Source organism: Ancylobacter polymorphus, from assembly GCF_030813495.1.
GTDB classification, from domain to species: domain Bacteria; phylum Pseudomonadota; class Alphaproteobacteria; order Rhizobiales; family Xanthobacteraceae; genus Ancylobacter; species Ancylobacter polymorphus.
Window position 1 is genome coordinate 54467 of the sequence record NZ_JAUSUI010000003.1, and the last position, 56605, is coordinate 111071.

Annotated in this window: 51 protein-coding genes and 2 pseudogenes (2 of these 53 cut by a window edge); 25 read left to right on the top strand and 28 right to left on the bottom strand. The window is 67.1% G+C overall.

The window, feature by feature from the left end; all coding sequences use genetic code 11:
- The 3 genes in view from J2S75_RS07630 to J2S75_RS07640 are tightly spaced (at most 3 nt apart) and all read right to left on the bottom strand, a layout consistent with a single transcriptional unit that may run on beyond the window.
- Positions 1–994, bottom strand: partial view of a sigma-54-dependent transcriptional regulator gene (locus tag J2S75_RS07630; RefSeq protein ID WP_307019230.1) — the 5' portion only. The gene continues 329 nt to the left of window position 1, outside the view; the window shows 994 of its 1323 coding nt (coding positions 1–994); its start codon is at positions 992–994; its stop codon lies off the left edge, out of view.
- Positions 984–2435 (bottom strand): sensor histidine kinase, encoded by a 1452-nt coding sequence (locus J2S75_RS07635; RefSeq protein ID WP_307019231.1) that lies wholly within the window; start codon positions 2433–2435, stop codon positions 984–986. Before J2S75_RS07635 ends, J2S75_RS07630 begins: the two co-directional genes overlap by 11 nt.
- Positions 2436–2438: 3 nt before the next feature.
- Positions 2439–3323, bottom strand: a complete 885-nt coding sequence (locus J2S75_RS07640) for a substrate-binding domain-containing protein (RefSeq protein WP_307019232.1) — start codon at positions 3321–3323, stop codon at positions 2439–2441.
- A gap of 234 nt (positions 3324–3557) precedes the next feature.
- On the opposite strand from J2S75_RS07640, the gene J2S75_RS07645 reads away from it, so the two are divergent.
- Positions 3558–4601 carry an ArsJ-associated glyceraldehyde-3-phosphate dehydrogenase gene (locus tag J2S75_RS07645; RefSeq protein WP_307019233.1) on the top strand — a complete coding sequence of 348 codons (1044 nt, stop codon included), beginning with the start codon at positions 3558–3560 and terminating at the stop codon, positions 4599–4601.
- Between the two features lie 2 nt (positions 4602–4603).
- Positions 4604–5863, top strand: a complete 1260-nt coding sequence (arsJ, locus tag J2S75_RS07650) for an organoarsenical effux MFS transporter ArsJ (RefSeq protein WP_307019234.1) — start codon at positions 4604–4606, stop codon at positions 5861–5863.
- A gap of 58 nt (positions 5864–5921) precedes the next feature.
- On the opposite strand, the gene J2S75_RS07655 is transcribed toward arsJ, so the two are convergent.
- Positions 5922–7292, bottom strand: a complete 1371-nt coding sequence (locus J2S75_RS07655) for an integrase family protein (RefSeq protein ID WP_307019235.1) — start codon at positions 7290–7292, stop codon at positions 5922–5924.
- A 575-nt stretch (positions 7293–7867) separates the two neighbouring features.
- On the opposite strand from J2S75_RS07655, the pseudogene J2S75_RS07660 reads away from it, so the two are divergent.
- The 5 genes and pseudogenes from J2S75_RS07660 to J2S75_RS07680 form a co-directional block, all read left to right on the top strand.
- Positions 7868–8091, top strand: a pseudogene (locus J2S75_RS07660) (ATP-binding protein); the annotation flags it as partial.
- A gap of 261 nt (positions 8092–8352) precedes the next feature.
- Complete coding sequence (locus J2S75_RS07665; RefSeq protein ID WP_307019236.1) at positions 8353–8955, top strand: helix-turn-helix domain-containing protein; 603 nt, start codon at positions 8353–8355, stop codon at positions 8953–8955.
- Between the two features lie 204 nt (positions 8956–9159).
- Complete coding sequence (locus J2S75_RS07670; protein ID WP_307019237.1) at positions 9160–10911, top strand: type I secretion system permease/ATPase; 1752 nt, start codon at positions 9160–9162, stop codon at positions 10909–10911.
- The gene (locus J2S75_RS07675; RefSeq protein WP_307019238.1) at positions 10908–12437 is read left to right on the top strand and encodes an HlyD family type I secretion periplasmic adaptor subunit; all 1530 of its coding nucleotides are present in this window, start codon (positions 10908–10910) and stop codon (positions 12435–12437) included. The genes J2S75_RS07670 and J2S75_RS07675 overlap by 4 nt, the downstream gene beginning before the upstream one ends.
- Before the next feature lie 294 nt (positions 12438–12731).
- Positions 12732–15005, top strand: a complete 2274-nt coding sequence (locus tag J2S75_RS07680; RefSeq protein ID WP_307019239.1) for a fibronectin type III domain-containing protein — start codon at positions 12732–12734, stop codon at positions 15003–15005.
- A gap of 395 nt (positions 15006–15400) precedes the next feature.
- Here J2S75_RS07680 and J2S75_RS07685 read toward each other — a convergent pair whose 3' ends face one another.
- The 7 genes from J2S75_RS07685 to soxY all read right to left on the bottom strand — a co-directional run bounded on the left by J2S75_RS07685 (position 15401) and on the right by soxY (position 21898).
- Positions 15401–16711 carry an FCSD flavin-binding domain-containing protein gene (locus J2S75_RS07685; protein WP_307019240.1) on the bottom strand — a complete coding sequence of 437 codons (1311 nt, stop codon included), beginning with the start codon at positions 16709–16711 and terminating at the stop codon, positions 15401–15403.
- Positions 16712–16714: 3 nt separating this feature from the next.
- Positions 16715–17236, bottom strand: coding sequence for a DsrE family protein (locus J2S75_RS07690; RefSeq protein WP_307019241.1), 522 nt, complete (start codon positions 17234–17236; stop codon positions 16715–16717).
- A gap of 51 nt (positions 17237–17287) precedes the next feature.
- Positions 17288–17959: a c-type cytochrome gene (locus J2S75_RS07695; RefSeq protein ID WP_307019242.1), complete on the bottom strand. Its 672-nt coding sequence runs from the start codon at positions 17957–17959 to the stop codon at positions 17288–17290.
- Entirely contained in the window at positions 17943–19220 is a 1278-nt protein-coding gene (soxC, locus tag J2S75_RS07700) for a sulfite dehydrogenase (RefSeq protein WP_307019243.1), read from the bottom strand. The genes J2S75_RS07695 and soxC overlap by 17 nt, the downstream gene beginning before the upstream one ends.
- A 75-nt stretch (positions 19221–19295) precedes the next feature.
- Entirely contained in the window at positions 19296–20990 is a 1695-nt protein-coding gene (soxB, locus tag J2S75_RS07705) for a thiosulfohydrolase SoxB (protein ID WP_307019244.1), read from the bottom strand.
- A 49-nt stretch (positions 20991–21039) separates the two neighbouring features.
- Entirely contained in the window at positions 21040–21369 is a 330-nt protein-coding gene (gene soxZ / locus J2S75_RS07710) for a thiosulfate oxidation carrier complex protein SoxZ (RefSeq protein WP_307019245.1), read from the bottom strand.
- A gap of 64 nt (positions 21370–21433) precedes the next feature.
- Positions 21434–21898: a thiosulfate oxidation carrier protein SoxY gene (gene soxY / locus J2S75_RS07715; protein WP_307019246.1), complete on the bottom strand. Its 465-nt coding sequence runs from the start codon at positions 21896–21898 to the stop codon at positions 21434–21436.
- Between the two features lie 226 nt (positions 21899–22124).
- Between soxY and soxA the strand changes: the two genes are divergently transcribed.
- Together soxA and soxX are read left to right on the top strand one after the other, a co-directional pair.
- The gene (soxA, locus tag J2S75_RS07720) at positions 22125–22994 is read left to right on the top strand and encodes a sulfur oxidation c-type cytochrome SoxA (protein WP_370874101.1); all 870 of its coding nucleotides are present in this window, start codon (positions 22125–22127) and stop codon (positions 22992–22994) included.
- 11 nt (positions 22995–23005) lie between these two features.
- Positions 23006–23641, top strand: a complete 636-nt coding sequence (soxX, locus tag J2S75_RS07725; protein WP_307019247.1) for a sulfur oxidation c-type cytochrome SoxX — start codon at positions 23006–23008, stop codon at positions 23639–23641.
- A gap of 3 nt (positions 23642–23644) precedes the next feature.
- Here the strand turns inward: soxX and J2S75_RS07730 are convergent, their stop codons facing one another.
- Both J2S75_RS07730 and J2S75_RS07735 read right to left on the bottom strand, forming a co-directional pair.
- Positions 23645–24202: a SoxW family protein gene (locus J2S75_RS07730; protein ID WP_307019248.1), complete on the bottom strand. Its 558-nt coding sequence runs from the start codon at positions 24200–24202 to the stop codon at positions 23645–23647.
- Between the two features lie 24 nt (positions 24203–24226).
- Positions 24227–24952, bottom strand: a complete 726-nt coding sequence (locus J2S75_RS07735; protein ID WP_307019249.1) for a cytochrome c biogenesis CcdA family protein — start codon at positions 24950–24952, stop codon at positions 24227–24229.
- Between the two features lie 104 nt (positions 24953–25056).
- On the opposite strand from J2S75_RS07735, the gene J2S75_RS07740 reads away from it, so the two are divergent.
- The 3 genes from J2S75_RS07740 (at position 25057) to J2S75_RS07750 (ending at position 27076) form a co-directional block, all read left to right on the top strand.
- On the top strand, positions 25057–25470 hold the full coding sequence (locus J2S75_RS07740) for a thioredoxin fold domain-containing protein (protein ID WP_307019250.1): 414 nt from the start codon (positions 25057–25059) through the stop codon (positions 25468–25470).
- A gap of 53 nt (positions 25471–25523) precedes the next feature.
- Positions 25524–25889 carry an ArsR/SmtB family transcription factor gene (locus tag J2S75_RS07745; protein WP_307019251.1) on the top strand — a complete coding sequence of 122 codons (366 nt, stop codon included), beginning with the start codon at positions 25524–25526 and terminating at the stop codon, positions 25887–25889.
- A gap of 68 nt (positions 25890–25957) precedes the next feature.
- Positions 25958–27076 (top strand): YeeE/YedE family protein, encoded by a 1119-nt coding sequence (locus tag J2S75_RS07750; protein ID WP_307019252.1) that lies wholly within the window; start codon positions 25958–25960, stop codon positions 27074–27076.
- A 227-nt stretch (positions 27077–27303) separates the two neighbouring features.
- Here J2S75_RS07750 and J2S75_RS07755 read toward each other — a convergent pair whose 3' ends face one another.
- Both J2S75_RS07755 and J2S75_RS07760 read right to left on the bottom strand, forming a co-directional pair.
- Complete coding sequence (locus J2S75_RS07755) at positions 27304–27714, bottom strand: ArsR/SmtB family transcription factor (RefSeq protein WP_307019253.1); 411 nt, start codon at positions 27712–27714, stop codon at positions 27304–27306.
- 18 nt (positions 27715–27732) lie between these two features.
- The gene (locus J2S75_RS07760) at positions 27733–28386 is read right to left on the bottom strand and encodes a peroxiredoxin (RefSeq protein ID WP_307019255.1); all 654 of its coding nucleotides are present in this window, start codon (positions 28384–28386) and stop codon (positions 27733–27735) included.
- Between the two features lie 99 nt (positions 28387–28485).
- Between J2S75_RS07760 and J2S75_RS07765 the strand changes: the two genes are divergently transcribed.
- From J2S75_RS07765 to J2S75_RS07775, 3 genes are all read left to right on the top strand, one after another.
- The gene (locus J2S75_RS07765) at positions 28486–29421 is read left to right on the top strand and encodes an MBL fold metallo-hydrolase (protein WP_307019256.1); all 936 of its coding nucleotides are present in this window, start codon (positions 28486–28488) and stop codon (positions 29419–29421) included.
- Between the two features lie 70 nt (positions 29422–29491).
- Positions 29492–31177 (top strand): bifunctional protein tyrosine phosphatase family protein/NAD(P)/FAD-dependent oxidoreductase, encoded by a 1686-nt coding sequence (locus J2S75_RS07770; RefSeq protein ID WP_307019257.1) that lies wholly within the window; start codon positions 29492–29494, stop codon positions 31175–31177.
- Complete coding sequence (locus J2S75_RS07775; RefSeq protein ID WP_307019630.1) at positions 31174–31962, top strand: sulfite exporter TauE/SafE family protein; 789 nt, start codon at positions 31174–31176, stop codon at positions 31960–31962. The genes J2S75_RS07770 and J2S75_RS07775 overlap by 4 nt, the downstream gene beginning before the upstream one ends.
- Before the next feature lie 4 nt (positions 31963–31966).
- On the opposite strand, the gene J2S75_RS07780 is transcribed toward J2S75_RS07775, so the two are convergent.
- The 3 genes from J2S75_RS07780 to dsbD are packed head-to-tail and all read right to left on the bottom strand — an operon-like array spanning position 31967 to position 35107.
- Positions 31967–32644 carry a L,D-transpeptidase gene (locus tag J2S75_RS07780; protein WP_307019258.1) on the bottom strand — a complete coding sequence of 226 codons (678 nt, stop codon included), beginning with the start codon at positions 32642–32644 and terminating at the stop codon, positions 31967–31969.
- Positions 32645–32648: 4 nt separating this feature from the next.
- The gene (locus J2S75_RS07785) at positions 32649–33269 is read right to left on the bottom strand and encodes a DsbA family protein (protein WP_307019259.1); all 621 of its coding nucleotides are present in this window, start codon (positions 33267–33269) and stop codon (positions 32649–32651) included.
- 41 nt (positions 33270–33310) lie between these two features.
- On the bottom strand, positions 33311–35107 hold the full coding sequence (gene dsbD, locus J2S75_RS07790) for a protein-disulfide reductase DsbD (protein WP_307019631.1): 1797 nt from the start codon (positions 35105–35107) through the stop codon (positions 33311–33313).
- Between the two features lie 159 nt (positions 35108–35266).
- Here dsbD and J2S75_RS07795 point away from each other — a divergent pair, with 159 nt between their 5' ends.
- Together J2S75_RS07795 and J2S75_RS07800 are read left to right on the top strand one after the other, a co-directional pair.
- Positions 35267–35929, top strand: coding sequence for a response regulator (locus J2S75_RS07795; protein WP_307019632.1), 663 nt, complete (start codon positions 35267–35269; stop codon positions 35927–35929).
- A complete protein-coding gene (locus J2S75_RS07800; protein WP_307019261.1) occupies positions 35926–37260 on the top strand; it encodes an ATP-binding protein in 1335 nt (444 codons plus the stop codon). Before J2S75_RS07795 ends, J2S75_RS07800 begins: the two co-directional genes overlap by 4 nt.
- Positions 37261–37370: 110 nt before the next feature.
- Here the strand turns inward: J2S75_RS07800 and J2S75_RS07805 are convergent.
- The 5 genes and pseudogenes from J2S75_RS07805 to J2S75_RS07825 all read right to left on the bottom strand — a co-directional run.
- Positions 37371–37620, bottom strand: a pseudogene (locus J2S75_RS07805) (integrase core domain-containing protein); the annotation flags it as partial.
- Between the two features lie 85 nt (positions 37621–37705).
- Positions 37706–39295 (bottom strand): gamma-glutamyltransferase family protein, encoded by a 1590-nt coding sequence (locus tag J2S75_RS07810; RefSeq protein WP_307019262.1) that lies wholly within the window; start codon positions 39293–39295, stop codon positions 37706–37708.
- A gap of 12 nt (positions 39296–39307) precedes the next feature.
- The gene (locus J2S75_RS07815; RefSeq protein ID WP_307019263.1) at positions 39308–40633 is read right to left on the bottom strand and encodes a TRAP transporter large permease; all 1326 of its coding nucleotides are present in this window, start codon (positions 40631–40633) and stop codon (positions 39308–39310) included.
- A complete protein-coding gene (locus tag J2S75_RS07820; protein ID WP_307019264.1) occupies positions 40623–41195 on the bottom strand; it encodes a TRAP transporter small permease subunit in 573 nt (190 codons plus the stop codon). The genes J2S75_RS07815 and J2S75_RS07820 overlap by 11 nt, the downstream gene beginning before the upstream one ends.
- A gap of 10 nt (positions 41196–41205) precedes the next feature.
- Positions 41206–42300, bottom strand: a complete 1095-nt coding sequence (locus tag J2S75_RS07825; RefSeq protein WP_244378491.1) for a TRAP transporter substrate-binding protein — start codon at positions 42298–42300, stop codon at positions 41206–41208.
- Positions 42301–42599: 299 nt separating this feature from the next.
- On the opposite strand from J2S75_RS07825, the gene J2S75_RS07830 reads away from it, so the two are divergent.
- Positions 42600–44948 (top strand): acetamidase/formamidase family protein, encoded by a 2349-nt coding sequence (locus J2S75_RS07830; RefSeq protein ID WP_307019265.1) that lies wholly within the window; start codon positions 42600–42602, stop codon positions 44946–44948.
- A gap of 330 nt (positions 44949–45278) precedes the next feature.
- Here the strand turns inward: J2S75_RS07830 and J2S75_RS07835 are convergent, their stop codons facing one another.
- Entirely contained in the window at positions 45279–46706 is a 1428-nt protein-coding gene (locus J2S75_RS07835) for an aldehyde dehydrogenase family protein (RefSeq protein WP_307019266.1), read from the bottom strand.
- A gap of 27 nt (positions 46707–46733) precedes the next feature.
- On the bottom strand, positions 46734–47063 hold the full coding sequence (locus J2S75_RS07840) for an FAD-binding oxidoreductase/lyase (RefSeq protein WP_307019267.1): 330 nt from the start codon (positions 47061–47063) through the stop codon (positions 46734–46736).
- Between the two features lie 174 nt (positions 47064–47237).
- Here J2S75_RS07840 and J2S75_RS07845 point away from each other — a divergent pair, with 174 nt between their 5' ends.
- Positions 47238–47552: a helix-turn-helix domain-containing protein gene (locus tag J2S75_RS07845; protein WP_307019268.1), complete on the top strand. Its 315-nt coding sequence runs from the start codon at positions 47238–47240 to the stop codon at positions 47550–47552.
- Positions 47553–47855 carry a cupin domain-containing protein gene (locus tag J2S75_RS07850; protein WP_307019269.1) on the top strand — a complete coding sequence of 101 codons (303 nt, stop codon included), beginning with the start codon at positions 47553–47555 and terminating at the stop codon, positions 47853–47855.
- A 56-nt stretch (positions 47856–47911) separates the two neighbouring features.
- On the opposite strand, the gene pdxA is transcribed toward J2S75_RS07850, so the two are convergent.
- From pdxA to J2S75_RS07865, 3 genes are read right to left on the bottom strand one after another with little or no spacing between them, the layout of a single operon-like run.
- Positions 47912–48934, bottom strand: a complete 1023-nt coding sequence (gene pdxA, locus J2S75_RS07855) for a 4-hydroxythreonine-4-phosphate dehydrogenase PdxA (protein WP_307019270.1) — start codon at positions 48932–48934, stop codon at positions 47912–47914.
- Between the two features lie 36 nt (positions 48935–48970).
- Positions 48971–50089 carry a four-carbon acid sugar kinase family protein gene (locus tag J2S75_RS07860; protein WP_307019271.1) on the bottom strand — a complete coding sequence of 373 codons (1119 nt, stop codon included), beginning with the start codon at positions 50087–50089 and terminating at the stop codon, positions 48971–48973.
- Positions 50082–50939 carry a DeoR/GlpR family DNA-binding transcription regulator gene (locus J2S75_RS07865; protein WP_307019272.1) on the bottom strand — a complete coding sequence of 286 codons (858 nt, stop codon included), beginning with the start codon at positions 50937–50939 and terminating at the stop codon, positions 50082–50084. Before J2S75_RS07865 ends, J2S75_RS07860 begins: the two co-directional genes overlap by 8 nt.
- Positions 50940–51396: 457 nt before the next feature.
- Between J2S75_RS07865 and J2S75_RS07870 the strand changes: the two genes are divergently transcribed.
- The 5 genes from J2S75_RS07870 to J2S75_RS07890 all read left to right on the top strand — a co-directional run.
- Complete coding sequence (locus J2S75_RS07870) at positions 51397–53007, top strand: sugar ABC transporter ATP-binding protein (RefSeq protein WP_307019273.1); 1611 nt, start codon at positions 51397–51399, stop codon at positions 53005–53007.
- Positions 53004–54020, top strand: a complete 1017-nt coding sequence (locus J2S75_RS07875) for an ABC transporter permease (protein ID WP_307019274.1) — start codon at positions 53004–53006, stop codon at positions 54018–54020. The genes J2S75_RS07870 and J2S75_RS07875 overlap by 4 nt, the downstream gene beginning before the upstream one ends.
- A complete protein-coding gene (locus J2S75_RS07880; protein WP_307019275.1) occupies positions 54017–55042 on the top strand; it encodes an ABC transporter permease in 1026 nt (341 codons plus the stop codon). The genes J2S75_RS07875 and J2S75_RS07880 overlap by 4 nt, the downstream gene beginning before the upstream one ends.
- A 56-nt stretch (positions 55043–55098) precedes the next feature.
- Positions 55099–56322, top strand: a complete 1224-nt coding sequence (locus tag J2S75_RS07885) for a sugar ABC transporter substrate-binding protein (RefSeq protein WP_307019276.1) — start codon at positions 55099–55101, stop codon at positions 56320–56322.
- Positions 56323–56481: 159 nt separating this feature from the next.
- On the top strand, positions 56482–56605 hold the 5' portion of the coding sequence (locus J2S75_RS07890; RefSeq protein WP_307019277.1) for a LacI family DNA-binding transcriptional regulator. The gene runs 920 nt beyond the window's last position; the window shows 124 of its 1044 coding nt (coding positions 1–124); it begins with the start codon at positions 56482–56484; its stop codon lies beyond the right edge, outside the window.

Below are 56605 nucleotides of genomic sequence, written 5' to 3' on the forward strand. Positions count from 1 at the left end.
TGATGCCGTTGGCCTGGGTCGCCAACCGGCCCGAGAGTTCGGCGAAGACCCGTTCCATCAGCCAGGGAATGTCCTCCCGCCGCTCCCGCAACGACGGCATGCGCACGGCGACGACATTGATCCGGTAGTACAGATCCTCGCGGAAGCTGCCCGCTGCCACGCGGCGGGGCAGATCGGCATTGGTGGCGGTCACCAGCCGGCCTTTGAAAGGCAGCGGCCGCTCGCCGCCGACGCGGATGAAGCTGCGGTCTTCGATGAGACGCAGCAGCTTGGCCTGCAGTTCGGGGCGCAGTTCGCCGATCTCGTCGAGGAATAGGATGCCGGTTCCGGCCCGCTCGGCATAGCCGAGATGGCGTTGCGCGGCGCCGGTGAAGGCGCCCCTCTCATGGCCGAAAAGCTCGCTCTCCAGTAGATCCGCGGGGATGGCGGCGCAGTTGACGGCCATGAAAGGCGCGGTGGCGGCGTCCGACATCGCATGGAGAAAATGTGCCGCGACCTCTTTGCCGGTGCCTGTCTCTCCGGTGATCAGCACGCTCGAATGGACCCGTGCAACACGCCGCAACAGCCGCTCGGTTTCCCGGATGGCGGCCGAAACACCAAGGGTGGCGTCATCGCCCGCTTCCGGCGCGCGCATCAGATCGCCGAGGCGCGCGAGAAAGTCGTTCATCTCGAAGGGCTTGGTGACATAATCGGCGGCGCCGGCGCGCATGAGCCGGACGGCCTGATCGATGTCGCCATGCGCCGTGATGAACAGGAAAGGGGGCGCGTTGGCACTGCTTGCCGCGGCTCGGAACACGGCCTCACCCGACACATCGGGAAGCCGGATGTCGCAGATGATGGCTTTGAAGCGGCGCGCGGCGATCTCGCCCAGCGCATCCTGCCCGGCCTGCCACCATTTGACCGCCATGCCTTCGAGCGTGAGCCGCTGGACGAGGCTTTCCCCCATGATCGGATCATCCTCGACGAGGCCGATCAGAACCGGCTCAGGCGACATGGGCCAACTCCTCGTCGCACGCGAAAGGGACCGTGACGTGCACGCAGGTGCCGGCCTCTTCCGGATGATCGACATAGATGGTGGCGCCGAGGTCGACGAGCAGCCTATGCGTCATCCACAAGCCGAGGCCGCCCCCCCCATTCAAGGGGCGGGCATCGGCGGCGCCGGTCAGCAGCGCGGCGGCGTCGCCCGGCAGGCCAGGACCGCGGTCCCGAACCTCCATCAGCAGCCGCCGGTCTGCCACCGCCGCCGAGAGGGCGACGGTCGAGCCTTCCGGCGATGCTGCGACGGCGTTGAGCAACAGATTCAGCACAGCCTGCCGGATCGGTGTGCTCGGAAGCGGGATGCTGTTATCCAAGCTGTTGACGATAGTGACGTTGATGCCCCGTCGGCGGGCTTCGGGCGCGACGAGCAGGCCGAGGTCATCGATGTCCGCGGCCAACAGATTGCGCCGGCTGTCGTCGGTTCGGTAAAGCGCCAGTGTCGTGCGCACCACATCGCGTATGCCAATCAGGCCGCGCTCGAGCAGGCCCAACGATCCGACACGGACGGTTTCGATGTGGCCGTGGCTTTTAACGGTCGCGAGCGCATTGAATAGCCCGCCGAGCGGATTGTTGATTTCATGAGCCAATGCCGACGCCAGCCGCCCGAGGCTGCCGAGGCGCTCCTCCTCGGCGAGCCGCTTGGAGAGTTCCTGGCGCTCCGCCGTCGACTGCACGAGAGTATTGTACGACTGGAAGAGGCGACCGAACTCGCCCCGGCTGGTGGCGACGATGTCGGGCGCGATAGGTGCGACATCGGTTTCGCGAGCACTGCCTAGATGGTCAGACAATATGCGGATCGGTCGCATCATCCGGGCCACCAGCAGCCAGCCCGCCGTGGCCAGGAGAAAGGTCAGAACCCCGTTGGTTAGTATGAGCGCAGTCAGCACGTCCTGTCGCTCGATCGCCAGATGGCGGGTATCGAAGCTCGCATAGATCGTACCCACTTTTCGTCCGGGGTAGGCGAGATCACGCCGGGCATGGGCGCGATCGGCACCGGAATCGAAGCGGAATGTCTCCCGGCCCGTGGCGGCGACGATCGACGAAGACACCATTGCGCCGACGGGATGGGCTCGCGGATCGGATGCGACGATCACGCGATTGTCGGCATTGGCGACAATCGCCTCCACCGGGCGTAGGCTCTTGTTGAGTTGCTGCGCCCGCTCGATCGCGTCGAAAACTTCCCAGATATCGTCGCGTAGGATCGAGGGCGCGACCGCCGAGGATAGACCGTCGAGATAGCTCTGGGTCAACTCGCGGAGATGACGCTCCTGAGTGTCGTCCAGACGCGACAGCACGCGTTCGGAGAGAACGACACCGACGAGAACCATCAGCGCGGCGACCGCCAGAGGCACCTTCAGCGTCACGGGCCAATGGCGGGGATCGAGCGAGGGCCGCATCGGCTAGCCCTGAAGCGCGACGGTGGCCGCCTTGGCGGCGATCGTGTCGAAGAGGTCGGCTTCCTCGCGCGCGAAACCGTCGAGGCGCAGCATGGCGAGGATGGCGCGTCCTTCCATGTCCTCGGACATGTTGAGCAGGGCGGCGGACAGTCGAGCGAGGTTTTGGTTGTCTACGGCGACCCGCGGGGCGGCGATCGGCGGGAAGCCGAGCCATTCGGAACGCCGGACTATTCGGGTGCGAGCGGTGAGTTCCGGCTCCAGTTCGGCGACGACCTCATAGACATAGCCGTCCACCGATCCTGACGTGGCGAGCCCCGATGCGACGGCGCGAATGACGTTCCGGTGGCCATAGGTAAAGAATGTCCGCTCGAAGAACGTCTCGGGCCGGGCATGAGCCTCGGCCAGAGCCGCGCGCGTGACCAGGAAACCGGAATTGGAATCGGGGTCCGAGAAGGCGTGCACATCGCCTTTGAGGTCGGCGAGGTTTTCGGCCCTGCGATCGGCATCGACGATCAGATAGGACTGATAGAGCGGCCTGCCGCGCCATCGCGGCACAGCGACCATCTGAAGCTCGGTCTCGTGCATGACATAGGGGTAGCCGCAGATCCATGCCGCGTCGATCTGTCTCGAAATAAGGAGAGCAACGATCTCTTGATAGGTGCGGCGGGTGATCAGATTGACCGGAACACTTGTCGTCCGCCCAAGGTATGTTTGGAGACGACCAAGCAATTCTAGATCGGAAGTAAGAAAAACTGGCGTCAACCCGAAGCGTATTTCTGATGATTTAGCCTGAGACTGGCGAGAAAATACAGCAAGAGAGGCGAAAAAAGACGCCAGTCCCGTAACAAAGACGCGCCGATCCAATCCGAAGACAGACTTCCGAGACATGGCGTTTCCTGTTTGTAGTTCTTATTTTTCCAGTCACGTTACCTTGGTTTGGTGTCAACGGAAATAGAACGACTCATCACAAAACCTCGGATCGGCCGCCATGCCTCCCTCAGCCCCCTTTGGTGTCACGGGACTGTCATCCTGGACTGCTACGGCGCCAAGGAAATCGCGCAATGATGGCTGGTCGCACGAAGCGACTGCCGCCTGTGTTACCGATCCAAGAGGATTCCGCGCATGAAAGTCGGCATTAACGGCATGGGACGGATCGGGCGGCTGGCGCTGCGCGCGGCGATGGGGGCTGCCGAGCGCCAGGGGGACGATCCGCGTGCCGACAACCGGCTCGACGTGGTCCACTTCAACGAGATCAAGGGCGGCTCCGCGGCCACCGCGCATCTTCTGGAATTCGACAGCGTGCAGGGGCGTTGGCGCGCGCAGATCGAGGTGTCGGGCGATGAGGCCGTGACCATAGACGGCAAGCGCATCTCCTTCTCTGCCCATGCCGCCCCGGGCGACATCCCGTGGGGTGATCTCGGCGTCGATGTCGTGCTGGAGTGCACCGGCAAGTTCCTGACCCCGGCCGTCCTGCAGGGGCATCTGGATCGCGGCGCCAAGCGTGTGATCGTTGCCGCGCCGGTGAAGGACCCGTCGGTGCTCAATGTCGTGGTGGGTGTCAACGAGCGTCTTTACAACCCGGCAACGCACCCCATCGTGACGGCGGCGTCCTGCACTACCAACTGCCTCGCCCCCGTGGTGAAGGTCGTGCATGAGGCGATCGGCATCCGTCACGGCCAGATCACCACGATCCACAACCCGACCAACACCAATGTGGTGGTCGACGCGCCGCACAAGGATCTGCGCCGCGCCCGTTCCGCCATGCTATCGCTGCAGCCGACCACGACCGGCAGCGCCACCGCCATCGCGCTGATCTACCCGGAGCTGAAGGGCAAGCTGAACGGCCATGCGGTGCGTGCGCCGGTGCTCAACGCCTCGCTCACTGACGCGGTGTTCGAGATGCAGCGCCCGACCAGCGTCGAGGAGGTGAACGCGCTGTTCCGCGCCGCAGCCGAAGGCCCGCTCAAGGGCATTCTCGGCTATGAGCCGCGCGCGCTGGTCTCCGCCGACTATGCCCGCGACACCCGGTCCTCCATCGTCGACGGCCTGTCGACCATGGTCACCGATGAGACGCTGCTGAAGGTCTACGCCTGGTACGACAACGAGATGGGCTATGCCTGCCGCATGGTCGATCTCGCCTGCCATATGCGCAAGGTCGGGATTTGACCATGACAGGCTCATCGGCCAGCGGCCTGCGCAACTACGCCATCGTGACGGCGGCCTATTGGGGCTTCACCCTCACCGATGGCGCCCTGCGCATGCTGGTGCTGTTCACCTTCTTCCAGCTCGGCTATTCGCCCTTCACGCTGGCCTTCCTGTTCCTGCTTTATGAGGCGGCGGGCATCGGCGCCAACTTCATCGGCGGCTGGCTGGCGGCGCGCTACGGCATCACCCGCATGCTCACCGTCGGGCTGGTGACGCAGATCGCCGGCTTCCTGCTGCTGTCGGCGGTGTCGCCCGAATGGGGCAGCACGCTGCTCGTCACCTGGGTTTTGCTGGCGCAGGGCGTGTGCGGCGTCGCCAAGGACCTGACCAAGACCGCGTCCAAATCGGCGATCAAGATCACGGAATCGCAGGCGGGCGGGCAGGCGGAAGGCCGGCTGTTCAAATGGGTGGCCTGGTTCACCGGCTCGAAGAACGCGATGAAGGGCGTCGGCTTCTTCCTCGGCGGGCTGCTGCTGCAACTGGTCGGCTTCCGCTACGGGCTGTGGCTGATGGCGGGAGCGCTGTTCCTCGTCATGCTCGGCGTGGTGTTCTCGCTGCCCGCGATGATGGGCAAGGCCAAGGCCAGCGCCAGCGCCCGCGAATTGTTAGCTAAATCCAAGGGCATCAACCTGCTGGCCGCCGCCCGCGTCGCCCTGTTCGGCGCGCGCGACGTGTGGTTCGTCGTCGGCGTGCCGGTCTTTCTCTATGCCAGCGGCTGGACCTTCACCATGGTCGGCGCCTTTCTGGCATTGTGGACCATCGGTTACGGGCTGGTGCAGGCGGCGGCGCCCTCGCTGGTCGCGCGCAGCCCCGATGGCCTGTCGCGCGAAGTGCCGGCGGCGCGCTGGTGGTCGCTGGGGCTCGCCCTGGTGCCGGCGCTGATCGCCGTGGCGCTGGCGCTCGATCCGCCCGACCCGACCCTCGCGCTGGTCGTCGGCCTTGCCGTGTTCGGCATCGCCTTCGCGGTGAACTCCTCGGTGCATTCCTATCTCGTGCTCGCCTATGCTGGCTCGGAGAAGGCGGCGGAGGATGTCGGCTTCTATTATGCGGCCAACGCCGCCGGGCGCTTCCTCGGCATTCTCGCCTCCGGCTTCCTCTATCAGTTCGGCGGCATCTATGCCTGCCTCATCGGTTCGGCCGTGATGCTGTTCCTCTGCTGGCTCATAACGCTGGCGCTGCCGACGCAAGCGGATTCATCGAGACCCACGGTTCGAGTTGCCTGATGATGTTTGCCTGCGGGGGCAGACATTCGCAACGTTCGCGTGAAGGCGGAAAATCCTGTTATGCCGTCCGGCGGCGCAGCGCAGCAGTGGTAACCTCGCGGCCCATGAATTCTTCCCTCGCAAGGAAAATGGCACGGCGAGTGGCGCCGGGACCAAGCCAGGCAGCGACTTTCATTTCCTGGGCGATGGTATCCCCCAGAGTGCCGAAAATTGTGGAGCTGATCGCCTGTTGCTGTCTACGAAGGTGATCCTCAAGCAGCTTGTGGCGGGTGATATATCCGGCGTTAACTCCCGGAATGGAGTGATTCATCAGCATTCGGGCGTCCAATTCCGAGACGCCCGCGGGCGTTGCCACAGTGCGGAACGTCTGGCGCAGTTCGTTGCCCCATTTCGATAGCGTCTCACGGTCCTCCTTCTGCTCGACAAGATGTCCGTCTGCGCTGTCCGCAGGGAAAATCCAATTGGTAGCTTCCCGTGGGTGCATCAACTGGCCAAAGCGCAGCGCGCGTATCAAGCAGTTGATCATCTGTCGAGACAACGGAATATCGAAGGCGCGATCAGCGCCTCCCTTCGGCTTTGGCACATGCAGTACGCGCCGACGCCAATCGATGTGGGACGGCTTGGCTTCCTTCAATGCCGCGGGCCGGCACGCGGACAACAACGTGAAGAGGTGAAATTCGCGCCGGATCGGATTGTCGATGGTAGCCAGTTCGATGAACCAAGCCTTAAGGTCAGCCAGACCCATCCCCGTGTTGCGGCGCTTTTCGCCATTCCAATCGATGCTGCCGACGGGATTGTCGGCAGGAAGCTCCCGGTTGGTCTTGCGTGCGTGATTATAGACCGCGCGCAGCGTTCGCATGCAGCCATTGGCGATGTAGGGGCCATTCGCCGTGGTGACCGCATCGTGCTTTGCAGCCACCTTTGCCGGGTTGTTGCCGAGGTCGATCAGCGGCAAATCGAGCCATTCGGCGAAAACGCGTTCGATATGATCTCGATAGCTTTCGATAGTCCGATCGCTTCGCCCTTTGCGCGTCATCGCTATTTTATAGCGCTCCCAAGCCTGCCGAAGTGTAATGCCGACAGAGTTCGACGTTTCTGATGCGGGAATATGGGCAGCCGACGTCGCTTTCGTCGTCTTCTCCTCGGCTTTGGGATGCTGGCCCCGGCTGATCTGTGCCAGATATTCCTTTGCCACCGATCGCGCGGCCCGCGTCGACATTTCCGACGTATCGCCAATTGCGACGCGGACTGTGGATGCCCGTTTGCCCTCCTCTCTAAGGTCTCCCTGGACCGTAAAGGTCTTCTTCCGCGGGCCCACCACAAGAAAGAAGCCCTTCAATTCGGTATCGCGGACGATGTAGCGCCCGCTTTCGGGCGCAAGGAGGCGCTCGATGGCCTTGTCGTTCAGCTGGAAACGTATATCGGCCATAGCGTAGATGCCATCTTCTGAAACGGTTTTTGAAACGGTTTTGGCGGACGGGCGTGTCTGGAGGGCCTTTTTCGCTATTGCACGACTGAATGCGATTAGTGTAGTATATTCAGCATGTTGAACGCAAATAGAAAAAGTTTGTAGGGCTACGGGATACAACAGAAAAGCGCCGTTTCTGAACTACGAATCTGGGGGTCAGAGGTTCGAATCCTTTCGGGCGCGCCATTTTCAACGAGAAAAATCAAGCGTTTAATGAGATTTGGTAAGGGCTGTCAGCCTTCGGGCTGTGGTCGCTGTCGCCACCTTGTCGCCACCGCTTCGGAAATCGAACGGGTTCAGGCGGGGCTGATGTCGCGCGCAAAAGCCGATGGCCACTCGCGAAGGATCATATGGCCACGCGCTGAAGCCGGTTTGAAGGCCTCTTCCAAGCCGCTGCACCAGCGCCGCGCGCCCGTCTCCACAGGCCGATCCCGCAATTCCAGTTGGTCCCTTTTCGTTCTCATGGAATCTATCTCGCCATCAGCGAGGGAAGATGACCATGATGAGCGAGCAGCCGCCCGCCGAAGGCGACGCTCTTGCCGTATCTCCCCTTCGCCCAGTCCGGTGGCCAATTGCTGTTCCACCTGATCAGCAGGTTCTACGAGCAGAGCGCGATCATCGTCACCCCCAACCTCGCCTTGGCGAATGGCCCTGGGTCTTCGGCGACGCCAAGATGAGCACGGGCCGCTCGACCGCCTCACCCGCCACTGCGACATCGTCGAGCCGGCAACGTCACGGGCGCTTCAAGAACAGGCTCTGAGCCCGACCGAGCCCATCCCCAGAGGGGTCCCTATTGCGCGCCTATCAGGGGCCCGTTCCAATGCCGTTTGACAGATGTTCTTCCGTGAAGCGGCTGCGCCTCATCTCTGGCCCTCTCAGGTGGGCCAGAATGATCTTCAAACCGGATTGGTGATGAGGGCAGCGCCAGAGACCCCGAAGCCGGTTGACACCCCGGAACAGGCGCCGCCATGATCGCAGATGCGGGAGGGCCGTAGGGCTCTCGGCAGGGGATGCTGGGCTGATGTCGGAAGATAACGCTGCTTTCGCCCGGAGGCTGCGAGACTGGCGTCGGCTGAGCGGCATCAAGCAGCTTGCCCTCGCCGACATGCTCGGCGTGTCCCAGGCAGCGGTATCCTATTGGGAAACCGGGCGCGACAGACCCTCGGCCGAACTGCTGAAGCGGATCGACGAGATGATCGCCAGCTCGAGTGTCGGCGAGGTGACGCTGGAGCGGGTGTTCACTGAGCGCCAGCCCGGGGTCATGGCGCTCTATGATCTGGACGGTATACGCTTCATGGCGGCATCGCGCGGCTATCGCGCCCTTTGGCCGGGCATGTACCAGTTGCAGGGCAAGTCGTTGGAACGCCATCTCGTGAACGAATCCGGATTGATGCTGGCGAACCAGGCTCTCAGGCGCGACGTTGATTCCGGCAAGCTGGCCCTCGTCAGCGGCGTGAGCGACCGACACACCGATATCGTGGTCGACATCGCGGTTCGCCATGAATGGACCATCCGGATCCGTCGTTTCGGGCCCAAAACGCTCCTGTCGATCTCCTACGACCCCTGTGCCGAGACGGTCCCGGTCGGCATCACCGAGGTCAAGCTCTTTAGCGACCTGAAATGAGGCGCCCGATGCCGGCGGGCGCGCTTATGAAATATAAGCGGCTGTCATCCGGCTGGGCCATGATGGTGCCCTTGCACCGCGCCAGCGGCGCACGCCATAGTTTTGCTCGGCGGGCCAAGGTGAAGAACATCCACGAATGAGTGTACGCAACCCCTTGATGTGCCTCGGGACGACCGCTGGGTTGGCGCCGTCCGGAGCATGTCGATGACAGCGCGCCCGGCACATTTCACCCCGTCACGCCCCGGCCCTGACGTCGCCGGCACCACCCTCGCCGGCAGTCGGCACGCCCTCATCGGCGTGGGGGTATTCAGCGGCGTCACCAATCTCCTGATGCTCACCGGCCCACTCTTCATGCTTCAGGTCTATGACCGGGTGCTGGTCAGCCGGTCGCTGCCGACCCTGTGGGTACTCGGCCTGATCGCGACGGTGCTCTACATCGCCTTCGCCATGATCGACTATGCGCGCAGCCGGGTCCTGGCACGTATCGGCGACCGGCTGGAGGCCAAGTTCTCAGAGCGTGCTTTTCGCCGGGAGATTGCCGATGCGTTCGAGGGGCAGGCGACCGACGGGCGGCCGACAGCGGACCTGGCCACGATCCGCCGCTTTCTCGGCGGACCCGCGCCGCTGGCGCTGTTCGATCTGCCCTGGGTGCCGCTCTATCTCGTCGTGCTGGGGCTTCTCCACTGGTCGCTCGGGCTCATGGGCCTGCTGGGCGTCGCCGTGGTGGTCTCGCTCGCCATATTGAACGATCGCCTCACGCGCCTGCCCATGGCCCGAGCGGCCGGGGAGGGGGCGCAGGCGAGCGCGCTGCTGGAAGCCGCCCGCCGTTCGTCCGAGGCTGTGACAGCTCTGGGCATGCGGCCCCATGTGGCCGGGCTCTGGGGCGGGTCGCTGGCGCGCGCGCGGGCCACCGAACGCACCGGCGGCGATGCGGCCGCCCGCATTGCCGCCGTCTCGCGCGGTTTCCGGCTCTTCCTGCAGTCGGCGACGCTGGCGATCGGGGCGGTGCTTGTCATTGAGCAGGCGGCGACCGGCGGCATCATGATCGCGTCGTCCATCATGCTCGGCCGTGCGCTGGCGCCCATCGACCAGATCGTGGCCCAGTGGAAGGCCATGGCCGGCGCCCGGGCCGCGCTGGCGCGACTGAAGGGCCGGCTTGCCCTTGATGCCGGCGCCGGACCGAAGATGGATCTGCCGACGCCCGCCGGCCGTCTTTCCCTCGCCAACATCATGGCGGCGCCGCCCGGGCTCCGCCGCCCGGTGCTGGAGGGCATCGGCTTCCAGCTTGAACCCGGCGAGGGCCTTGGCATTCTCGGGCCGAGCGCCTCGGGCAAGTCCACCCTCGCGCGCCTCATCGTCGGGCTGTGGCGTCCGATGAGCGGGAGTGTGCGGCTGGACGGCGCCACGCTGGATCAGTGGGATGCCGACAGGCTCGGCCGGCATATCGGCTATCTGCCGCAGGATGTGGAACTTATCGGCGGCACCGTGCGCGAGGCGATCAGCCGGCATCAGCCCGGCGCCCGGGACGAGGATATCCTCCGCGCCGCCCAGGCCGCGGCGGCCCACTCCATGATCCTGAAGCTGCCCGACGGCTACATGACCCGCCTCGGGCCGGGCGGGGCGGCGCTTTCCGGCGGTCAGCGCCAGCGTATCGCGCTCGCCCGGGCGCTCTATGGCGACCCCTGCCTGATCGTGCTCGACGAACCGAACGCCAGTCTCGACCAGGAGGGCGATGCCGCGCTGACGGCCGCGCTGCTGGCCGCCCGCAAGCGCGGCGCCGCCGTGATCGTCATCACCCACCGCGCCAGCGGACTTGCCGCCTGCGACCGGGCGCTGGTGCTGAAGGAGGGACGCATCGCCGCGCTCGGTCCCAAGGAAGCGGTGCTGCGCGACCTGATGAAGCCGCCCGCCGAGGCGGTGGCAAGGGCGGCGGTTGCGACGGAGCGTGCCCAGTGACCCCCGGCCCCTCGGATGACGGCGCGGCTCTCTCGCCCGCCCAGCCTTCGCCGGCGCCCTCAACAACGCCGGAGCGCGCCGCAGGCCGGACGCTCTTCGGGCGGCGCCGACGGGCCGCCAGTTCCCGCGCGGCTCATGACCCGAACGATCCTGCCGGCCACCTGCGCTTTGGCGCCGCTGTGTGCATCGGCATCGTCCTTGGCTTCGGCATCTGGTCAGCCCTCGCCATGCTGCAGAGCGCGGTGGTTGCTCCCGGTATTCTGGTCACGGAAGGAAGAACACGTGCTGTCCAGCATCTGGATGGCGGCATCATCAGCGCGCTCGCCGTGCGCGATGGCGCATCGGTCAAGGCGGGCGACCTGCTGATACGTCTCGATGCGACCCGCCATGCCGCCGAACGGGCGATCGTCGAGAACCGGCTCTACGAGGCCCTCGCCCGGCAGGCCCGCCTCAAGGCCGAGCGCGACGATGCACCGGCCATGACGCGGCCGGCGATGCTCGACGCCATGGTGGCGGTAGACCGGCAATGGGCGAATGCCATACCATCCGACGCCGCGGCGGATCTCGCCGGCAACGGTCTGCCGGCCGACGGCATCGCGCCGCCTGAGACGGGCGCGGAGATCGCCGACCGCGTGTTCACCGGGCAGGAGCGGCTGTTTCAGGCCCGGCGCGAGACATTGAAGGCCCAGGTGGCCCGCCTCGAGGCCGGCATTGCGCAAAGCCGGGAGCAGATCGGCGGTCTGGAAGCTCAGCGGGAGGCGGCCTTGCGCCAGTACGCGCTGATCGGAAAGGAGCTGGAGGCGGCCCGCGCGCTCGGCGCCAAGGGCCTGATGCCGACGACCCGGCTTCTTGCCCTGGAGCGCCAGCAGGCCGAGCTGGAAGGCGCCATCGCCGGGCGCTTTGCTGACAAGGCGGCCATCGAACAGGGCATCGGCCAGCTGCAGCTGCAGATCCTGGAGCTTGAGCGCGACACGCGCGAAAAAGTGCTGACCGAGCTGCGCGAGGCGGATGCCAATGTGCAGGAGCAGATCGAGGAGCGCATCGCCGCCATCGACAAGCTCAAACGCACGGAAATCCGCGCGCCGGTGAGCGGCCGGGTGAACGGCCTCGCCTTCCACACTCTCGGCGGTGTCATCAAGCCGGGAGACGTGGTCATGGAAATCGTGCCGGACAATGAGATCTTGATCGTGGAAGCACGGGCGGACCCGGCTTCGGTGGACCGGATCCGCGCCGGGCAGCCGGCCCGTGTCCGCCTCGCCGCCTTTGACCAGCATTCCACACCAGAATTGTCAGGCGCGCTTCTCGTCGTCTCGCCCGATCGCCTGGTCGATCCGCAGACCGGAGCCGCCTATTATGCGCTTAAGGTCGGCATTGATCCCGGCCAGCTGGCACTGCTGCGCCCGGAGCAGACCCTGGTGCCGGGGATGCCGGCGGATGTATTCGTCGTGACCGGCGCGCGCACGCCGCTAAGCTATCTCACGAAGCCGCTGACCGACCAGATGGCGCGGGCTTTCCGCGAGGATTAGCGGCGCGCGCCACGCCGGAGGCCGCAAACGAACGCTCCCCGAGCAATCGAATGTCATCGACGCGAGAATGATGTTCGCGCAAGTCACGCGCGCCGCTCGCGCGGCTCCAATATCAAGTGAAGATCCTGCTTATAAAATATAACCTACTGAAAACGACCGCACAGCCACCGATTTGACATGATGCGTTGGTGCGCCAAGTGTATTTTAGCACCGGGCCGTGCAGCAGACATTCCGGAAATCCGATCTATCTAATGGCTCGCTACTGTGGGTTGTATTACTTATCAAGAGGTTCCCATGTCTTCTAACTCCGGTGTAACGACAACGATTACATGGCAGTGGGGCACTGCGAAGGTACTGGACTTTGACCCAGCTGCCGACGTGCTCGATTTCGGCTGGTTTTCCTCTACCAATTTCACCATCTCGGAGGTCGGCGGCTCCGTCGTCATCTCCATTCCTTCCAACAACCAGACCTACAGGCTGGACGGTGTCCAGCTCGCCGATCTGACGCTGGACAACATCACCGCCCGCGACGCTTCGGCCCTTCTGGCCTGGCAGACCGCGCTCGAAGCCGCAGGTGGCGGCGACGGCACGGATGACGGCGGCGAGCCCGGCGATGGCGATTCCGACGGCGGGGGCGACTCCGATGGCGGCAGCGACGGCGAACCCGATGCCGGCTATGCAGCCGCCTGGTCGGCCAGCGACATCTATACGGCAGGCGACCGTGTCAGCATCGGCAATCTCGTGTACCAGGCCGGCTGGTGGACGCAGGGCGAAGACCCCTCCGCCGGCGGCTCGGTCTGGACCCTGGTCGGCTACATGGACACCACGCCCGTGGTGCCGGACGCCCCCGAGGATCTCTACGCCGCCGGCACCTCCGACACGACCACCGTGCTGGTGTGGGATGCGGCTGAAGTGAACGGCGTCGGCACGGTCAGCGCCTATCAGATCTACCAGGACGGTGTGCTGATCGCGACCACTTCCTCGACCTACTACAAGGTCACCGGGCTGGAACCCTCCACGTCCTACGCTTTCACCATCGTCGCGGTCGACGAGGCCGGCGCGTCCGAGGCCTCCGACGTGCTCAGCGTCAGCACTGCGGCCGAGGGCACGGGCGCGGGCGACAAGACCTTCTCGCCCTATATCGACATGTCGCTGTCGAGCAGCCAGAACCTTGTCGAGATCGTCGACGCCGCCGGGCTGAGTGCGGTCACACTGGCTTTCGTCCTGTCCTCTGGCACCGACACGCTCGGCTGGGGCGGCATCGGCACGATTGCTGCGGACACGCTGCCCAACGGCACCACCATCCTGTCGCAGATCGAGACGCTGCAGGCGCGGGGCGTCGAGGTGACGATCTCGCTCGGCGGCGCCAATGGCCAGGAAGGCGCACTCACCTTCTCCAGCGCCGAAGCCCTCGCCGCCGCCTATCAGGAGATCATCGACCGCTATCACGTCACCCGGCTCGACTTCGACATTGAGGGATCGGCGATCGCCAATGACGCGGCCAACGCGCTGCGCAACGAGGCGCTGGCGCTGCTGCAGGCGGCCAATCCCGAACTGGAAGTCTCGTTCACCCTGCCGGTGCTCACCGTCGGCCTGACCCAGGACGGCATCGACCTGCTCACCGCCGCCATGGCGGCGGGGGTGGAGATCGCCAGTGTCAACATCATGGCGATGGACTATGGCGAGTATTACGACACGGGCGACATGGGCAATGACGCCATTTCCGCCGCGCTGGCGACTCTCGCCCAGATGGAGACGATCGGCCTCGACAGCCCGCTCGTGATCACGGTGATGATCGGCATCAACGATGTCACCTCCGAGGTGTTCACGCTGGAGGATGCCGAGCAGCTCGTCGCCTTTGCCCAGGCCAATGACAGCGTCGCCGGCATCTCCATGTGGTCGCTCAGCCGGGACAATGGCTCGGCCACCGGCTATGTCTCGCCGACCGGCAGCGGCATCGTTCAGGATACCTATGCCTTTGCCGAGATCCTGAAAACGGTGACCGACAGCTCCGGTTCGGGATCTTCGGACGGTGATGGCGACACCGATGGCGGTGACAGCGATACCGGCAACGGCGATACCGGCAACGGCGATACGGACGAAGGGGATACCGACACCGGCGACGGCGACACGGACGGCGGCGATACCGATGGCGGCGACACCGATACCGGGAACGGTGACGGCGACACCGATACCGACACCGGCAACGGCGATGGCGGCGACACCGGCGACGGCGCCAGCACCACCACCGCCATCACCTGGGCCTGGGGCACCGACACCGTGCTCGCCTTCGAGCCGAGCACCGATACGCTCGATTTCGGCTGGATGTCGGCGCAGAGCTTCTCGGTCTCGGAAGTCGACGGCTCGGTCGTCATCGACATTGCCGGCAATAACCAAACCTATACGCTTGACGGCGTGACGCTGGCCGACATGTCAATCGACGACATCGCGGCCAAGGATGCGTCGGCGCTGGCCGAATGGCAGGCCCTTCTCGACGCGGCTGATGCAGCCGCGGCAGAAACGGTGTCCGTCGCCAGCGCGCTGCATGCGTCGGACGGCCTCGCCTGATCCTCGAATATCGCCAAAGCCGCAGGCGGCCATGCACCGCCTGCGGCATGCCGTTAAGGGGCGCCGGTGACGCTCTGTTCGTTGGGCCGTGTCCGGCCAGCGGCCGAGGCCCCTGGGATAGATGCCGTTCGGGTCAGCGGGCGGGAAAGCCGCGGTCGTTCGCTCTACCGTCTCCGATCTGCTGGATGACATGGGCGGGCTTTTCGGCGAAGCGCGTCGATGGTGAAGGGCGGCATCCACCTGACCACCCGCGACTACATCCGCTCGGTGAATGCGTGCACGCAGCTCAAGATCACGCAGGGCAAGGTGGGCGGGACGACATCCGGCCGGCTCCAATTCCAGGCTTGGAGGAGAGTAGAACTCCATGAAGGCGTCGAGGTTCTCCGGGGCGCGGATCAGGGGCGGCCGGAGGAACCAAATAGCCTTTTGCCGGCCGATTTGAACCATGCTTCGCCCTCCCGCTCATTCGCGGCTCGCTTCTCGCGCGGCTCTCTGAGATCAGAGACGGAGCTCTCCACCTCCTTCAGCACGCCGTTGACCGCCGCATAGCTGCCTTCTGTCGAGACGCTGTCGCCGGGCGCGAGGAGGCTCCAGCACAAGCTGGCATAGGTGGGGGGTGGGGCGGCCTCCCCGAGCAGGCGGGCGCGCAGTGCCGCGGCGACGACGGGGGACTGGCTTACGGCCGCATAGGCCGATTTCGGTAGAGGCCCGGCCTGCGCCGCGTCACCCAGCACGAAGAGTTCCGGCACCAGCGTGGAACCCATGTCGTCGGGGCGGATCGGGCAGAAGCCGGAGCGATCAGTGATCCCGGATCGCATGGCAAGGGCACCGGCCGTCTGCGCTGGAATCACGTTGACCAGCGCGCAGTCACGGTAGATGCCGAACCCCGCCCGCACGGTGCGCGTGGTGGGGTCGACCTCCTCGATCCCCTCGTGAATCGACGGCGGCAGCCATTCGATCATGCCGGGATAGTAGCGCTCCCAGCCATCGAGAAAGAGCGCCATCTTGGCGAAGCGCTCCTTGCCGTCGAGCAGAACGATCCGGCAGTTGCCGCGCCCGGTGGCGCGCAGGCGGTGTGCCATCATCGAGGCCCGCTCATAGGGAGCCGGCGGGCAGCGGGAGGGGTCGGGCGGCGGCAGGATGACGATGGTGCCGCCGTCGGGCACGGCCGCGAGCTGCCGGTCGAGCAGGTCGAACTGGGCGCGGCCGATCCAGCCATGCGGCAGGACCTCGGCGGCCGCGCGGCTCCAGCCGGGCACGCTCCCATAGTCGAGGCCAATTCCCGGTGCCAGGGCGGCCGCATCGAAAGGCAGGGCCGTGCCGTCCTCCAGCCGCACCGTCCGGCTCTCCGGATCGATCCGCTCGGCACGGCCCTGAAGGAGGCGCGTGCCGGTTCGGTGAGCCAGCGCCTCATAGGTGAACCAGAGGGCGGGCGAGTTCTTCAGCCCGCCGAGCACCAGATTGGACTGGCAGAGCGCGAAATAGCCGGGCTCGGGCTCCACCATCACAATGTCGAGCGGACCCTCCGGCCCGTTGGCCAGGGCGCTGGCGAGCGCCGCTCCACCGAAGCCGGCCCCGACGATCACCAGCTTCGGCCGTGCCCCGCGCGCCACCGCCGGGACGGCAAGCAGCGGCGCGATGGCCGTCGAGCCCGCAAGGCTCCGGGCGACGCTGCCCAGAAAGGCGCGCCGGCTGAGTGCCGCCATTCCTCAGCCGACCTTCATATAAGCGAAGCCTTTGCCCTGGAGTGCGGCGCAGGTGGCGACGCCCGAGGGCACGAAGGAGATGAAGTCGGCCCGCTTGGCCCGGGAGAGGTCGAGCTGGTTCCGCTTGAAGGTGATCTCGCAGAGATAGACCTTCAGCCCGCTCTTGGAGATCGCCTCGGCGCGGGCGAACAGTTCGGGCGGCAGCGTCTCATCGGCCCACATCGTCCCGTCGAGACTGTCGAGGAAGAACTTGATGCCGCCGGCATGCACCACCAGCACGATCTGCAAGGCGAAGGGATCCGCCCCGTAGACGGAATAATGGTTGCCGATGTTATTCAGCGTCTGGGCGAAACGGTCGGGGTCGCCATAGTCGCAGTGATAGAGGCAGGCGACTTCGGCATCTTTCTGGATATCCTCAAGCTGAACCTGCGCGGGCGCGGCTCCGACCCTGCCGGTGGTGAGCACGGTACCGCCGGCGGCAAGGCCGGCCATCACGGTCCGACGGTTCAACTCCAGCTTGGGCATGGCGTTCTCCTCCTTTGTGTCGGATGCAACGGCAGGCGTGCCGCAGCGGCCTCATTCGACCGCGCCGGCGGGCTTGTCGCCTTCCTTCCCGGCATCGGGCGTGACATCGAGCACCGCCGCATGGCTGGTGATCTCGACGGCGGATTTGCAGTCCTTCATGCAGGGCGCGGCGTTCCAGAACGCCTTTTCCGTGGTTTCGCGGTCATCGTCGTAGAAGTTCGGCCGGTTGGGCAGCGCCACCGTCGGAAAGTTCTCCTTCGAGAGCACATAGTCGTCCGGCACCACGTCGTTGAGATAGAGGAGATAGGCGACGATCGCATAGACCTCGTCGGGCTGAAGTGTCTGGGCGGCGCCGAAGGGCATGGCACGGTGCACATAGTCGAAAACCGTCGAGGTGTCGGGCCAGAAGGAACCGATGGTCTTCTCCGGCCGTTCGGATTTCAGCGTGCCCTGACCCCCAGCGAGAACCGGCCAGCGGCCGACCCCCTCGCCGAATTCGCCATGGCAGGCGGCGCAATTGTTCTGGAACAATTCCTCGCCCTGGGCGACCGAGCCCTTGCCCTCGGGCAGGCCGAGCCCGTCCGGGCGCACGTCGATGTCCCACGCCTTGATCTCCTCCGGCAGCGCCGGCCGGCCGAGCTTCACCGCATCCGCCGTCGCGAGTCCGGTAAAGGCGAGAACGAATGTCCCCGCGATCGCGCAGGATCTAGCTGACCTCGACATTCTCCGCCTCCCCGTTGCTGCGCACCAGCCAGGTCTGGATGCCGTTATTGTGGTAAATCGAGTTCACGCCGCGCACGGCGCGCAGCTCCGCCTTGGTCGGCTGCAGGTAGCCGGTATCGTCCATGGCGCGGGATTGCAGCAGCAATTCCTCGCCGTTCCAGTCGACGTCGAGATAGAAGCGCGTCATCGCGCGCGGCAGCGCTGGCCCCTCGATGCGGGCGGTCGTCCAGTTCTTGCCGCCGTCGAGGGAGACGTCGACCCGCGTGATGGTGCCGCGCCCCGACCAGGCGACGCCGGACACCACGTTCGGCCCCTTGGCAATGAGTGGTGCCTGCGGGCTCGGGCTGGTGACGACCGATTTGGCGTCCATGATGAAGGTGAAGCGGCGCGAGCGGCCATCGGCGAGCAGGTCGGTATATTTCGATGTTTCCTCGCGCTGGCCCCAGGGCTGGTCGCCGACCTCGATGCGGCGCAGCCACTTGATCCACATATTGCCTTCCCAGCCGGGCACGACGAGGCGCAGCGGATAGCCCTGCTCGGGGCGCAGCGCCTCGCCATTCATCGCCCAGGCGACGAGGCAGTCGTCCATTGCCTTTTCCAGCGGGATGGAGCGCGTCATGGCCGAGGCATCGGCCCCCTCGGCGAGTACCCATTTGCCCCGAGGCTTTACCCCCGCGGCTTCGAGGAAAGCCCGCAGCGGCACGCCGGTATAGACGACGTTATGGATCATGCCGTGGGTGTACTGGCAGCCATTGAGCTGGGCACCGCGCCATTCCATGCCGCTATTGGCGGCGCATTCGAGGAAATAGACCCGGTTGGTGCGCCCCGGCATGCGCTTGATGTCCTCCATGGTGAACACCAGCGGCTTGTCGACCAGTCCATGAATCATGAAGCGGTGGCGCGCCGGATCGATCTCCGCCTCGCCGCCATGATGGCGCACGAAGCACAGTCCGTTCGGGGTGATGATGCCGTCGAGGGCATAGAGCGGGGTGAAGCTCACCGAGCTTTCGCTGCTGGCGGTGAGCCACGTCACCTCCCGCCGGACGACATCCTTTTCGAAGGGCGAGGGTATGCCGTAAGGGTGATTGTTCACCCCGGCACCGAGCGCCTGCGTCCAGGGCGGCAGATTGACGATATCAGGGTCAGGCGTCGCCTCGGCGGCGGCAGGTCGCACGCCGGCCGCGGCGCCGGCACCGGCGAGGCCGGCGAGAGTGAGGAAGCGGCGGCGGTCGACCGGCGATCCCGATTTGGTTTGGGTCATCGCACCCTCCCGGACGGATAATAACATTCATATTTGTGAATAATTAGGGCGCGCATAGGTCCCATCGTCGTTGCCTCACGCACCGGACACCTTGACCGACGCCATCGGCGCGATGTCGACAGTCCCGGTCGCGGCGACGTAGCGCTCGACCAGTTCCCAGATCGCCGGGCCTTCCACGCCCTGGTTCACGCTGGCCCAGCCGGCGACGGCATAGGTCTTTGACGGGTCCAGCGGCTGGCCGGTCTTGAGGTACGTCAGGTCGCTGATGCGCTTGCCCATGGGCTGGTCGATCGCGATGGCGTAGCCGACGCCGCCGACGCGCACCATGTCTCCGCCGCCCTGGAAATAGGGGTCGGCGTTGAAGATGTTGTCGGCCACGTCCTCCAGCACATCCTTGAGCTGCTGGCCGGTCATCATGTTGCGGTAGCAGGCGGGATAGGTGATGGCGGTGGCGTTGGCGATCGCCTCGAAGGTGATCGGATCCCCCGGTCGCAACGTGCCGCCCCAGCGGAAACCGGGCGAGAGGGCGATTTCGGCGTCGCGCTCGGTGAGCATGGCCTGGCAGATCATGTCGTCGAAGGTGCCGTTGAAATTGCCCCGCCGGTAGAGGAGGCTGCCCGTTCGCCCGACCACACGGCCGAGATCGGCGGCAAAGGGCGCGCGGATCTCCCGCACCAGCGCCGTCATCTCCGGGTCGGGGGCGATGGCGTCGGAGAATACCGGCAGCAGCCCGTAACGGAAGCCGGCCACCTTGCCGTCCTTCACGTCGAGGTCGAGCCGCGAGATGAACTTGCCGTGCGAGCCGGTGGCAATGAGCAGCGTCGAGCCGACCATGACCGGCGCCGGCAGCGCATCATGCGTGTGGCCGGTGAGGATGACGTCGATGCCCTTCACCCGGCCGGCGAGCTTGCGGTCGACATCGAAGCCATTATGCGAGAGCAGCACGACCACATCGGCACCGGCGGCGCGTGCGTCGTCCACCTGCTTCTGCAGGTCCTCCTCGCGCAGGCCGAATTCCCAATCAGGGATCATCCAGCGCGGATTGGAGATCGGCGTGCGCGGAAAGGCCTGGCCGATGACGGCCACCTTGGCGCCGCCGCGCTCGAACATCTTGCGCGCCTCGAAGACCGGCTCCTGCCATTCCGCGCTGCGGATGTTCTGGGCGAGGAAGGCGAAGGGCGCCTTCTCGACGATTTCCTGTACCCGCTCCGCACCATAGGTGAACTCCCAATGGCCGACCATCGCGTCGAGACCGAGCGCGCCGAAGACGCGCACCATGTCCTCGCCCTTGGTCTGTAGCGAACTCCAGCTGCCCTGAAGGCCGTCGCCGCCATCGAGAAGCAGGACATTGCCATCGCCGCGCGCAGCGCGAATGGCCTTTACCAGCGTGGCGATGCGGTCGGCGCCGCCCATGCGGCCATAGGTGCCAGCCAGCGCGTCGAAATCGAGGCTGGTGAGCGAATAGGCTTCCGGCCCCCCGGCGGCGATCTTGTAGTAGGCGAGGAAAGCCTCGTCGACGAGGTGCGGCGGCAGGCCGCGTGCGTCGCCCACGCCGATATTGACCGAGGGTTCGCGGAAATAGATCGGTTCGAGCTGCGCGTGCAGGTCGGTGGTGTGCAGGATGGTCAGCGTGCCCACGGGATCGAAGCGCAGGATGTCGTCCTGCGTCATCTTTCCGGAACGGGCCGCCTGGGCGAAGGCGCCGCGGGCGCCGGATGCAAGCATACCGGCAGCCATCGCGGCGATCACGAAATCGCGGCGTGAGATCATCTGGCGAATCTTCCCTGCTGGGCGCCGGCATGTGGCCGACGCAGACGGATCAGGCGACGGTGAGCTTGGCGCTCGCTGTCTGCTCGGATCCGTCGTCGTCTTTCCAGGTGAAGGTGAATTCGCCCGATTCGGACGCTTTGTAGAAGAACGCCTGATAGGGGTTGGCCGAGACGGAGGTGAACCAGTCCGCCTCGAAGAACGTCTTGCCGTTGAAGCTTGCCGTGAACTTGTTGATGATGGCGCGCGGGATCGTCTTTCCCGTGGAATCCTTGCGCTGTCCCGTCTCCATCTCGTGCGAGATGAGGGTCTTGATCTCGACGATCTCGCCGGCCTTGGCCTCGGAAGGCACTTTGACGCGCGGCTTGGACTTGATGGCCATGTTGGCGTTTCCTTGTCGTTTCCCCTGAAGTCGTGTCACGCGGCCCGAAGGCGGGACACGCCGCTCAGCCGCCGCAGCCGCCGATGGTGACCTTCACCTGCGCCTTTGCCGTGTAGAGCGTCCCATTCGACATTTCGGCTACAGCGATGACGTTCTGGGTCTGGGCGAGGCGCATGCGGACCGAGGCCGCCGCTTTTCCCGACTGCGGCGTGAACTTGTAGGTCACGACCTGGGGCAGCGGGTTGCCGTCGGCGAAGACGTGGACCGCCTTGACGTAGTCGCCATCGGTCATCGGGCTTTCCACGTCGACATTGAGCGGCACGACAAGGCCGTTCTCGGCGATCTCGGGCAGATCGAGCTTGATCTTGCCGTCCGCCATCGGCTTGTCGCCATAGAGCTTCTTGAGCTCGGCGGCGACCGCTTCCTCGGTCGCCATGACGAGGCACGGCGCCAGTGCCGCCGCCAGCAGGGCGGTCAGTCCAAGCCCCATGGTTTCCCGTCGCGACGGAGTCCAACTGCGAAGTTGCATCAGGCGTCCTCCTGCTGGCGTCGAGCGCCAGCGCTTTGTTTTTGCTTTGATTTCGTCGTCAGCGGACCATTTTGGCCGGCAGCGAACATACATATTGTGATATTAAATTTTTTGAATGTAAAGTGACCTATCGAGCGATCGCCAAAGCCTATCATCGCTCGCCACAGAGACCGCTTCAACACTCGCGCGAGAAGGGTGGGAGGCGGCTCAACAGCTGGGGAAGCACATGCCCAAGGAACCGATACGACTCAAGGAGAGCTGTCAGCCGATGCGGCGATTCATCACCGGCTGCCTCGCCCTCGTCCTCCTCGCCTTGCCCGTCATCCTCACCGCCGCGCAGGCCGCCGAGGACGAGAGTGAGAAGGAAATCGAGCGCTACCGTCAGATGATCGAGGACCCGATGGCCAATCCGGGCTACCTCAATGTCGATCGCGGCGAGGCGCTGTGGAGCGAGCCGCGCGGCACCAAGAACGTCTCGCTGGAGAGCTGCGATCTCGGCGAGGGACCGGGCAAGCTGGAAGGCGCCTACGCCCATCTGCCGCGCTATTTCGCCGATTCGGGCAAGGTGATGGACCTCGAGCAGCGCCTGCTCTGGTGCATGCAGACCATCCAGGGTCTCGACACCAAGCCCATCGTCGCCAAGCCATTCTCCGGCCCTGGCCGGACCTCCGACATGGAGGATCTCGTCGCCTTCATCGCCAACAAGTCGGACGGCATGAAAATCGATGTCGCGCTGGCGACGCCGCAGGAACAGGAGATGTACGCGATCGGCGAGGCGCTGTTCTTCCGCCGCTCCTCGATCAATGATTTCTCCTGCTCCACCTGCCATGGCGACGCGGGAAAGCGCATCCGCCTGCAGGCGCTGCCGCAGCTCGACATACCGGGCAAGGACGCGCAGCTGACCATGGGCACCTGGCCGACCTATCGCGTCTCGCAGAGCGCGCTGCGCACCATGCAGCACCGCATGTGGGACTGCTACCGGCAGATGCGGATGCCCCCGCCCGATTATGGCTCGGACGTCGTGACCGCGCTCACCCTCTATCTGACCAAACAGGCCGAGGGCGGTGAGCTCAAAGTGCCGTCGATCAAGCGTTGAGGGAGGCGAAGATGACCGTTCACACCTTTCTGACGCGCGCGGCACTGGCCGGCGCGGTTCTGCTCTCCCCGCTCGCTGCCGCCGCGCAGGAAGCGGCCAAGGCACCCGCCGTCGATCCCGCGCGGGTCGATGCGGTGGTCAAGGCCGGCTTCACCAAGCTGCCGGAGGGCTGGGAGGTCCGTCTCCAGCAGGACGAGACGCAGCGCATCTGCTCGCTGACCCGCAACAACCCCTCGCCCGAACAGGCGAGCGCGATCATGAAGGCGGAGGAGGAGCGGATCACCTTCCCCCAAGGCTCGGTCCTCGGTAACTGGAAGGAGGGTGCCAAGGTCGCCCAGAACGGGCGCGGAGGCCAGTTCAGCGATCCGCCGGGCACGGTGAGCGGCGGCAATTGCTATGCCTGCCACCAGCTCGACCCGAAGGAAGTGAGCTATGGCACGCTCGGGCCCAGCCTCGCCGGTTACGGCCGCGAGCGCAATTTCGCCCCCGAGGATGCCAAGGCGGCCTTCGCCAAGGTCTATGACGCGCAGGCCTCGCTCGCCTGTTCCAGCATGCCGCGCTTCGGCGTCAATGGCGTGCTGAGCGAGCAGCAGATCAAGGACGTCGTCGCCTATCTGTTCGACCCGGAATCGCCGGTCAACAAGTAGCTCTTAGGGCGCCTTTTGCGCCGCCAGCCACGCCTCGAAGCCGGAGTTGTCATAGGCACCGGCTTCGACATAACGGAACATGGCAAGGAATTCGGGCTTGGGCAGCAGGCCCGGCAGCCGGGCCACCTCCACCACCCGGCCGTTCCGCACGCCGAAGAACTGGAAGGTGGGCGTGGCGCGAACAGCGTAGTGCCCCGCCAGCGCCTTCTCCGAGAGCGTCACACCGTCGACGCCCATCACCTCGCGCGCGCCGAAAATGTCGAGATGCACGATATTGAAATGGTCGCGCACATAGGTTTCGATCGCGGGATCGGCGAAATACTCGGTGTGAAGCCGCTTACAAAGCGGGCAGCCGCGCTGGCTCCATTGCAGCGCGAAGCCCTTTCCCGCCGCCTTCGCCGCCGCGAAATCCTCGGCCAAGTCGAGGAAGCTCTCGATATACCAGTCCTGCACATACAGCCCGTCATCGCCGAGACGGGTGGCCGCTCCGGCAGCATTTGGCGCCAGCAGCACCGCGCCGGCGGCGAGGGTGAACCTACGGCGGTTCAGGCGAGTATCCATGATCGGCTCCATCGCGGGCGCGCCTCATCCGATCGCGCCGAGTGTGGGGAAGGCATCGAGCAACCAGGCGGAAAATTGCGGCATCCAGCCGCCGATGAAGACGACACCGGTGGCGACCAGCAGCACGCCGGAGGCCTTCTCGACCAGGCCGAGGCGCGAGCGCATCGCTGCCGACCAGCGCAGGAAGCCGGTGGAGAATGCCGCCGCCGCGATGAAGGGCAGGCCGATCCCGGCGGCATAGGCGGACAGCAGCAGCACGCCCTTGGCCAGCGAATCCTCGGTCCCGGCGATGATGAGGATCATCGACAGGATCGGCCCGACGCAGGGCGTCCAGCCGAAGCCGAAGGCCAGCCCGACCAGATAGGCGCCGGCGAGCCCGGCGGGCGCGCGCGCCACATCCGGCGCCGCCCGGCGGTAGAGCAGCGGAATGCGCAGCAGGCCGAGGAAATGCAGACCGAACAGGATCAGCATCGCGCCCGCCACGATCGTCAGCACCGGCGCGTGCACGGCAAGCCACTGGCCGAGCTGCGAGGCGGTGGCGCCGAGCAGGATGAAGACGCTGGAAAAGCCGGCGACGAAGGTGGCCGAAAGCGCGATCAGCCGACCGCGCGTCGCCCCCTCGCCAGAGAGGCCGCGTCCCGCCCCGCCGAGAAAACCGAGATAGGCCGGCACCAGCGGCAGCACGCAGGGCGAGGCGAAGGAAAGGAGGCCGGCCCCGAAGGCGCCCGGCAGCGTTATATCGAGCGACACGGCATTTCCCCCGGCCCGCTCCGCTCTGCGGCGGATTGACCATCGAATTCATATTCGAATGCGTTTATATAACGAAGGCGAGGCAACGTCACCCGGCGGAGATCATGCAGACACGGTTTCACGGCAAGATGAGCGAACGGCGCCGCGCGGCTCTGGCCCGCATCGCCCTTGGCATCGCGGCCGGCATGGTGGCGTGCGGCGCGCTGGCGGATGCAGCGTCGGCGGCCGAACTTCTGGTGTTCGAACAGGCGGGCTGCGTCTGGTGCCAGCGTTTCGAGCGCGAGATCGCGCCCATCTATCCCCGCACCGAGGAAGGCCGCCTCGCGCCGCTGCGCCGGGTTGCGCTCGGCGATGAGGACGCGGCACTCGCCGATCTTGCCGCCCCCGTGCGTTTCGCCCCGACCTTCGTGCTTGTGGAGGATGGGCGCGAGATCGCACGCATTCCCGGCTATGCCGGGGAGGAGGCCTTTTGGGGGCTGCTCGCGGCGATGACCAAGAAACTGCCCCAGACACCGTGACGCTGTTGCGCCGGGTGAGAGTCCGTTAAGCTGGAGTTGAAAGCGACGTGGTGATGACCGGAATTGTCTCGAAACGCATAGAGGACGAGCTGCGCGACGGCCCGGAGGTCTCGCCCGAGCTTGACCGCCTGATGCGCAATGCGCGCGAGGCCAGCGACTTTCTCAAGGCCGTCTCGCATGAGAACCGGCTGCTGCTTCTGTGCCTGCTGGCGGAGCGCGAGCGCTCCGTCACCGAGCTCGAAAACATCCTGTCGCTGCGCCAGCCGACCGTGTCGCAGCAACTGGCCCGATTGCGGCTCGACGACCTTGTCACCACGCGCCGCGACGGCAAGACGGTCTATTACAGCCTCGCCGACGAAGACGTGCGGCGGCTGATAGGGGTGATCTACGAGATTTTCTGCAGCGCCAAGGAAGACTGAGCCACATAAGCGCCGGCCGGACGGGCACCAATGCCCGCGGGAGCCATGGTACGGGAGGACCGGGCGCAATGGATGATCTCAATGCGTGGTGGGCCGCCCTGGCTGGCCTTGCCATCGGCGCGGCCGTGGGTTTCACCACCCGCCGCGCCCGCCTGTGCAGCTTCGGTGCCCTTGAGGACGCGCTGGTCGGTTCCGACACGCGCCGTCTGCGTGTCTTCGGCCTCGCCCTCGGCATCGCCCTCGCGGGAACGCAGTTCCTCGTCCTCACCGGGCTGCTCGATCCGCAGGCGACCTCCTATGTCCCCGGAGCCCTGCCCTGGATCGGCATCGGGCTGGGCGGGGTGATGTTCGGCCTCGGCATGGCGCTGGTCGGCACCTGCGCCTTCGGCAGCTGTGTCCGGCTCGGCTCGGGGGATCTGCGCAGCCTGGTCGTGCTCCTCGTCTTCGGGGTGACCGCCTACGCCATGCTGCGCGGTACGCTGGCGACCTACCGGATCGGCTTCGGCGAGGCCTGGGCGCTGGTCTTTCCACGCTCCGGCCAGGCGGACCTGCCGGGCCTGGTCGACCCCTTGCTCGGCCTGTCCAGCCGCGCGGCTCTGGCGACTGCTTGCGCGGCCATCCTCATCGCCCTTGCCGTGACCGATGCGCGCCTGCGCAAGGCCCGCCGCCTGCTCGTCGCGGGGGTCGTGCTCGGCGCTGGCGTCGTGTGCGGGTGGCTGGCGACGCAATATCTGGTCGACGAGTTCCTGCAGGCGGCACGGCCACAGAGTCTGACCTTCGTCTCTCCGGTGGCGATCACCCTGCACGGGATGCTGCTCGACGGCGCGACGCTGCTGAATTTCGGCACCGGCTCGATCACCGGCGTGATCCTCGGCGCCTTCGCCGCCGCGCAGGCGAGCGACGAGTTCCGCTGGGAAGCCTTCGACGATGCGCGCGAGATGAAACGCCATCTGCTGGGCGCGGTGCTGATGGGCGCCGGCGGCGTGCTGTGCGGCGGCTGTACCATCGGCCAGGGGATCACCGCCGGCTCGCTGATGGCGCTGTCCTGGCCGCTCGCGGTCGGCGGCATGATCCTCGGTGCCCGGCTCGGCATCGCGTTTCTGGTCGAGGGGCGGGCCCTGTTCTTCCTGCCAAACCGGACCGCCGCCCGCCCGCGTTTGGCGGGAGGGCGGCGCTCGCGCTCCTGAGCGTGCGCCCGCGTCACCTCTGTTGCCTGTCCGGCGAAGGGCCCGATCCGCTCCAGCAGCGCCGTCATCAGCAGAAAGGCACCCATGCCGAAACCAGCGGCAAGTCGATCGCCGGCAGGGACGAAAGAGCCGAGGCCTAGGGCGCTCATGCGGGGCGGGCTCCGGGCTCGACCGGGTCGAGCGCGGCAGGTGCCGGGCTCCGCTTAAGCGCAGCTTAAGCCGGGCTTTTAGGCCGCCGGCCCGCCGGGGCGCACGATGCGGGCGAACTGCGCGGCGCTGCGGTTGCGCGGGCGCGGCGGTGCCGGCGCTTCCGCTACCGGCAGCGAAGGCGCCGGAGGAAGGGGCGCGGTGCCTTCGCCGAACTGCGCCTCGATGCTGCGCACGCACTGCGCCACGCCGGCATCTGCCAGCCGGTAGAACACCTGTTTGGCGGCCCGCCGTGTGGCGACGAGCCCGGCCCGCCGCAATTCGCCGAGCTGCTGGCTCAGCGCCGGCTGGCCGATGGTGGTGGCGGAATCGATCTCGCTCACCGTCATCTCGCCGGCCTGGAGATGGGAAAGGATCATCAACCGTTGCGGCTGGGCGTAGCTGCGGAGCTTCTCGACCGCCCTGTCGGCTTCCTCGCGGGTCAGCGGCATGGTTTCAGCGCCATGGTGTCACCCGCGATCGATGGTGCGGCAGAACCAGGCAGGGTCTCCGTCCGCGAGCGCCGTCTCGTCGGTGAGCGGGCGGAGCACCGGGTCGCCGGGCTCCCAGCCCTCCGGCGTCACCGCGTCCCCCGCCTCGGCGCGCTGCAGCGCGGCGGCGAGGCGCAGCATCTCCCGTGCCGAGCGGCCGACCGACATCGGGTACCAGTTGATGGCGCGGACGATGCCTTCCGGGTCGATGAAATAGCTTGCGCGCACGGTGGACGAGTCCTGCGCCGTCTCGTCCAGCATGCCATAGGCGCGGGAGATGACGAGCGAGGTATCTTCCACCACGGGGAACGGCACCTCCACATTGAATGCGCCACGGATCGCCCGCAGCCAGCCGAGATGCGAAAACAGGCTGTCCACTGAAAGCCCCATCAGCGCGACGCCAAGCGCCTCGAAACGCGGCGCAAGCCGGGCCAGCGCGATGAATTCGCTGGTGCAGACCGGGGTGAAATCCGCCGGGTGCGAGAACAGCACCAGCCAGCGGCCGCGATAATCGCTGAGTTCAACCTGCCCCTGGGTCGAGCGGGCGCTGAACACCGGCGCGGCATCGCCGATCCGCAGCGGGCGCGGCGCGGACACGGCGATTCGGGTCTCGGAAGGAAGTTCCCCTGTCATGCCCTCTGATTGCCCTTAGCGAGAAAGTGACGCAATACGGATTTACAATTACACACATTATGTAAATATGAAATCAATGAAACCGTCGGAGGGACGCCCATGCCCACTGCCATCGCCGATCCGCATCTCGACCAGGCCGCCGCCCAGATCCGAGCCGCCCGGGCAAACGCAAACCGCCTCGCTGTCGAGGCCTTCTTCGACGAGCCGACCAACACGGCGAGCTATGTGATTCATGACCCCGAAACCGGGCGGGCGGGCATCGTCGACAGCGTGCTGGATTTCGACGCCGCTTCCGGGCGCACCTCCACCGCTTCGGCGGACGCCATGATCGCCTTCGTGAAGGCGCACGGCCTCACGGTCGACTGGCTGCTGGAGAGCCACGCCCATGCCGACCACCTCTCGGCCGCGCCCTATATCCAGCGCGAGCTCGGCGGCAAGCTGGCCATCGGCCGCGAGATCATCACCGTCCAGAACGTGTTCGGGAAGATCTTCAATTTCGGCACCGAATTCGCCCGCGACGGCTCCGAATTCGACCGACTGTTCGAGGATGGCGACACCTTCGCCATCGGCTCCATCCCCGCCATGGCGCTGCACGTTCCCGGCCACACCCCCGCCGACATGGCCTATGTGATCGGCGACGTGGTGTTCACCGGCGATACGCTGTTCATGCCGGATTTCGGCACGGCCCGCGCCGACTTTCCCGGCGGCAATGCCCGCCAGCTCTTCCACTCGATCCGCCGCCTGCTGGCGCTGCCGGACGAGACGCGGCTGTTCCTGTGCCACGACTACAAGGCACCGGGCCGCGACACTTATGCATGGGAGACCACGGTCGGCGCCGAGCGTGCCGGCAACATCCACGCGCGCGACGGCGTCGACGAGGACGCCTTCGTCGATATGCGCACCAAGCGCGACGCGACCCTCGCCATGCCGAAGCTCATCCTGCCCTCGGTGCAGGTGAACATGCGCGCCGGCCACCTGCCCGAGCCGGAAGAGAATGGCCGGCGCTACCTGAAACTGCCGCTCGACACGCTCTGAAACGGCGACCGGCCGGTGCGCCAACGCCGGCCGCCAGCCGCATCGCTCTCAACAAGATCGAGGAAACCCCATGACGCCGAAACAGATCGTGCCGGAATTTCACGTGTGCGGCCCGCTCGACGACGCCTCTCTCGCGCAGGCCGCAGCCGCCGGCTACCGCGCGATCATCTGCACCCGCCCCGATGGCGAGGAGCCGGGGCAGTTGCCGGCCGGCGAGGTCGCCACTTTGGCCGCGGCGCTCGGCATGGCCTTCGTCCACATCCCGGTGGCGCCGGGTACCTATGCCGATGCCGATGTGGCGGCGATGCGTACCATGCTCGACCGGCTGCCCGGCCCGGTGCTGGGCTATTGCCGCACCGGCACAAGGGCCGCCACGCTGTGGGCGCTTGCCGAGGCGGGCCGGCGGAACCCGGACGAGATCCTGGCGCTGACCGCTGCCGCCGGCATCGACGTTTCCGGACAGCGCGCCCGGCTCGCCGCGCGCGCTGACGCGCCGCGCCCCGGTGCACCCCGGACCTATGACGTGGTCATTGTCGGCGGCGGCGCGGCCGGCATCGCCACTGCCTCCAGCCTGTTGAAGCGCCGGCCCTCGCTCGACATCGCCATCGTCGAGCCGGCCGAGTGCCATTACTACCAGCCGGGCTGGACCATGGTCGGAGCCGGCGTCTTCAAGCCGGACACCACGCGGGTCCCCATGGCGGCGGTGATGCCCGATTCCGTCACGTGGATCCGCCAGGCGGCCGCCGGCTTCCTGCCCGAGGCGAAAGAGGTGGCGCTCGCGGACGGTTCGTCCATGCGCTACCGCGTGCTGGTCGCCGCCCCGGGCCTAAGGCTGGCCTGGGAGGCCATTCCCGGCCTTGCTGCGGCGCTCGGGCGCAACGGCGTCACCTCGAATTACCGCTTCGACCTCGCCCCCTACACCTTTCGCCTCGCCAGCACGGTGAAGGCGGGCCGGGCGCTGTTCACCCAGCCGGCCATGCCGATCAAATGCGCCGGCGCGCCGCAGAAGGCGATGTACCTGTCCTGCGACATCTGGCGGGATGCCGGCGTGCTGCCGCGCATGGAGGTGGAATTCCATAATGCCGGCGGCGTGCTGTTCGGCGTGCCGGCCTATGTGCCGGCGCTGATGGAGTATGTCGAGCGCTACGGCATCGACCTCAATTTCGGCTCGACCCTCGTCGGCGTCGACGGCGAGGCGCAGGTTGCGACCTTCGAGCGCCGGCATAGCGACGGCGCCACCGAGCGTGTCGAGCGGCCTTTCGACATGCTGCACGCCGTGCCGCCGCAGAAGCCGCTCGACGTCATCGCCGCGAGCCCGTTGGCGGGAGCGGGCGGCTGGATCGAGGTCGACCCGGCGACGCTGCGTCATGTGCGCCATCCGGACGTTTTCGCGCTCGGCGACGCCACCAACACGCCCAACGCCAAGACCGCCGCCGCCGCCCGCAAGCAGGCGCCCGTCGTGGCGGTCAACGTGCTCGCGGCGCTGGAGGGGAAGGCGCCGGCCGCCCAGTATGACGGCTACGGCTCCTGTCCGCTCACCGTGGAGCGCGGCAGGATCGTGCTGGCCGAATTCGGCTATGGCGGCGCGCTGCTTCCCACCTTCCCGCGCTGGATTCTCGACGGCACCCGCCCAACCCGGCTCGCCTGGTTCCTCAAGGACCGCATGCTGCCGCCGATCTACTGGCACGCCATGCTGAAGGGCCGGGAATGGCTGTGCCAGCCCCAGCCGGTCGTCGCGTCGAAAGAGGCCGCCTGATGCTGGAGCCGCTGCAATACGGGCTCGGTGTCGGTGCCGGCATTCTCGTCGGCTTCACCCTCGGGCTGGTGGGGGGCGGCGGCTCCATCCTCGCCGTGCCGCTGATGGTCTATCTCGTGGGGGTGCGCAACCCGCACATCGCCATCGGCACCAGCGCCTTCGCCGTCGCCATCAACGCGGCGGCCGGCCTGCTCAGCCATGCGCGGGCGGGTACGGTGAAATGGCGCTGCGGCGGCATGTACGCTACCGCCGGCATCATCGGCGCCTTTGCCGGGTCGAGCCTGGGCAAACTGATCGCGGGGGAGAAGCTGTTGCTTCTCTTCGCCCTGCTCATGCTGGTCGTCGGCGTGCTCATGCTGCGCGGGCGCGGCAATCCCGGCGAGCCGGGCGCCGAGTGCAACCGCGAGAAGGCGCCGAAAGTGCTGGGATTCGGCCTCGGCACCGGCGCCTTTTCCGGCTTCTTCGGCATTGGCGGCGGCTTCCTCATCGTGCCGGGGCTGATCGGCTCCACCGGCATGCCGATCCTCAATGCTGTCGGCACCTCGCTGGTGGCGGTCACCGCCTTCGGCCTCACCACGGCGTTCAACTACGCGCTGTCGGGTCTGGTGAACTGGCCGCTGGCCTTCACCTTCATCGCCGGGGGCGCGCTCGGCAGCGTCGCCGGCATGAAGCTCGCCCGGCAGCTTTCCGGGCGCACGGGACGCCTCACCACCGTATTCGCAACATTGATCTTCATGGTCGCCAGCTACATGCTGTTCAAGAGCGCCTCGGCGCTGCTGGCCTGAGCTCTCAGGAGGTGGGCAGCACCACAACCTTCGTGCCGTCCGGGATGCGCTGATACAGGTCGATCACATCCTGGTTCATCATGCGGATGCAGCCGGATGAGACCGCCTCGCCGATCGACCAGGGTTCATTGGTCCCATGGATACGGTAGAGCGTGTCCTTGCCGTCCTTGAACAGGTAGAGCGCGCGGGCGCCGAGCGGGTTGGTCTCGCCGCCCGCCATGCCGCCGGCCCATTTCCGGTATTTCTCAGGCTCGCGGGCGATCATGGTCTGCGTCGGTGTCCAGCGCGGCCAGGCGCGCTTGTAAGCGACCTCCGCCGTGCCGCTGAACTCCAGCCCCTCGCGCCCGACACCGACGCCATAGCGCAGCGCCTTGCCACTCTCCTGCACGAGATAGAGAAAGCGGTTGGCGGGATCGACCACGAGGGTTCCCGGAGCCTGACCGGTGGGATCGTCGACCAGCGCGCGGCGGTTACGGTCCTTCATCTCGTCGGCAGGCACGCCGGGTACGCGGAAGCCGCGATCGTCCAACGCGCCATAGCGCGGGGCGAACGGGGAGGCGGCGGGCGGCGATGCGGTCTCGCGTCGGCCTGTTGCGCAGGCACCGAGCGCGAGGGGAAGAAGAAGCAGTACGCCGCGCCGCGACAGGCCACTCAGCGTCGGACGATCATCTCTGCGCTGCATCAGATCACTCCGCCGCCTGACGACGACGCGCTTCGGCGAAGGCTTCCTTGAAGCCGGCATAGTCCAGCGTCGAGGTACGGAACGGGCCGATGAGATAGGTCGGCGTGCCCTGCAGGCCGATCGATTCCGCCTGGGCGAGGTTACGTTTGAGCAGGGAGGATATCTCGCCAGCATGGAGTTGGAGATCGGCATTGAGCCGGTCGATATCGACGCCCGACGCGCGGACCGCTGCCGCCATCTGCTCCTTGCTGACGCCGCGCCCGGGAATCGCCATCAGCGCGTGATGCACCTTGCCGTAGCCGCCCTGATACTTGGCCGCGAGAGCCATCTGCGCGCCATAGACCGAGGCTTCGGAGAGGATCGGCCAGTCCTTGTAAACGAGGCGGATCCGTCCGTCCTCCTTTACCGCGCGCTCCAGGTCCGGCGCGGCCTTCTTGCAGAAAGGACAGTTGTAATCGAGGAAGGCGACGACGGTGACGTCGCCCTTCGGGTTGCCGGCGGTTGGCGCGGCGGGATCGCGCAGGATGGCCTCGACATCGACGCCCTGCGCGAGGAGCGGCGCGACAGGGAGGGCCATGCCGGCGGCGAGGAGGCCGGCAAGCGTGAGGACGTGGCGGCGCTGCATGCGAGCTCCTGAGCGTTGAGAGATGAAGGGACGAAGGGGGGTCAGGCGCCGGCGGCATCCAGCCGGCGGGTGATCTCCTCGACGGTCACGGGGCCGACGATGCGGGTGCCGGGAATCTCGCGCCCCTGTGCGTCGACGAGGAACAGCACCGGCGGGCCGACCACGCGGAACCGTTCCATCAGGGTGCGGGTGGCGTCGTCGTAGTCGGTGACATCGGCCGTGACCTGCGTCAGGGGGGCCAGACGCGCGCGCAATTCGGGCGCCGCCATCACGGCCGCATTGGACCTGCAGACGGTGCACCACGCGGCGGTGAAGTCGACGAGGATGGGCCGGCTCCCGGCAGCGCCCGCCGCCGCTTCGGCAATCGCCCTGTCGAAGCCGGCAGAGGAGGCGATGGTGACGGCGGTGTCCGCTGTGGGCTGACCGGCCGTCCGAGCCGCGGCGAAGGCCAGCGGCCGCAGCGGGTCCTGCGCGCCCCCGGCGGCGCCGATGATGAGCGTCGCACCATAGAGCGCCGCCACCATGCCGCCGCTGCGGGCGAGCCGGGCGGCCGGGCCGCTCGACGCGGTGAGCCGGTCGAACCCGCCGAAGAACGCCGCCGAGCCGACCAGCAGCAGGCCGAGCAGGGCCAGCGTCGCCGGCGGCGGCAGAAGCCGCCCGGCGAGCAGGATGGCGACGCCGAGAAAGACGACGCCGAACAGCTGCTTCGCCCGCTCCAGCCAGACGCCACTGCGCGGCAGAACGCTAGGGCCGAACAGGCCGACCAGCATCAGCGGCAGACCCATGCCCAGCCCGAGCATGAACAATGTCGCGGCCCCGGTGGCGGCGTCGCCGGTGGAAGCGGCGTAGAGCATCGCGCCGGCCAGAGGCGGGGTCACGCAGGGCCCGACAATGAGCGCCGAGCCGAAGCCCAGCAGCGCCGCGCCACCGAGGGAGCCGTTACCGCCGCGCCCGGCGAGCCGGGCGGCAAGCCCGGCCGGAAGCGCAAGATCGAACAGGCCGAACATGGATAGCGCCAGCGCGGTGAAGATCGCGGCGGTCACGCCCAGCGCCAGCGGCGTCTGCAGCGCCGCCTGCAGGTTCGCCCCCGACCAGCCCGCCACCGCGCCGACCAGCCCATAGGCGCCGGCCATGGCGAGCACATAGGCGCCCGTGAGCACGAGGCTGCGCCGCCATGACAGTGCCTCGCCCGAGCGGGTGAGCATGCCGGCGAGGATCGGGATCATCGGGAAGACGCAGGGCGTGAGCGCCAGAAGCAGGCCGAAGCCGAGAAAGGCCAGCATCGTCCCGCCGAGCCCGCCCCGGAACAGCGCGGCGATGCCGTCCCCCTCGTCCACGGCACGCGCCGCAACCGCTTCGCTCGCTACCGCGGCCGGGCTCTCCCCGCTGGAGGCGTCCGCCTTGGACGAGGTCAGGCCGGGCGGCGCCGCCTCGATGGAGAGGCTTGCGAGATTGACCAGGCGCGCCTGCGGGGGAAAGCAGATGCCCTTTTCCGAGCACCCCTGATAGGTGACCCTGAGCCGGCCGGCGCGGCCGATCCCGCCGGCGCTGGCCTCCACGTCCCGGGGGAAAATCCGCACGACGCCGAAATTGGGGTCATCCTTTGCCTCGCCGGCCGGCCGCTCCAAAGGCACGGCCGCGCCGTCGAGCGTGGCCTCCAGGCTGTCGCGATAGAGATAATTGCCGGGCTCGACCTTCCAGCGCAGCAGCAGCGCGCCGTCGGGCGAGCGCGCCGCCTCAAGCGTGAAGGGCGCGCGGGCGGCCGAGGGCGCGACGAGCGCGGTGAATCCGGCGGCCTCGCTGGCGCTGGCACTCAGTGGCGAAAGACAGGCCAACACAAGCGCCAGCGACCGAACAGCCCTTGCCAGTAATTGTCCTGCCATCGCGTCACCGCTCCACATGTGTCGCGGTGCAGCGCTCTTATCTCCACCTTAAGCCAGGCTTAAGCTGAGAGCGGCTGGTGCGAAGGCGGAACGAACGGGGATGAACACGGCGTGATGCGCATTCTTCTGGTCGAGGACGATCCGGTGCTGGCGGACGGCCTTCGTGCCGGCCTCGCCCTGGCCGGGCTGACGGTGGACGCCGTGACCAGCTGCGCCGACGCGCAGGCGGCGCTCGCCGTCTCGCGCTTCGATGCTGTCGTGCTCGACCTCATGCTGCCGGACGGCTCGGGGCTGGATGTGCTGGCGGCGCTGCGCGCGCGGCAGGACGCGACGCCGGTGCTTCTCCTCACGGCCCTGGACGAGACCCCGGACCGCATTCGCGGGCTCGACGCCGGCGCCGATGATTATCTCGGCAAGCCGTTCGATCTCGACGAACTGGCGGCGCGGCTGCGCGTCCTCCTGCGGCGCGGCAGCGGGCGGGCAAGCCCGCTGCTCACCCATGGCGACCTCGCGCTCGATCCCGCCATGCTCTCCGTGACACTGAACAATTCTCCCGTGGCGGTGTCGCGGCGGGAATTCGCGGTGCTGTCCATGCTGATGGAGCGGCCGGGCGTCATCCGCTCCAAGGGCGAACTGGAAGAACGGCTCTATGGCTGGCAGGAGGAAGTGGAGAGCAACACGGTCGAGGTCTATGTGCACAATCTGCGCGCCAAGCTGGGCCGGCAGGTGATCGAGACGGTGCGCGGGCTGGGTTATCGCCTGCGGGTGCCGGCATGAGTTCGCTGCGCCGTCGGCTCTTCCTCATCCTGATGGCAGCCACCGGCCTGATCTGGCTGTGCGCCGTCGCCTGGATCAGCTTCGGCAGCCGCCACGAACTGGAGCATGTGCTCGACACCCGCCTGCAGGAGGCCGCCCGCATGGTGCACTCGCTGGTCATGACCGGCGAGCGCCGGGAGGGAGCCGAGGCACCGGCTCTTGCCGGCACGCCGTCCCCACTCTCCGGCGGCTATGAGCGCCAGCTCTCCTGCCAGATATGGTCATTCGACGGACGCCTCCTCGCCCGGTCCTCCGGCGCGCCCGACGCCGTGCTGGCCGATGAGAGCGAAGGGTTCTCGGATCGCGAGGTGGGCGGCGAGAACTGGCGCGTCTACACCATCGTCGATCCGGAAAAGGATGTTCGCGTGGCGGTCGGCGACCGGATCGGGCTGCGCGACAAGCTGGTACGCGACCTCGTCGCCGGGCTCGCCGCCCCGGCGCTGCTCGCCATGCCGCTGCTGGGCCTGCTGATCTGGTGGAGCCTCGGACGCGGCCTGCGCCCGCTGAACCGGGCGGCGGAGGAGATCGCCGCCCGGGAGGGCGAGGACATGCGGCCGGTCCCGCCCGACGGCGCGCCCTCCGAAATCCAGCCGCTGATCGCCGCCCTCAACGGGCTGTTCGCCAAGGTGCAGGCCGCGCGCACCCATGAGCGCGACGTCACCGCCTTTGCCGCGCACGAGCTGCGCACGCCGCTGGCGGGGCTCAAGACGCAGGCGCAGGTGGCGCTGGCCGCGGGCGAGACGCAGATGCGGGAGAACGCGCTGCGGCAGATCATCGCTTCGGTGGACCGCACCACTCGTCTTGTCCGGCAACTCCTCGCCCTCGCGCGCCTCGACGCCGGCGCGGCCGGCCAGGGCGCCGAGATGGAACTCGGCGCCCTCATCCGCGACATCGCCGATACCGTGCCGCACCCGCCGGGCGTGGTCACCGTGGTCGATTCCGACCTGGCCCATAGCCGGCGTCTGATCGACCGTGACACCCTCTGGCTCGTGCTGCGAAACCTTCAGGAGAACGCCGTCCAGAACATGACGGAGGGCATGATCCACTGGCGCCTCGAAGGAGCGGACCGGCTCGTGATCGAGGATGAAGGCCCCGGCATTCCCGCCGAGGAGCTCAGCCTCGTGCGCCAGCGCTTCTATCGCGGCCGCAAGGCAGCCGGTTCCGGCTCGGGCCTCGGCCTTGCCATCGCGGAGGCCGCGTTGGCGCGCATCGGCGCCCGCCTCGCGATGGCCAACCGCACGGAGCGGTCCGGCCTGCGCGCTGTCGTCGAATTCGGACCGGGCCCGAATTGAACTCGCCCAACCTTGCGGTTGATTTCGCTCGTCACGACCTCCGGCCATCGACCCGAGAAACATTCAAGAAGGTCGGTACTTGAGCTCGCTGCCGATGGTCCGATGCCCGCCCGAAGGTGGCGGTTAAAACTCTCGATGAAGCCATTCTGCATCGGCTTGCCCGGCGCGATGTATGCCACTCGCACCTCGCGGCGTCGGCCCAGCCGGGAATGGCATTGGAGGTGATCGCGCTGCCATCGTGGCTGCGCCGAACGCGGTTTCGTTCACGCTCATCTTCGGCCTTCCGCGCTCTGCCAGCAGCCGACCGCGTTCGCGAGCGACCCGCACCCCGGACAGCGACGTGTCCGCCGCCGGCGCCAGGCCGCGCGGCATCAACCTCACCCGCCTGCTCGAAGCGGACGATCCTCTGAACCAGCAGACGCCCGCTTGTTTGGCGTGCGACAGGTCAGAAACCCATCGCGGCGCCATCACTGCGCGGGTCTCCCGCGCCTTCGAGCGTGGCATCGGGGCGGCGGACGATGGCGCCGGCATGACCCATCATCGCGTCGAAGGCGGGCACCATCTCCACATCGTGCCCGGCGGCGCGCAGGGCGGCGATGAGGTCCGGCGGGAAGCGGTCCTCCAGCTTCAGCGTCACGGTCTCCGCCCCCCAGGTGCGGCCGAGCAGCCAGCGCGGCGCGGTGATCGCCGCCTGAAGTTCCTGGCCGAACAGGCCGTAGCGGGAGAACAGCGCAGCCTGCGTTTGCGGCTGTCCCTCGCCGCCCATCGTGCCATAGACCATGTGCCGACCATCCGCGAAGCTGGCCATGGCGGGGTTCAGCGTGTGGAAGGGCTTGCGGCCCGGGGCGAGCAGGCGCGGCCCGTCTCCCGTAAGGGCGAAGCTCGAGCCGCGATTCTGCCAGACGATCCCGGTCTGCGGCAGCACGATGCCGGAGCCGAACTCGAAATAGATGCTCTGGATGAAGCTGGCGGCCAGACCGTCGCGGTCGATGGCGCCGAGCCACACCGTATCGCCGGCGGAAGGCGGCGTCGGCCAGGGCAGGGCGCGTGCCGGGTCGATGCGCCGCGCGAGGCGTTCGAGCACGCCGTCGGCAAGAAAATCGCGCGGATCCTCGCTCATCATGCCGGGGTCGCCGACCACGCGGTCGCGCACGAGGAACGCCTGCTTGGTCGCCTCGATGAGCCCGTGGAGATGGGCGAACCCCTCCGCTTCCCGCACGCCGAGCCGGCTGAAAATGCCGAGGATCATCAGCGAGGCCAGGCCCTGAGTGGGCGGCGGGAAGTTGAACAGCCTTACGCCCGGCAGGTCGACCTGCAGCGGGGCGACCCGCGTGGCGTGGCATGCGGCAAGATCGTCAAGCGTTACCGGCGCGCCCGCTTCGGTCAGATCATGGGCGATGTCGCGGGCGAGCGGACCACGGTAGAAGCTCTCCGTGCCCTCGCGGCCGAGCCGCTCCAGCGTCTGCGCCAGGGCCGGCAGCGTCATCGTTGCGCCGGTGGCCGGGGCGGCGCCGTCCGTGAGGAACACGTCGGCAAAGCCCGACACGTCAGCAAGTTCCGGCAACTTGGCGGCGGTGAGCTGGCTCTGGCTGGCGGTCACGGCGAAGCCGTTGCGGGCGTGCCAGACGGCATCCTCCAACAGGCGGGCGAGCGGCAGACGTCCGCCGCGCTCGGTGCTCAGCCTCAAGGCCTCGCCCCAGCCCGCAACGGTCCCGGCCGTCGTGTTGGCGGCCAGAGGTCCACGCTGCGGGATCGCCGTCAGACCCGCTTGCGCATAGAGTTCCGGCGTCGCCGCGGCGGCGGCGCGGCTGCAGGCATCGATGCCGACCGGGGTTTCGCCCGGCGCGCCGATCAGCCAGAAGCCATCGCCGCCGATCGCCGTCATGTGCGGGTAGACGACCGCCAGCGCGGCGGCCATCGCCACTATGGCCTCGACGGCATTGCCGCCTTCGCGCAGCACGCGCAGCCCCGCCTCGCTCGCCAGATGATGCGGCGAGGTCACCATGCCCCGACGGGCACGAACCGTGTTCAGCATGTCACGCGACCTCTACCAGCCGATCGCCTTGGGCAGCCAGGTGGCCACCGCAGGGAAGGTGAAGACGAGGGCGACCGCCATCAACTGCAGGGCGATGAAGGGAAGGACGCCGCGATAGATGTCGGCCGTGCGCACCTCCGGCGGGGCGACGCCGCGCAGGTAGAACAGCGCCCAGCCGAAGGGAGGGGTAAGGAAGGAGGTTTGTAGCACGGTGGCGATCAGCGCCGCCGCCCAGACCAGATCGACACCGGCGTTCTGCATCAGCGGCAGGAACATCGGCACGACGATATAGCTGATCTCGATCCACTCGATGAAGAAGCCGAGCACGAAGATGATCAGCAGCATGAAGATCAGGATGCCGTCCGTCCCGCCGGGAACCAGCGCGAAGGCGTCATGCACCAGCCGCTCGCCGCCGAGGCCGCGGAAGGACAGCGCAAAGACCTGCGAGCAGATCAGCACGAAGAACATCATCGCGGTGATGCGCGCGGTGGACTGCACGGTGTCGACCAGCGTCTTCAGCGTGAAGCGGCCCGCAACCGATGCCACGAATATGGAGCCGAGCGCCCCCATGCTGGCGGCCTCGGTTGGGGCGGCGATGCCGCCGATGATCGAGCCGAGCACGGCCAGCACCAGCCCGATCGGCGGCAGGCCGACCTTGAGCGCCTTCAGCCACAGTTGCTTGCGCGGCATGGCACGCCGCTCTTCGAGCGGGATGGCGGGCACCTTCTCCGGCCAGATGATGCCGACGACGATCATGTAGATGCAGAAAATGCCGGTGAGCAGCAGCCCGGGCATCAGGGCGGCGGCGAACAGCGTGCCGACGGATTCGCCCAGAATGTCGGCGAGCAGGATGAGGATGGTCGAGGGGGGAATGAGCTGCCCGAGCGTGCCGGAGGCGCAGATCGCCCCGCAGGACAGGCTCTTGTCATAGCCCCGCCGCAGCAGCGTCGGCAGGGTGAGCAGGCCGAGCGTGACGATGGTGGCACCGACAATGCCGGTTGTCGCGCCCATCATCATGCCGACCAGGACGATACCGAGACCCATGCCGCCGCGAAGGCTGCCGGAAAGATGGCCGATCACTTCCATCAGCTCGTCGGCGAGGCGCGATTTCTCCAGCATCACGCCCATGAACACGAAGAGCGGGATGGCAATCAGCGTGTAATTGGCGGTGACGCCGTAGATGCGCGCCGGCAAAAGGCTGAACAGCGTCGTGCCGAATCCGAGCCAGCCGAAGAAGAAGCCGCTGATGGCAAGGGTGAGCGCCACCGGCACGCCGACGAACAGCATGACGAAGAAAGAGGCGATGCAGGCGATCGCCAGGATTTCATTATAGGGCATTGGCAGGCACCTGTTCCGACAGCGGCGCCGGCGGTATGCTGACGGGAGAAAGCAGGGCGGCGAGCGCGCGTGCCGTGGCGGCCAGGCTCTGCAGCAGCAGCAGCGCGAAACCCGCCGGAATCATCGCCTTGAGGATGAAGCGGTAAGGCAGCCCGCCGGGGTCGGGCGAGCCCTCGCTGATCCGGTAGGACTGGCCCACATAGCGCCAGGACAGAAGGATGATGATGACGGAGAGCGCCACCACCGCGAGGGCCGAGAACAGATCGATCCCCTGCTGCACGCGCACGGGAAGCCGGGCGAACAGGATGTCCACCCGCACATGGCCTTCATGCTTGATGGTGTAGGCGATGCAGAGCAGCGTGAGCGGCGACATCAGGTGCCATTCCAGCTCCTGCATGGCTACCGAGCCGGTGTTGAAGGCGTAGCGCATCAGCACATTGCCGGCCATGACGAGGACGAGCGCGAGGCCCGTCCACGCCGCGACCCAGCCGCAGGCCTCGACGATCGCGTCGAGGCCACGGGCGCATTTTTCCAGCACGCTGGTCACGGGGGTCGAACTCATGCGCCCGAACTCACGCGCCCCGACGGATCTGGGTCTGGTACACCGCCTCCGAGAGGCCCGCCCACTGGCTGTGCTCGGCCGCGAATTTGCTGAACGAGTCGTAGACCTTCTTGATCTTGGGGTCGGAGTCGGCGAGCTGCTGCAGCGTGGTGGTGGTGACGTCGCGCAGCTTGGCGACCACTTCGGCCGGGTAAGGCGCGGCGATCACGCCCTGGTTCTTCACCAGGTCGGTCATCGCCTCGCCATTGGTCGCCTCGCACCAGGTGTGGCTGAGCACGTTGCAGGCCATGGCGGCGGCGCGGACGATTTCCTTGAGGTCGTCCGGCAGGCTTTCCCAGGCGGCCTTGTTGATGACGAGCTCGGTGACGTTGCTCGGCTCGTGCCAGCCGGTGGTGTAATAGTATTTGGCCGCCTTCTGCAGGCCGAGGCGGCGGTCCTGATAGGGGCCGACGAATTCGGCGGCGTCGATCACGCCGCGCTCCAGTGCCGGGAAAATCTCGCCGCCGGGCAGCAGCTTCACATCGACGCCGAGCTGCGCATAGACCTTACCGGCGAGGCCGGGGATGCGCATTTTCAGGCCCTTGAAGTCCTCGACCTTCTCGATCGGCTTGCGGAACCAGCCGGACATCTGCACGCCGGTATTGCCGAGCGGCATCGGCACGAGGTTGAAGGGCTCGTAGAGCTCTTCCCACAGCTTCAGGCCGCCGCCATGGTAGATCCAGGCGTTCTGGCCCTGGAAGTTCAGCCCGAAGGGCACGCAGGTGAAGAACTGCGCCGCCGGCACCTTGCCCGCCCAGAAATAGGAATTCGCCGCGTTCATCTCGACCGTGCCGGAGGACACCGCGTCGAAGCCTTCCAGCGCCGGGATCAACTCGCCGGCGGCGAAGTGCTGGATGGTCAGTCGCCCGCCGGACATCTTGCCGACGAGGTCGCAGAAATAGGTCGGGCTGCCCGGACCGGTGACATAGAAGGGAGCGCCCGGTCCGTAGGCGTTGGTCATCTTCCAGCTGAAGCTCTGCTGGGCGCGCGCGACATGCGGCGCGGCGATTGTGGCGACGGCGGCCGTACCCGCCAGACCGGCGCCCAGGAATCCACGACGATCCATTGTTGTTCCCCTTTGTCCGGATGGCGCCACATGCGGCGCCGTGATCGGGCGCCACTAAGCCGCTGCCGCGCGGTATGGGCAATGCCCCTAAAGAGGCAACGGGACCAAAGCGGCGATGGGGCAGTGCGTTCTGTTTCAGAAAAATACACATAAATTCAGCTATTTAGCGAGATATGACGAGGAATTGTGCAGCGCGGTTCGGTTGCGCCGCGACAAGTTTTTGTGCGCCATTCGTCAAAGTGCTTCACTGGCGATCCGGCGCCGCCTGCGCCATTCCTTCGCCCATGAGTTCCGCTGCCATGAACCGCGCCGTTCCCATCTCGATCAACGCCTTTCCCGCCTCCAAGCAGGAGGCGGCATGGCGGGAAACGCTGGCCTCGCTCGGCCTTGCCGCGCAGCTCTCCGACACTGACGCCTTCCATTTCGGCGAGGTCTCCATCAAGCGCTCGCCGACCCAGGCGACCTTTGCCCTGCTGCGCTCGGCGGCGCAGAAGCTCACCGCCTTGGATCAGGCCGCCCGGAAGGGCCGGGAGCCGGCGAGGAGCGAACCGCCGATCCTCATCGGCTTCGTCACCTATGGGCGCGGGCATCTCACCGATTCCGGCCGGCGCGCCGCCGAGTTCGCCGATGGCGATCTCTGGGTCTGCGATCCCGCCACCCCTTTCTCGGTGCAGTTCCGCAAGGATTTCGAGCTTCTGCTGCTGTGTCTGCCGCGCGAGCGGCTGGTCGGCCGCTTCAGCCGCGCCGCGACCGTGCCGACGCTGGTGCTCGGCGAAACCGTGTCGGCGGCGGCGGCTCGGCCCTTGATGCGGGCGCTGGCGTCGCATTTCGCGGTTATGGAGGACGGCGATGTGATGGCCGCGGAGCCGGCGGTGACGGAACTCGTGCTCTCCGCCCTGCTCGCGCAGGCCCGGCCGGAAGAGGATAACGCGACCCAGGTGCAGGCGGCGCATTTCGCGCGCATCTGCGCCCAGATCGAAGCGCGCCTGCGCGAGCCCGATCTGTCGGTGAACGACATCGCCGGCGCGGAGGGGCTGTCGGCCCGCTACATCCAGCGGCTCTTCGAGGGTCAGGACCGCTCCTTTTCCGACTATGTGCGCCATCGCCGGCTGGAACAGTGCCGGCTCGATCTGGTCAACCCGCAGCACGCTGACCGCTCCATCGCCGAGATCGGCTTTCGCTGGGGCTTCGCGGATCAGGCGCATTTCAGCCGGGTGTTCAGCGCCGCCTATGGCATTTCGCCGCGCGACTACCGCAAATCCTCCGGCGCCACTGTGGAGACCCGGTGGACCCGAGGCCGCCCGATGCATTCGGGCTCGCGGCCCGTCCGTCCGGCCCCGGCGGCGGCCATGAGTGCCGAGGCCCCCGATGTGCCGGCGCCGGTGCGCCCGCGCGAGGTCGTCGCGCCCGGCCATCATCACCTGCCGGTGTCCCGCGAGACGGTGCATTGGGGCTATCTCTCGCGCAGCATTCCGCCCGCGCTCCGGGTGCGCTCCGGCGCGCGCGTGACCATCGAGACCCTTACCCAGCACGCTTATGACGATCATGAGCGGATGATCGCCGGCGATCCCGGGGCCGAGAGCGTGTTCCGCTGGACCGCCGACTACAAGGCCGTGGACCGACGCGGGGCCGGGCCGGTCAACGCCTCGATCTTCGGCCGCGGGGCGGGTGAGGGCTTCGGCGTGCATATCTGCACGGGCCCCATCTTCGTCCACGGCGCCGAGCCCGGCGATGTGCTGGAAGTCGAGATTCTCGACCTGAAGCCGCGCCCGAGCGCCAACCCGGCCCATGCCGGCTATGCGTTTGGCTCCAACGCCGCAGCGGCGTGGGGCTTTCACCATGACGACGTTCTGGACGAGCCGCGCAAGCGCGAGGTCATCACCATCTACCGCACCGACGCCGCCGGGGAGAGCGGGTTCGCGGAGGCGGTCTATTCCTTCCGCTGGGCACCGCAAACCGATCCCTTCGGCGTGGTGCACGAAACCATCGACTACCCCGGCGTTCCCGTCGATCACGGACGGATCGAGAAGCGCGAGACCGTCCTCGCCGGCGTGCGCATTCCCGTCCGCCCGCATTTCGGCTTCATCGCGGTGGCGCCGCGCGAGAGCGACATGGTGGACTCGGTGCCGCCCGGCTATTTCGGCGGCAATATCGACAATTGGCGTGCCGGCAAGGGGGCCTCCGTCTATCTGCCCGTGGCCGTGCCCGGCGCCCTGCTCTCCATTGGCGACCCGCATCTGGCGCAAGGGGATGGCGAGATCAGCGGCACGGCGCTGGAATGTTCGCTGACCGGCGAGATCCGCCTCGTGCTGCACAAGCGCGGGGAGACCGACAAACCCTTCCTCAACGGGCTCGGCGCGCCGCTGATCGAGACGCCCGATGCCTGGCTGCTGCACGGCTTCAGCTATACCAATTATCTGCGTGAGCTCGGCCGCAACGCGCAGTCCGAAGTGTTCAAGCGTTCCTCGCTCAGCCGGGCGCTGCGCAGCGCCTTCCGTGCCGCCCGCAAGTTCCTGATGGAACGCTATGGGCTCGACGAGGACGAGGCGATCTCGCTCATGTCGGTGGCGGTCGATTTCGGCGTGACGCAAGTCGCCGACGGCAATTGGGGCGTGCACGCGCGCATCAGCAAGGCCATCTTTCCATAAAGCGCCGCGGCTGCGAACCAGCGCCCGGCATTCGGGACGTGCCAAGCGCTTTGCCGAGAAGCTTGCCGATGTCGTCCGGCAGGCGCGAGCCGGTCCGGCTTTCTCGACCGATCAGGCTGCAAGATCGGCAGCCCTCGCCAGTGCGCCCGCGGCAGAGCATGCGGGATGCGAAGGAGGCTAACATCTGCGCCCCGCGAGGCTCTGTCCCAACGCAATTTCAATGACATGAGTGTTCGCGTTTTCACTCCGGGCAGCGCGCCATGCCGATCACGGCAAGCTTCCGCCCGCCGCGATCGGTCTCCTGGACCCGCCGACGTGTCAGGGTGCGTTTCAGCCGTAGCCGACGATGCCCTTGATTTCGAGGAAGTCACGCAGCCCGAAATCCGCGTATTCGCGACCATTGCCGGACTGCTTGTAACCGCCGAAGGGCGCGAACAGGTCCCAGTCCGGATAGTTCAGATAAATGGAACCGGCGCGCAGCCGGCCGGCGACGCGGCGCGCCTCGTCAAGATCCGTGCCCTGGACATAGGCGGCGAGGCCGTAGAGCGTATCATTGGCGATGCTGATCGCTTCATCGACCGTCGCATAGGGGATGATCGACAGAACCGGCCCGAAGATTTCCTCACGCTCGATGCGCATGCCCGGCTTCACGTCGCCAAATACGGTGGGCTTCACATAGTATCCGGTCTCAAGGCCCGCCGGCTTGCCGGTGCCGCCGGTGACGAGCGTCGCGCCCTCGTCGATGCCGGCCTGAATGAGCGCCTGCACCTTGGCAAACTGGACATCGCTGACCAGCGGCCCGATCTGGGTCTCGACATCGGTCGGGGAGCCGACGCGCACGGTTTCTGCGGTCCGGCGGGCGATCTCCAGCGCTTCCGCCTGCCGTGCCGCGGGCACAAGCATGCGGGTCGGGGCATCGCAGGACTGTCCCGTGTTGGAGAAGCAGGCGAGCACGCCCTGGGACACGGCGGTTTCGAGATCGGCGTCCGGCAGCACGATATTGGCCGATTTGCCGCCAAGCTCCTGGGCCACGCGCTTGACGGTCGCGGCGGCATTGCGCGCGACGTCGATGCCGGCGCGGGTCGAGCCGGTGAACGACACCATGTCGATGTCCGGGTGCGAGGAAAGCGCGGCGCCGACTTCCGGTCCCGTGCCGTTCACGAGGTTGAACACGCCCGGCGGGATGCCCGCCTCATGAACGATTTCAGCGAAGACCATGCCGGAGATCGGCGCGATCTCGCTCGGCTTCAGCACCATGGTGCAGCCGGCGGCGATGGCCGGCGCCACTTTGCACATGATCTGGTTGAGCGGCCAGTTCCAGGGGGTGATCAACCCGACGACGCCCACCGGCTCATGCGTGACCCGCGTGGTGCCGCGCGTCTCGTCGAAGTCGAAGCGCCGAAGGGCCTCGATGGTCGCCTTGAGGTGCCCCAGCCCGGCATAGGCCTGGGAGTCGCGGGCCCGCGCGATCGGCGAACCCATTTCGCGGCTGATCGCCTGGGCGACATCTTCGTAGCGGCGCTCATAGACCGCGAGCAGCGCCTCAAGAAGCGCGAGACGCTCTTGCTTGGACGTGAACTGGAAATCGGCGAAGGCGGCCTTGGCGGCGGCGACCGCGCGATCCACGTCGGCCTGCCCGCCGAGCGAGATGGTGGCGAACGGTTGCTCGGTGGCGGGATCGATCACGTCGAGCGTCCGGTCGACGACCGGGTCGACGAAGGCGCCGTCAATGTAGAATGTGAGATAGCGGGACGTCATGGAATGCCTCGTCTCTGTGAAGGCGGCTCAGATGCCGAGCGCGTTGCGCGCCCGGCCATAGGCTATGCGTATGGAAGCACCGATCGGCCACAAGCTGTGGAACGGGAAGGCCCTCGCGGGACGCACTGGCATATCGAGGATATCCGGCTCAGTGCCGGTTGCCCAGCGCGCGAGTTCGCCGCCCATGGCCGTCGCCATTGCGACGCCGCGGCCATTGTAGCCGATGCACGCCATGAGGCCGGGCGCCGGGGCGGTAAGGTTGGGATAGTCATCCGCTGTGATGGCGGGTTGGCCGTTCCAGCCATGGGTCCAGCGGATGTTGCCGAGAAACGGCCAGAGCCGCTTCGCGTAGCGCATTGAGATCGGGAAACCCCGCCGGTCCATGGAGCGACCGCAACCGGCTGCGCCCGCCCATAAGCAGCCGATTGGCTGAATCGCGCCGATAATCGACGGTGATCGACTCGTGCTCATAGAGGACGTGGCGACCGATCGTCGGGCTTCGCCGTTCTTTCCCTTCTGCCGAGGATACCTATGACGCCGGAAACCGCTGAACCGACCACGCCGTCCGCGCAGAATGAGCGCGAAATCGATACGGCGCAGCGCGAGGTCGGACGCCGGATCAAGGCGTTGCGGTTGTCCAACAGCCTGACCCTGACCCAGCCTTCGGAAAAGACGGGCCTGTCGATTGGCACGCTGTCGCAGATCGAGCGCGGACGGACATCGCCGACTGTACGAACCCTGTTCGGGCTCGGCACGGCACTCGGCGTGTCTCCTGCGTGGATTCTCGATCCCGCCGTCTCGGGCGTCGGTAGCGATCCGTTCGTCACCCGCTCGGGCCGTGGCTAGTTGCTGATCCGCAATCGTGGCCTTGAGAAGGTCATCATCACCCCTCCCGCCGCCTCGCGGCTGAAGGCTTTTCTCGTCAGTCTCGACCCCGGTGCGAGTTCGGGAGACGAGCCTTATTCCCATAACGGGCAGGAGGTCGGCTATGTCGTTTCCGGGTCGATGGAGTTGGAGATCGGCGACAAGAGTTATGTGCTGAACGCGGGCGACTGCGTCGCCTTCGACAGCGACATCGCCCATCGATTCTGGAGCAGAGGCAGCAAGTCAGCCTCTATTCTATGGGTGAACGCGCCGACATCTTCCTAGCGGCTTTGCGGCTGGTAACGCCCACCGACATTGAGCAAGGTTCGCGCGGGCGCGGCTCAAGCGGCGCGATGGCGCGCCAGTTCCAGCGCGAAGTCGATCGCCTCGATCAGGCTTTCCTCGTTGGCGAGGCCCTTGCCGGCGATGTCGAAGGCGGTGCCGTGATCGACGGAGGTTCGGATGATCGGTAGCCCCAGCGAGATGTTGACGCCGGACAGCGCCTTCCATTCGCCGGTTGCCGGGTCGACGTCGAAGCCGAGAAGCTTCACCGGCACATGGCCCTGATCGTGATACATCGCCACCACCGCATCGTAGCTGCGCCCGCGCAGCTTGACGAAAACCGTGTCGCCGGGCACCGGGCCGATCACCGTGATGTCCGAGCCCTCATAGGTCGCCACCAGAGGGGCCGTGACGTCGATATCTTCACGGCCGAAAATGCCGCCTTCGCCGGCATGCGGGTTCAGGGCGGCGATGCCGATGCGCGGATGCGCGATGCCGAGCGAACGCAGCATGGCCGCCGTCAGCTCGATGACGCGGCGCAGGCGTGCCGGCGTGAGCTTTGAGGGGACGTCGGCCAGCGCGACATGGGTTGTGAGATGGCTGACGCGAAAATCGCCATGGGCCAGCATCATCACGGAATCGCGCGCCCCGGTCAGGTCGGCGAGCATGTCGGTATGACCGGAATAGGCGTAGCCGGCGAGATTGAGCGCCTCCTTGTTGAGCGGGGCGGTGACGAGGCCCGCAATGGCGCCGGACTGGGCGAGGCGGACGGCCTTTTCGATGGCGAGATAGGCAAGCCGGCCGCCTTCCGCGCTCATCTCGCCCAAGCGGATCGGTTCGCGCTCGTTGCCGGCCGCCAGGATGGCGAGAGGCGCGGCCTGCGCGGCCTCTTCAATCTCGGGTATCGGCGGTGTTGCGAGCAGGGCCTCGGCGGCGCGCAGGGCGGTCACGCTGCCGATGACGAGCAGCGACAGCTCGCCGGCGTGCAGGCGAGGGGCGAGGCGGGCGCCAGCCTTGGCGATGATCTCCGGTCCGATGCCGGCGGGATCGCCCATGGTGATGGCAAGGCGCGGAACGGCCATGAAAAGCTACCTCTTCCCAGAAAGTGTCATTTGATATCAAAAGTTATCATACATGCGCAACGGTGTTGTTCGGGCACGCGCCGACGCCTCGTCGAACAGAACGCGCAGCAAGTCGGGACGGCCGAAGCCGCCGGACTTCGAGACCACGTGCACGCCCTCGAACCGTCCGCCGCGCAGATGCGACACGGCCAGCCCCGGCTCGCGCGCGCCCTCCACGGCGAGGCTGTCGGCGCCTGTGGCTTGGGCCACGTCGCGCAGGGTCTCACCGCCCGACACGAACAGCGTACCGGGCGGCGGGCAATGGACGAGCAGCTGGGAGAACCGCTCGGCAATGACGGCCGCCGCCGCAGCACGCGCCCCCTCGAAGGCCACGGTGACGATGCAGGACAGGCCCCGCGCGAGACGGCCGTGCACCGCGTCAATGTCCGACGGGGCGCCCGAAAGCCGGATATGCCGGCGCGGGTCCGGCGCGGCGGCATGGTCGATCTGTTCCTGGATGACCGGATGATGCGAGCCGATGAGCGCCAGCAGGGGCGCGCGCATCCGTGCATCCAACGGCGGCTCGAAGACGGGAGGCGAGGCAGGCCGAGCTCGGGCGAGCGCGGCAGCGAGCCCCCCGGTGCCAACCCACAGCACGCGGCCACCATCGCGCATCTCGCGCGCGACGATGGCGTCGAGATCGGCGTCGGTCTCGGCGTCATGGACATGGATGTCGGCATTGACCAGTCCCGCCGCGCGCCATGTGGCGGCGATGTCGCCGCCGAGCGGCTGCGCGGGCCCTATCTGCCATTGGCAACCCGCCCGGGTGACGCGCCCCTGGAAGGGAAAGGCCGGAGCGACGACGAGGCGCCATCCGGCCATACGCCTCGAAAGCGCGGCAAGCTCGGTCGCCCAGTTGCCGCGCATAAGGCTGTCGATTTTCTTGAAGGCGGGCGCACCCTCAAGAAGCCAGTCGGCGAGGCGGTCCTGGCGGCGGACCGCATCATCGCCCTCCCTCTCTCGCGTGCCAATGTCGATAGCCGCCACGGCTGGCAGCCTGCGCACAGGGTGCCAAAGCACCGGGATCGGGCAGCGGGGCGTGGCAAAGGCGGCGGCACTGTCCAGTGCGCCGGTCAGATCGTCGGCGAGAATGCGCAGGCGCGTAGGTTCAGCCACGGTGGCGGTCCTGTCGCAGCACGGGAACGACGCGCAGGACGACCTTCAGCCGCCTTAACTCTTCCAGCGCCAGAGGATCGATACCGTCATCGGTGACGATCTCCTGGATGTCGGCGACATCGCAGATGGTGCAGAAGCTCGGCGCGGTGAATTTCGAACTGTCCACCAGCACCATGACGTGCCGGGCCGCGGCAATCATCGCCTGCTTCATCGCCGCCACGTCGAGCGAGGTCTCCGTCAGTGTCCTGCCGGTGATCGCATGGGTGCCGATGAGAGCAATGTCGGCATGCAGGCTGCGCAGGAAGTCCTCGCCGGGCCGGCCGACCAGCGTCGTCGACCCCGGCCGCACCGTGCCGCCCGGCACGATGAGATGCACCTCCGGCACGTCGGCCAGCACCTGGGCGATGGCGAGGCTGTTGGTGACGGCGGTCAGCGGGAGCCGCCGGTTGGCCACCGCGCGCGCCACGGCGAGCACCGTCGTGCCGGCGTCGAAAATGACGCTCTGTCCGGGCCGCAGCGCTTCGGCGACGGCGGCGGCGATGGCGTTTTTCTCCTCGCGCCGCAGCTGCGCGGCGAGGGCGATGTCGGGCTCGAAGGTAGCGCGCGCCGTGCTCTGCAGCAGGGCGCCGCCATGGGTGCGTTCCAGCGCGCCCTGCTTCACCAGATGTTCGAGATCGCGGCGGATGGTCGATGGCGAGGCGTTGATGGCATCGGCCAGTTCCTGAATGCCTGCCGCGCCCTCGCGCCGAAGGCGTTCCAGGATGAGCGCTCGCCGTTTGGCCGGAATCATCTCCACGCGCCCGCGCGGCGCCTCCTCGCCATTATCACCCTGGCTTTCGCGACTGTTCATGGCGCCTCCGTACCGCTGTGCGGGGTGTCCGCGACGCGTGATGATCGATTCTGGAAGATTTTGACAATTTTCGCGACCGTATCCCACTGTCGTCGGCACATTTCCAGCGCCTGTCCGGCGTGCGCACCCGGTGCGCGGCGGCACTCCCGCTCTCGGCGGGCCGTCGATAGGCGCGCGACGGCGCCATCATTTCACGCTCGGCCGCACGGCCTTCTCCTGCGTGAGATATCGGTGGAGCGCGGCGGCCCCAAGGCCTTCCGTCCCTCCCTCCGCAAGGGTGCGGAAATTAACCTGAACATATTCAATGGCTTGAGGCGTCTGTTTGGTCGCGGGCATCCGGTGCCGCGACAAAATCGACCGACAGCGCTTGACCGGGATCGGAAACGTCGTCAACAATGAGAACGTTCTCAGAGAACGTTCTCGTTAGTGGAACGGCTCCGGGCACGGGAGGAAACGAATGACCGACGCCACAGGCCGCCCCGACACCGGGGAACGGCACCTTTCGTCTCGCGAAATGCGCGCCGCCGGCGTCAGCAAGTCCTATGGCGCGACCGTCGCGCTCGAACATGCCGATATCGCGCTGAAAGCCGGCGAGGTTCATGCGCTCCTCGGCGAAAACGGGGCCGGCAAGTCCACTCTCGTGCGCATCTTCACCGGCGCGGTCATCCCGGATCGGGGCGAGATGCGGCTGCATGGCGAAATCTACGCGCCGCGTTCCATCATCGAGGCGCGCAAGCGCGAGGTCGCCACGGCGTTTCAGGAACTGAGCCTCGTCCCCAATCTGAGCGTGGCGCAGAATTTCCTGCTTCCGGCGCTTGCCGGGCGCGGATCGCCGCTGATCTCGCATCGCCATGTCCTCGCCCGCGGCGCGGAAATCCTGGAACGTCACGGGCTCACGCGGATCGATCCGGCCGCGCGCATTGGCGACCTGCCGCTCGCCGAGCGCCAGCGCATCGAAATCGCCCGCGCGATCGAGAATGCTGGCCGCGTGCTGATCCTCGACGAGCCGACCGCCTCGCTGGCTGAGACGGACTGGCTGTTCGAACAGATCGGCAAGGCCCGCGCGCGGGGCGTCGCCATTCTCTACATCTCGCATCGGCTCGCCGAAGTGCGGGAAATCTGCTCGTCGGCGACCGTGCTGCGCAATGGCCGCTCCATCGGTACGGTGGGCCTTGCCAGCGCCAGCGACGGCGACATTTTCGAGATGATGGTCGGCCACCGGGTCGAGCATGCGCGCCGGCCCGCGCGTGCGGTGGACGCGGCACGCACGCCGCGGCTCGCCGTCGAGAATCTGGCCGGTCACGGGCTGCGCGGGGTGAGCCTGCACCTCGGGGCGGGCGAGATTCTTGGCGTCGCCGCGCTGGAAGGCCAGGGGCAGCGCGGTCTGTTCCGCCTGCTGGCCGGGCTGGAGACGCCGGCCGGCGGCGTCATCCGCGTCGACGGGAAACTGGCCGCCTATCGCAACCCGCGCGCCGCGCTGCGCTGCGGCTCGGGCATCAGCTATCTCCCGGAGGAACGCAAGACGGAGGGCATCCTCGCCGGCCTGTCGGCGGCCACCAATGTGGTTCTGCCGCTCCTGCCGCGCGTGGGCCGGGCGGGGTTCATCGGCCGGCGCGACGAGGAAAAGGCGGCGCAGCCTTCGGCGGATCAGGTGGCGCTGAACCCGCGCTATCTCGGCTTCGCCATCGGCGACCTCTCCGGCGGCAATCAGCAGAAAGCGCTGATGGCGCGCACGCTGGCCACTGGCGCGCGCACGCTGCTGCTGTTCGACCCCACGCGCGGCGTCGATGTCGGCACCAAGGAATCCATCTATGCCGCCATCCGCGCCTTCGCCGAGCGCGGCGGTTCGGTTCTCTTCTATTCCTCGGAACTGCCCGAGATCGTCCAGCTGGCCGATCGCTGCCTCGTTCTTTATGGCGGGCAGGTGTTCCGCGAACTGCAAGGCGACGACATCGCCGAGCAGACGCTGGTGGCGGCAATGATCGGCCATGACCCGTGCGCGCCGGCCGCCCGCGCGCCCGCCCCCTTCGCCACCCCCGCTCACGCCGTCGCGGAGAATGCCCGATGAGCGACATCGCCACTGCGGGCGCCTCCGGGTCCGCCCCTTCCGCTGTTCGCTCGGGCTCGGCCCCGCGTCACCGGCTCTGGCGGCTGACGCAGGGCGCCGGCCTGATCCTCGGTCTCTACGTGCTGCTCTATGCGCTCTATGCCTACCAGCAGCCGCGCGCTCTCGACAGCTACGCCATCGCCGCGCTGATGAACAACACGGCTCCGCTGGCGCTCGCGGCGGCCGGGCAGACGCTGGTGGTGCTGAGCCGGGGCTTCGATCTCTCGATCGCGGGCGTGATCTCGCTCACCAATGTCGTGCTGGCCGTCTATCCCCTGGAAGGGCCGGGCGGTGCGCTGCTCTCGCTGCTGGTCTGCCTCGCCATCGGCGGTGCCGTGGGGGCGGTGAATGGCTGGCTGGTGGCCTATCTCCGGCTCCAGTCCATCGCCGCCACGCTGGCGACCATGATCATCTGCCAGGGCATCGCGCTCGTCATCCTCAATGCGCCGGGCGGTGCGGTCTCCGACTGGATCGCCGACGAATTGACCGGGCGACTGTGGGGCGTCGTGCCGGTGTCGGGGCTGGTGGTTGCCGTGGTGATCGGGCTGTGGCTGCTGGTGCGGCGCACCGATTATGGGATCGCGCTCTACGCCATCGGCGCCGACGAGCCCGCCGCCGCGCTCTCCGGGGTCAATGTCCGGCGCACGCGCTTCCTCACCTTCGTCGCAGCCGGCATGCTGTACGGCCTCGCCGGGCTGATGCTGAGCGCGCAGACGGCGACCGGCAACCCCAATTCCGGCACGCCGCTGCTGCTGCTGTCCTTCGCGGCGGTGGCGCTGGGCGGCACCTCGCTGAGCGGCGGACGCGGCGGGCTGTTCGCCTCGGTGATGGGAGCGGCGACGCTCACCCTGTTGCAGAAGGTGCTGTTCTCCAGCGGCGTTTCCTCCTTCTACACCGGCCTGTTCCAGGGCGTGGTGCTGATCGTGGCCGTGGTCTTCAGCGGCCTGCTGACCCGGATCGGAGAGCGGAAATGACGGTCATGAACGACAATCCGATCTCGCAGGCCCGCTTCCAGCAGAAGGGCGATACACGGCGCAGCGCGCGCGTCAGCGCCGAGACGGTGAGCACCTTCGCGGTGGCGATCCTGTGCGTGGTGCTTCTGCTCGGCGCGCGCTTCATCAGCCCCTCGCTCGGCTCCTGGTCGCAGGTGGAGACGGTACTGGTGCTGGGCTCGTTCCTGGTGGTGCTGTCCTTCGGGCAGGGACTGGTCATCCTCACCGGCGGTCTCGACCTGTCGCTGCCGGCGGTGGCCACGCTGGGCGGCATCCTCGCCACCAATTGGGTCGGCGCCAGCGATCCCGCCGCCTGGTATCTGCTGCCGCTGGTGCTGCTGGCCTGCGGGTGTGTCGGATTCCTCTCCGCCGCCGGCATCGTCTGGTTGAAGGTGCCGCCCTTCATCATGACGCTGGCGATGTCGATCATCGTGTCCTCGCTGCTGCTGGGCTACACCAAGGGCACGCCGCGCGGCGCCGCCCCGGACATAGCGGTGGCGCTGATGAAGGGTCAGGTTCTCGGCCTGCCGGCGCCCGTCCTGTTCCTGGTCGCCTTCGTGCTGCTGGGCTGGCTGTTCCAGAGCCGCTCGATCTATGGGCGCTATCTCTATGCCATCGGCACCAATGTGGAGGCGGCGCGCATTGCCGGCGCCCCGGTCACGGCGATGCGCATCCTGCCCTATGTGGTCAGCGCGGTGAGCGCCGGCTTCGCCGGCCTGATGCTGGTGGGCTATTCCAGCGGCGCCACGCTGCGCATGGGCGACAGCTATCTGTTGCCGTCCATTGCGGCGGTGGTGATCGGCGGCTCCTCCATCCTGGGCGGGCGCGGCACGTTTCTCGGCACGGTGGGCGGGGCGATCCTGCTGACCACGCTCGGCACCATCATCTCCGCCATCGGCCTCGAATTCGGCCTGCGCACCATCATTGAGGGCGCCATCGTGCTGGTGGCGTTGCTGCTCCTGCGCGAGGAGCTTTTCCAGAAACTCGGCTCTCTCTGGCGCTGAGCCAAGGCGAGCGAGACGAACGACAAGAACACGCAAGATACCAGGAGGAAACGACGATGATATCGACGCTGCTCAAGACCGCGACCGCCGCGCTGTTGCTTGGAGCTGCCTGCATGGCGGCCATCCAGCCGGCGCAGGCCGCGGGCCCCAAGGACGGAAAGAAGTACAAGATCTATCTGAGCCTCAGCTATTCCGGTAATGCCTGGCAGTCCGAGGCCGCCAATATCGTCAAGGCGCTGGCGGCGACGCCGCCCTATAACGATCTCGTCGAACTGAAGGAGGTCATCTCCGGCGCCGATCCGCAGGCGCAGATTTCCGCCTATGAGAGCATGATCGACGCTGGCGCGGACGGCATTGTCAGCTTCCCGATCTCCGCCACCGCGCTCAACCGCACCATCAAGCGCGGCTGCGAGCAGGGCGTGCTGTTCTTCATGTACGACGCCACCGTCACCGAGAGCTGCGCCTATAACGTCAGCTATCTCTCCTCCGGCTTCGGCGAGAATTCGGCGCAGGCCCTGGTCAATGCGCTCGGCGGCAAGGGCAAGATCTTCCTGTCGCGCGGCGTGCCCGGCAACTCGGTCGACCAGCGCCACACCGATGGCGCCAAGCACATCTTTGCCAAATATCCCGGCATTGAAGTGGTGTCCGAATATTACTCGTTCTGGGACGACCGCACGACGCAGCAGGAGACCGCCAAGGCCCTTGCCGCGCACCCGGACGTTCAGGGCATCTGGGCGCAGGCCGGCGAGTACGGCGCCATCCAGGCGCTGCTCGACAAGGGCGGCAATCTCGTGCCGGTCACGGGCGAGAACTCCAATGGCTTCCGCCTCGCGCTCGCCGATCCGGCGATGCAGGCCAAGGGGCTGACCGGCGTCTCGGCCGGCTCGCCGCCGGCGCAGTCGGGCTACGCCTTCAAGCTGATGATGGAAATCCTCACCGGCAAGCGCGAACTCAAGCCGACGAACATCGAATATCCGCTGCCCTGGGTTCCCGCCGACAAGGTCAAGCTGTGCGCGGGTGAGAAGTTCGAGGACGGCTGCAACGTCTTCCCCAAGGATCGCGTACCGTCTTCCTTTGTCACCGAAGTGCTGAATCCGGTGCTGCTGCCCGAGCTGAACATCGACTCGGCCCTGAACGGCACCCCGGTGAAGGGCGCGACCATCCAGCCGCTGCCGGCCGAGATTGTGAAGGCCGCCAATGAGCCGGGCATCAACTGCGCGCGCTGCGAGGCGGCCAAGGATCAGTACAAGCTCACCAAGGTTGCGCCGACGGTGAACTGAGGCGACAGGGACGCAGCGATCTCTGCCCGGCGCCGGCAGGTGCCGGGCAGCCCCGGATGCCCGAACAGGGTGGCGCGGCATGCCGGTTACGGACGACACTGCTTTCCTGCCGCAGCGGAATGACAGGAACGCCAGCGATGGCGAGACGGGAGACGGGCCTTGAGCGATGCACAACGAGACAAGGGACGACGGGTGACGGTGAAGGACCTCGCGCGCGATCTCGGCATGTCGGTCTCGACGGTCTCGCGCGCCTTCTACCCGGACGCGGTCGTCGCCTCGGAGA

Bases quoted from the DNA above. Each gene is read 5' to 3' on its own strand.
- J2S75_RS07635 (WP_307019231.1), bottom strand. From the start codon at position 2,435: ATGCGGCCCTCGCTCGATCCCCGCCATTGGCCCGTGACGCTGAAGGTG.
- J2S75_RS07640 (WP_307019232.1), bottom strand. From the start codon at position 3,323: ATGTCTCGGAAGTCTGTCTTCGGATTGGATCGGCGCGTCTTTGTTACG.
- J2S75_RS07645 (WP_307019233.1), top strand. From the start codon at position 3,558: ATGAAAGTCGGCATTAACGGCATGGGACGGATCGGGCGGCTGGCGCTG.
- arsJ (WP_307019234.1), top strand. From the start codon at position 4,604: ATGACAGGCTCATCGGCCAGCGGCCTGCGCAACTACGCCATCGTGACG.
- J2S75_RS07655 (WP_307019235.1), bottom strand. From the start codon at position 7,292: ATGGCCGATATACGTTTCCAGCTGAACGACAAGGCCATCGAGCGCCTC.
- J2S75_RS07665 (WP_307019236.1), top strand. From the start codon at position 8,353: ATGTCGGAAGATAACGCTGCTTTCGCCCGGAGGCTGCGAGACTGGCGT.
- J2S75_RS07670 (WP_307019237.1), top strand. From the start codon at position 9,160: ATGACAGCGCGCCCGGCACATTTCACCCCGTCACGCCCCGGCCCTGAC.
- J2S75_RS07680 (WP_307019239.1), top strand. From the start codon at position 12,732: ATGTCTTCTAACTCCGGTGTAACGACAACGATTACATGGCAGTGGGGC.
- J2S75_RS07685 (WP_307019240.1), bottom strand. From the start codon at position 16,711: ATGGCGGCACTCAGCCGGCGCGCCTTTCTGGGCAGCGTCGCCCGGAGC.
- J2S75_RS07690 (WP_307019241.1), bottom strand. From the start codon at position 17,236: ATGCCCAAGCTGGAGTTGAACCGTCGGACCGTGATGGCCGGCCTTGCC.
- J2S75_RS07695 (WP_307019242.1), bottom strand. From the start codon at position 17,959: ATGTCGAGGTCAGCTAGATCCTGCGCGATCGCGGGGACATTCGTTCTC.
- soxC (WP_307019243.1), bottom strand. From the start codon at position 19,220: ATGACCCAAACCAAATCGGGATCGCCGGTCGACCGCCGCCGCTTCCTC.
- soxB (WP_307019244.1), bottom strand. From the start codon at position 20,990: ATGATCTCACGCCGCGATTTCGTGATCGCCGCGATGGCTGCCGGTATG.
- soxZ (WP_307019245.1), bottom strand. From the start codon at position 21,369: ATGGCCATCAAGTCCAAGCCGCGCGTCAAAGTGCCTTCCGAGGCCAAG.
- soxY (WP_307019246.1), bottom strand. From the start codon at position 21,898: ATGCAACTTCGCAGTTGGACTCCGTCGCGACGGGAAACCATGGGGCTT.
- soxA (WP_370874101.1), top strand. From the start codon at position 22,125: ATGCCCAAGGAACCGATACGACTCAAGGAGAGCTGTCAGCCGATGCGG.
- soxX (WP_307019247.1), top strand. From the start codon at position 23,006: ATGACCGTTCACACCTTTCTGACGCGCGCGGCACTGGCCGGCGCGGTT.
- J2S75_RS07730 (WP_307019248.1), bottom strand. From the start codon at position 24,202: ATGGATACTCGCCTGAACCGCCGTAGGTTCACCCTCGCCGCCGGCGCG.
- J2S75_RS07740 (WP_307019250.1), top strand. From the start codon at position 25,057: ATGCAGACACGGTTTCACGGCAAGATGAGCGAACGGCGCCGCGCGGCT.
- J2S75_RS07745 (WP_307019251.1), top strand. From the start codon at position 25,524: ATGACCGGAATTGTCTCGAAACGCATAGAGGACGAGCTGCGCGACGGC.
- J2S75_RS07750 (WP_307019252.1), top strand. From the start codon at position 25,958: ATGGATGATCTCAATGCGTGGTGGGCCGCCCTGGCTGGCCTTGCCATC.
- J2S75_RS07755 (WP_307019253.1), bottom strand. From the start codon at position 27,714: ATGCCGCTGACCCGCGAGGAAGCCGACAGGGCGGTCGAGAAGCTCCGC.
- J2S75_RS07760 (WP_307019255.1), bottom strand. From the start codon at position 28,386: ATGACAGGGGAACTTCCTTCCGAGACCCGAATCGCCGTGTCCGCGCCG.
- J2S75_RS07765 (WP_307019256.1), top strand. From the start codon at position 28,486: ATGCCCACTGCCATCGCCGATCCGCATCTCGACCAGGCCGCCGCCCAG.
- J2S75_RS07770 (WP_307019257.1), top strand. From the start codon at position 29,492: ATGACGCCGAAACAGATCGTGCCGGAATTTCACGTGTGCGGCCCGCTC.
- J2S75_RS07780 (WP_307019258.1), bottom strand. From the start codon at position 32,644: ATGCAGCGCAGAGATGATCGTCCGACGCTGAGTGGCCTGTCGCGGCGC.
- J2S75_RS07785 (WP_307019259.1), bottom strand. From the start codon at position 33,269: ATGCAGCGCCGCCACGTCCTCACGCTTGCCGGCCTCCTCGCCGCCGGC.
- J2S75_RS07795 (WP_307019632.1), top strand. From the start codon at position 35,267: ATGCGCATTCTTCTGGTCGAGGACGATCCGGTGCTGGCGGACGGCCTT.
- J2S75_RS07800 (WP_307019261.1), top strand. From the start codon at position 35,926: ATGAGTTCGCTGCGCCGTCGGCTCTTCCTCATCCTGATGGCAGCCACC.
- J2S75_RS07810 (WP_307019262.1), bottom strand. From the start codon at position 39,295: ATGCTGAACACGGTTCGTGCCCGTCGGGGCATGGTGACCTCGCCGCAT.
- J2S75_RS07815 (WP_307019263.1), bottom strand. From the start codon at position 40,633: ATGCCCTATAATGAAATCCTGGCGATCGCCTGCATCGCCTCTTTCTTC.
- J2S75_RS07820 (WP_307019264.1), bottom strand. From the start codon at position 41,195: ATGAGTTCGACCCCCGTGACCAGCGTGCTGGAAAAATGCGCCCGTGGC.
- J2S75_RS07825 (WP_244378491.1), bottom strand. From the start codon at position 42,300: ATGGATCGTCGTGGATTCCTGGGCGCCGGTCTGGCGGGTACGGCCGCC.
- J2S75_RS07830 (WP_307019265.1), top strand. From the start codon at position 42,600: ATGAACCGCGCCGTTCCCATCTCGATCAACGCCTTTCCCGCCTCCAAG.
- J2S75_RS07835 (WP_307019266.1), bottom strand. From the start codon at position 46,706: ATGACGTCCCGCTATCTCACATTCTACATTGACGGCGCCTTCGTCGAC.
- J2S75_RS07840 (WP_307019267.1), bottom strand. From the start codon at position 47,063: ATGCGCTACGCGAAGCGGCTCTGGCCGTTTCTCGGCAACATCCGCTGG.
- J2S75_RS07845 (WP_307019268.1), top strand. From the start codon at position 47,238: ATGACGCCGGAAACCGCTGAACCGACCACGCCGTCCGCGCAGAATGAG.
- pdxA (WP_307019270.1), bottom strand. From the start codon at position 48,934: ATGGCCGTTCCGCGCCTTGCCATCACCATGGGCGATCCCGCCGGCATC.
- J2S75_RS07865 (WP_307019272.1), bottom strand. From the start codon at position 50,939: ATGAACAGTCGCGAAAGCCAGGGTGATAATGGCGAGGAGGCGCCGCGC.
- J2S75_RS07870 (WP_307019273.1), top strand. From the start codon at position 51,397: ATGACCGACGCCACAGGCCGCCCCGACACCGGGGAACGGCACCTTTCG.
- J2S75_RS07875 (WP_307019274.1), top strand. From the start codon at position 53,004: ATGAGCGACATCGCCACTGCGGGCGCCTCCGGGTCCGCCCCTTCCGCT.
- J2S75_RS07880 (WP_307019275.1), top strand. From the start codon at position 54,017: ATGACGGTCATGAACGACAATCCGATCTCGCAGGCCCGCTTCCAGCAG.
- J2S75_RS07885 (WP_307019276.1), top strand. From the start codon at position 55,099: ATGATATCGACGCTGCTCAAGACCGCGACCGCCGCGCTGTTGCTTGGA.